We start from the raw sequence: 55133 nt of genomic DNA, 5'->3' as shown, positions 1-55133 counted from the left end.
GCGACGCCATCGTCAATACCGGCTCGGTTACCGGGCTGCGCGGCAGCAAGAAGCTGCTGGACTACTCGGCCACCAAGGGAGCCATTCACGCTTTCACCAAGGCCCTGGCGCAGAACGTGGTGGACAGGGGCATCCGGGTGAACGCCGTGGCGCCCGGCCCCGTGTGGACTCCGCTGAACCCCGCCGACCAGCCGCCGGAAGACATCGTGGAATTCGGCGCCAGCACGCAGATGGGCCGGCCCGCCCAGCCGGAAGAGATCGCCCCGGCCTACGTCTTCCTGGCGGCACCCAGCTGCTCCAGCTACATCACCGGCATCGTCCTGCCCATCACGGGCAACGCGGGCGACGGCGCCTGACGCAATCGCTGAACGCATGAAAAAGCCGAAGGTCCCTGAGGGACCTTCGGCTGCTTTACAAGCATGATCGCTTAGCGGTCGTTCTTGTGGCTCTGTGCACCGGCGCGTGCGTGCTGCTCGATGGAGCCGCCGCGGGTGTTGCCGGAGTTGGAGTTGGAGTTGTTGGATTGGTTGCTGTTGGACGAGCCGCGGCTGTTGTCCGAGCCCTGCGAAGAGGAGCCCTGGCCACCGTGGCTCTTGGCACCTGCCTCACGTGCTTCCTGCGAGTTGAACTCGTGGGCATTGCCCGAAGCGTGCGCGGCACGGCCACCCTCGGCAGCGATCTCACGCTGGCGATCACGGTCCATCGAAGCAAAGCCCCGGTTGCTGTTGGACTGGTTGCTGTTGTTGGACTGGTTGTGGCCGCCTTGGTTACCACCCTGGTTGCTTTGGTTGCTCTGGCCGCTGTTGCTGTTCGAGTACTGGTTGTGGCCTTGGGGATTGTTGTTGGGCATTGCGATCTCCTATGGATTTCCAAACAAAGAAGCATGCTGGCGAATTCCAACGTGCGGCCTTGAATTTGCGCCGCAGCCCCAGGCCATCCGGTAATCCCCGTCCGACACGACGGTAGGCGCCCCACGCTAGCGGGTAACAAGATGCCGCCTCGTATTGCCAGACCCATCGCAGGCGTGCGCATCTGGGGTGGACTGTCACAGGATTTAAATGAAATATGCCTGCAGCGCTTTACCAACAAGCGCTAAAAGCTATCAATTCAGGAGCAAAATCCCAACCGATGCAGTGGCTTGCCCAGGCCGCGCATCCAGAAAAAACGCCCGGTAGCTTGCGGGCTACCGGGCGTCGTTCGTGGCGGAGAGGGTGGGATTCGAACCCACGGTACGCTTGCACGTACGCCTGATTTCGAGTCAGGTACATTCGACCACTCTGCCACCTCTCCTGTGTGTCGAAGCCGGCGATTGTAGCAGCAGTTTCTGGCCTGCCAGAGCGGGCGGGCCGGGCGCCGCCCGGTCGATCTAGCGCCCGCGGACGTACTGGTCGCGAGCCTTGACGGCCAGGTCTGCGTAGTTGGAAAACATGCCGTCCATGCCCAGGTCCAGATAGCGGCGGTACTGCGCGGCAGCCGCGTCGGCTTCGGCCTGCGCAAAGGTCCAGCCGTGCACCTTCAGTCCGGCAGCGCGGGCCTGGTCGATGTAGGGCTTGGTGACCGGATAGGCGCGGTAGTGGATGGAGACTCCCACGCCCTGGGCGAAGCTGGCCACGTCCTGGAAGGTCAGTAGTCGCGGCTCGGGCCCCCGGGTGCCTATTCCCAGGCGCGCCACGCCATCGTCGCCCATGACGGCGGCCCCCAGCAGGAAGTGCGGCAGGGGTTTGCCCCGGGCCTGCTCCTTGGCATGCATGCTGCGCAGTGTCTCGTCGCTGAAGGACTGGATGAACACCTTGCTGTGGGCGTCATAGCCGCTTTGCGCCAGCGATTGCAGGATGGCGTCTTCCATCGCCGGATCTGCCTGCTTGGCTTCCGGGTAGATGCCCACCTCGCGGCCGACCAGCGATGGCGAGGACTGCACCAGGCGGATCACCTCGTCGAAGGTGGGAATGCTCCAGGGGTTGGCCGCGCTGGGCGTGAAGCCGGGGTAGCTGGTCTTGCCCGTGCCCGTGGGCTTCACCGTCAGCGTCTTGATCTCCGCCAGCGTGAAATCGGCCACCTTGTAGCCCCCGTTGCGCGGGGCGAACAGCGTTGCCGCATCGGTGGTGCGCCCCAGCGTCTCGTCGTGCATGGCCACCAGCACTCCGTCGCGGGTCAGCTGCAGGTCGGGCTCGATGTAGTCCGCGCCCATGCGCATGGCCAGCTCATAGCCGCCCAGGGTGTGCTCGGGCAGATAGCCGCTGGCGCCCCGATGGGCGATGACGATGGGGCGGGAATCACCCCGCCCACGGCCCCCACTAACGCACGCGGAGAGGCCAGTGACAGCCAGCAGCGAGAAAACGGCCCGTCGCTTCATACGAATCTCTCCGGTTTTCGGTACAGAAAACCATTGTGGACAGCCAGGCGGTCTGTGTGGAGCTGCCCACCTGGCTGCGCGCCGCTCAGGGCGTCAGCACCGCCAGCCCACCCAGGTAGGGCCGCAGCACCTCGGGAACGGTGACGCTGCCGTCTTCGTTCTGGTAGTTCTCCAGCACCGCCACCAGCGTGCGGCCCACAGCCAGGCCCGAGCCGTTCAGTGTGTGTACCAGCTCGTTCTTGCCCTGGGCATTCTTGAAGCGCGCCTGCATGCGGCGGGCCTGAAAGGCCTCGCAGTTGCTGACCGAACTGATCTCGCGGTAGGTGCCCTGGGCGGGCAGCCACACCTCCAGGTCGTAGGTCTTGGCGGCGCCAAAGCCCATGTCGCCGGTGGACAGGCTCATCACCCGGTAGGGCAGGCCCAGCCTTTGCAGCACCGCCTCGGCGTGGCCGACCATCTCCTCCAACGCCTGGTAGCTCTGCTGCGGATGCACGATCTGCACCATCTCCACCTTGTCGAACTGGTGCTGGCGGATCATGCCGCGCGTGTCGCGGCCGTAGCTGCCGGCCTCGGAGCGAAAGCACGGCGTGTGCGCCGTCAGCCGCAGCGGCAGCTCGGCTTCGGTCAGCACCTGGCCGCGCACCATGTTGGTCAGCGGCACCTCGCTGGTGGGGATCAGGTACAGGGCCGCGTCGTCCGGCACAGGCTCGCCCTCCTGCCCGCCCTTCTTGGCGGCGAACAGGTCGCCCTCGAACTTGGGCAGCTGGCCCGTGCCCTTGAGCGACTCGGCATTGACGATGTAGGGCACGTAGCACTCGGTGTAGCCGTGTTCCAGCGTCTGCACATCCAGCATGAACTGCGCCAGGGCGCGGTGCAGACGGGCGATATGCCCCTTCATGACGGTGAAGCGCGAGCCCGACAGCTTCACGCCCATATCGAAGTCCAGGCCCAGCGGCTCGCCCAGGTCCACATGGTCGCGCACGGGAAAGCCGTACTCGCGCGGCTGGCCCCAGCGGCGCACCTCGACGTTGGCCGATTCGTCCGCACCCACGGGCACGCTCTCGTGCGGCAGATTGGGCACGGCAGTCAGCATGGCCTGCAGCTCGACTTGGATCTGCTCCAGCCGTGCGGCCGATCCGTCCAGCTCGTCCTTCAAGGCCGCCACCTGGGCCTTGGCGGCCTCGGCCGCGTCCTTCTCGCCCTTGCCCATCAGCGCGCCGATCTGCTTGGACAGCTGGTTGCGCTGGGCCTGCAGCTCCTCGGTGCGGGTCTGGATGGACTTGCGCTCACCCTCCAGGCTCTGGAAGGCCTCCACGTTCAGGAAGGGCTGGGGGCTCTTGCGGGTTTCCAGCCGGGCCACGGCTGCGGGCAGGTCTTTGCGAAGGAGGAGGATATCGAGCATAGCCCGCGATTTTAGGATGCCGCCCGCACCCTTCAGCCGTGCCCGCCGCTGCCGATACCATCGGTGGATCCAAGCAGGCGAAGGAGTCAGGCGATGTTTTTCGTGTTCGGCCCTTCGGGGCAGATGTACCGCGGCGGGCCGGAGCAGCTGTCGCAGGTCGCGCCCGTGCGGCGGGTGCAGCGCCCGCAGGCCCTGCGCACCCGTCCGGCGGACGTGCAGGCTCAAGAAAAGCCCCCCGCGCCCGCGCCGGCCCCGGCGCAGCCCTCCATGCCGCTGCGGGTGCTGGACGCCGTATCGGCCTACGTGCAGACCGTGCAAGGCCCCACCGAGCCGCGCCAGCCGCTGACGCGCGTGCGCGACGTGATGACCGAGGGCTCGCTGAGCGTGGCGCCGGACGTGCGCGTCAACGATGCCTGGCTGACCCTGGCGCAGCACCGCATCGCCCAGGCGCCAGTGGTCAACGCCCACGGTGCCGTGGTGGGCCTGCTGCTGCGCGCCGACATGGCGCCGCTGGACCTGCTGCCCGAGCCGGGCGCCATCAAGGACGCCATTGCCCTGGCGCGCCGCCCGGTGAGCGAGGTGATGGTCAGCCCCGTGCCCACCGTGACGGGCGACACCGAGCTGCGCCGCGTGGCCGGCGTGCTGCTGGACACCGGCCTGCCCGGCCTGCCGGTGACGGACGAGGGCGGGCGGCTGGCCGGCTTCATCTCGCGCACCGACATCCTGCGCGCCGTGGCGGCCGATCCGCCGCTGGACCTGTGGAGCTAGGTTGCTATTGATTCAATAGCTGTCAGCGCTTGCGCCATAAGCGCTGGAGGCCGATTTGGCTTAGAACGTGTTCACGCTCTCGGCGCGGAGGGGTGCGGGATGCGAATCGGGATGGACTGCGAGGCGCAAACCGCAGCGATAGCGCGTGCTATCGCGAGGATTTGCTTTCGCTGCAGGGCGCCCGAGGTCGCGACCGCACACCCGCGCGGAGAGCGTGAGCACGTTCTTAGATCTCCGCAGCAGGATCGGCGCTCACCTGCACGGCCGGCAGGCGGGTGGCCAGCACCTTGTCGATGGTCTTGCCGTCCATGTCCACCACCTCGAACTGCCAGTCCTCCCACTGCACCGTGTCGGTCACATTGGGCAGCTTGCCGGTCAGCAGCATGACCATGCCGCTGAGCGTGTGGTAGCGACCCCGTTCCTCGTCGGGCACGGAGTCGAGCTGCAGGCGGTCCTTCAGCTCGGGCACGGGGATGTGGCCGTCCAGCAGCCAGCTGCCGTCCTCGCGCAGCACGGCCCAGGCGTCCTCCGGGTCCACCGAGCTGAATTCGCCGGTAATGGCCTCCACCAGGTCCTGCAGCGTGACGATGCCCTGCACCTCACCGTACTCGTCGATGACGAAGGCCATCTGCACATCCGACAGGCGGAAGTTGTCCAGCAGCTCCATGCCGTTGATGGTCTCGGGCACGTACAGCGCCGTCTGCAGCGGCACATTCGCCAGGTCGCGCGCGGCCGGCTCGCGCAGCGTGCGCGACAGCCACTGGCGGGCGTTGAGCACGCCCAGGATGTTCTCCATGCCGCCGCGCACCACGGGGAAGCGGGCGTGGTCGGATGCCTCGATGCGCGCCAGGTTGTCCTCGAACGGCGCGGCCACGTCCAGGAACACCACGTCGGCACGCGGCACCATCAGCGAGCCGATCTGGCGCTCGTCCAGGCGGAACACGTTGCGCACCATCATGTGCTCGTGCGTCTCGATCACGCCGGCGCTCGTGCCCTCGGCCAGCACGGCGTGGATCTCGGCCTCCGTCACGGTGCTGGCGCTTTCCTTCACGCCCAGCAGGCTCAGCAGGCCCTGGGTGGAGGCCGACAGCAGCCGTACGAAGGGCTTGGTGGCGATGGCCAGCCAGTTGATGGGCCGCGCCACCAGGCGCGCCAGGGTCTCGGGATAGCTCTGTCCCAGGCGCTTGGGCACCAGTTCGCCCACGACGATGGAGAAGTAGGTGATCAGAACCACCACCAGGCCGGTGGCGGTGTAGCCGGCGGTGGTGGCGTCCACCCCCAGGCCGATCAGCCAGTCGCCCAGCGGCTTGGCCAGCGCGGCCTCCCCGACGATGCCGTTGAGCACGCCGATGGAGGTGATGCCGATCTGGATGGTGGACAGGAAGCGTGTCGGGTCCTCGCCCAGCTTGGCTGCGGCAATGGCGCCGCTGTCGCCCTCGTCGATCAGCTTTTGCAGCCGGGCGCGGCGCGCGGAGACCAGCGCCAGCTCGGACATGGCAAACAAGCCGTTGAGCACGATGAGGGCGAAAAGTATGGCGATTTCCATAGTCGGGGAGCCCGTCGTGCTCCCATGGTGTGGCGGGGCGCAGATTGTATGAAGTCCTGCATTGTGCAAGGACTTGTCGCCCGGTCCCTGCGCCCACGCCGTGCGCCGCTGTCGGTTTACATGCCGAATGGGCAGTAAACCCGCGCCGATCAAGCGCGGGCAGCTATCAAAGGTGCAGTGATGCCACTGGCTGTCAGTCCTGGGCCACGGGCGGCGTGTCCAGCTTCAGGCCCTTGGGCAGCGGAAACTTCACCGTCTCCTCGATGCCATCCATCTTGCGCACCGCCACGGCACCCAGCTCCTTGATGCGGGCAATCACCGCCTGCACCAGCACCTCGGGCGCCGAGGCGCCAGCCGTCAGGCCCACGCGCGCCGCGCCGTCGAACCACTCATGGCGCAGCTCCTGCTCGCTGTCCACCATGTAGGCTGGCCGGCCCAGGCGCGCGGCCAGCTCGCGCAGGCGGTTGCTGTTGGAGCTGGTGGGGCTGCCAACCACGATGACCACATCCACCTGCGGGCTCAGCAGCTTGACCGCATCCTGACGGTTTTGCGTGGCGTAGCAGATGTCCTGCTGCTTGGGCTCGCGGATGCTGGGAAAGCGCGCCCGCACGGCGGCGGTGATCTCGGCCGCGTCGTCCACGCTCAAGGTGGTCTGCGTCACCACGGCCAGCTTGTCGGTCTGCGAAGGCTGTACGAGCGCCACGTCGGCCACGTCCTCCACCAGGTGGATGCCGCTGTCCAGCTGCCCCATGGTGCCCTCGACCTCGGGGTGGCCCTTGTGGCCGATCATGATGAACTCGTAGCCCTCCCGGGCCAGCTTGGCCACCTCGACGTGCACCTTGGTCACCAGCGGGCAGGTGGCGTCGAAGATGGAAAAGCCGCGGGCACGCGCCTCGTCCTGCACGGCGCGGCTGACGCCGTGGGCCGAGAACACCAGCGTGGCGCCGGGCGGCACCTCGGCCAGGTCCTCGATGAAGATCGCGCCCTTGGCCTTCAGGTCGTTCACCACGTAGGTGTTGTGCACGATCTCGTGGCGCACGTAGATGGGCGCGCCGAACTTGGCCAGCGCGCGCTCGACGATCTCGATGGCACGGTCCACGCCGGCGCAAAAGCCGCGCGGCTCGGCCAGCAGGATTTCACGCGGGTCCTGCATGGCTCACAAGACTCCGATGATCTGGACTTCAAAAGTGACGGGCACGCCCGCCAGCGGGTGGCTGAAGTCAAAGCGCACGGCGCCGTCGCCGCGCACCTCCAGCACCACGCCGGCGTACTGGCCCTGGCCGTCGGGCGTGGGGAACTGCACCACGTCGCCCAGGGTGTACTCCTCGTGCGGGTCGCCCAGCTCGTCCAGCAGCTTCTTGGCCACCCATTGCTGCATGTCGGGGTTGCGCTCGCCGAAGGCCTCGCCGGAGGCCAGCTCGAAGGTGGTGCGCGCACCCTCGGGCAGGCCGATCAGGCGCTGCTCCAGCGCGGGCGACAGCTCGCCCGTGCCCACGGACAGCGTGGCCGGCTTGTCCTCGAAGGTGTTGATCACGTCGCCCGCGGGGCCGGCCAGGCGGTAGTGCAGCGTGAGGAAGGAGCCGGGCTGCACGACGGGCGTGCTCTCAAGGGATGCAGTCATGGAAAAAATGCGCCGAAGAGCGCTGGATAAACTGCCCGCCATTGTAGGAACCCACCCACAACCCCATGCCGCTCAAGGACCTTCCGCCTGACGCCCAGCCGCGCGAGAAACTGCTCGCGCGCGGCCCCGCCGCCCTGTCGGACGCCGAACTGCTGGCCATCGTGCTGCGCACCGGCCTCGCCGGCAAGGGCGTGCTGCAGCTGGCGCAGGAGCTGCTGTCGCCGCCCGCGCAGGGCGGCTTTGGCGGCATCGCCGGCCTGCTGCACGCCGACGCCGCGCAGCTGTCACGCATCAAGGGCCTGGGCCCGGCCAAACGGGCCGAGCTGATGGCGGTGCTGGAGCTGGCGCGCCGCGCCCTGGCCGAGCAGCTGGCCGAGCGCGCCGTGTTCGACTCGCCCCAGGCCGTGCGCGACTACCTGCAGTTGCACCTGGCCGCGCGCAGCCACGAGGTGTTCGCCGTGCTGCTGCTGGACAGCCAGCACCGGCTGATCGCCATGGAGGAGCTCTTCAGGGGCACGCTCACGCAGACCAGCGTGTACCCGCGCGAGGTGGTGCTGCGCGCCCTGCACCACCAGGCCTCGGCCGTCATCCTGGCGCACAACCACCCCAGCGGCAGCGTGCGGCCCAGCCGCGCCGACGAGGCGCTGACGCAGACCCTCAAGAGCGCGCTGGCGCTGGTGGACGTGCGCGTGCTGGACCACGTCATCGTTGCGCCCGGGGCCTCGCTGTCCATGGCCGAGCAGGGCCTGATGTGACGCCGCCGCGCCTGGCGTTGGCGGCGGCAGCGGCGCTGCTGCTGGTCGCGTGCTCGCCGCTGCCGCCCCAGCCTGCTGCAGCGCCCGGTGCGCCCTCGCTGCGCATCCTGGGCACGGCCGCCATCGCGCCCGGCTCCGAATGGGGCGGCAGCCTGTTTGGCGGAATTTCCGGCATCGATAGCGACCCGGCGTCGGGCGAGTTCCTGCTCATCAGCGACGACCGTTCCGCCCATGCCCCGGCCCGCGTCTACACCGCGCGGCTGGCCCTGGGCCCGGCCGGTCTGGCGCCGCCGCGCATCACCGGCGTGCGCCTGCTGCGCCACGCCAGCGGCCAGCCCTTCGCCGGCGCCCGCGCCCCGCAGCCCGGCATGGACGTGCCCGATGGCGAAGCCGTGCGCTGGCTGCCCGGCGGCGCGCAGTTCCTCTGGACCAGCGAAGGCGACTTCGCCCGCGGCTTCGGCCCGCAGCTGCGCGCCGCCCATGCCGACGGCACGCACGCGCGCACCTGGGCCCTGCCCGCGTCCTTCCAGCCCGCGCCACACGGCAGCGGCCCGCGCCGCAACGGCACGCTGGAAGGCCTGGCGCTGTCGCCCGGCGGCGCCACCGCCTGGCTGGCCATGGAGCTGCCCTGGCGCCAGGACGGCCCCGCCGCCCGGCACGCCAGCGCCGGCGCGCCGGTGCGCATCACCGCCATCGAGCTGGAAAGCGGCCGGCCGCTGCGCCAGATCGCCTACCAGCCGGACGCCGCCCCACGCCCGCGCCGCCTGCCCTTCGGGCCGGAGCTGAACGGCGTGAGCGAGATCCTGTCCGAGGACGCGCACCACCTGCTGGTGCTCGAGCGCGCCTACGCCGCCGGCAGCGGCTTTGCTGCGCGGCTGTACCGCATCGACACACGCCGCGGCAGCGACACCCTGGTCCTGCCCGGCCTGCGCCCGGGCAACCACACGCCCACGCCCAAGACGCTGGTGGCCGACTTCGCCGCCTTGGGCCTGGCGGTGGACAACCTGGAAGGCATGACGTGGGGCGCGCCGCTGGCCGGCGGCGCCTGCGTGCTGGTGTTGGTGAGCGATGACAACTTCAACCCGGCGCAGGCGACCCAGTTCATCGCCGCCGAGTACCGCCCGCCAGGCGGCGGGAATGCCCCCTGCGGTACAACCGAAGCCAGCCCATGAACGCCGCCGCCCGCCTCACTGTCCACAGCCTGGCCGACCTCCAGCCGCTGCGCCGCGCCCTGGCCGAGGCCGCCGCGCAGCAGGCCGCGCGCGAGCGGGAGCGGCGCGAGCACGAGCGCCGCCTGCAGGCCGAGCGCAACCTGTTCGCCGCCAGCGTGGGCGCGGTGCGCCCGCTCAAGGGCCAGGACGCGCGCCTGTGGCACGTGCCCGAGCCACCCGAACCCCTGCCCGTACAGCGCCAGCTGGACGAGGAGCGCGTGCTGCGCGAGTCGCTCAGCGACGAGTTCGACGTGACCACGCTGCTGGACGTGGACGACCAGCTGAGCTTTCGCCGTCCCGGCGTGGGGCTGGACGTGACGCGCAAGCTGCGCTCGGGTGCCTGGAGCATCCAGCGCCAGCTCGACCTGCACGGCCTGCGCACCGACGAGGCGCGCGAGGCGCTGGGCGAGTTCATCCGGCTGGCGCACCGCACGGGCCTGCGCTGCGTGCGCGTGGTGCATGGCAAGGGGTTGGGGTCGCCGGGCCGCACACCGGTGCTCAAGGGCCGGGTGCAACGCTGGCTGGTGCAAAAGAAAGAGGTGCTGGCCTTCGTGCAGGCGCGGCCGCTGGACGGCGGCGCGGGCGCACTGGTGGTGCTGCTGCAGCCCGGGCGGCGCAGGCCGGGCGGCTGACGACCAGCACTTCAAGCCAAAACAGCCTTCAGCGCTTACCCATCAAGCGCCAGCAGCTATTGTTTTAGAAGCAAAAGACCCACGGGGCGTGCACCACCGTGGGCCAGCCCCCATGCGGGGGGACGCCGCGCTTACTTGGACAGGTCGATCTTGTACTTGGCCATGCCCTTGCCCGAGCCGTCATCGGCCGCGAGCAGCGACACGCCGGCCAGCCCCGCGGCCTGGGCCACGGGCAGCGCGTCCGCGCCGGAGCTGAACACCACGTCGCCCGCGGTCGTCACCTGGGTGAAGCGCCAGCTCTTGGCCGCTCCGTTGGCCACGCGCGTGACCTGCGGGTTCTTGCGGACGTACTCGATGACCACATCACGGTTGGCATCCGGCGAGGCCCAGATGGTGGCCGAACCGTCCAGCTTCGGGATGAAGCTCTTGCCGCTGGTGGCGCGGTAGTTGTTGGTGGCAATCACGAACTCCTGCGCCGGATCGATGGGCTGGCCCTTGTAGGTCAGGCCCTTGATGCGGCTGCCCACGGGCTGCGTCACGTCGATCTCGTACTGCACGTCCGCGGTGGTGAACATGTCGAAGTTGTAGCCGGGGAAGGTGCTGATGAGCGCCTGCTCGCCGGCTTTGGCGGGGTCGATCTGGTTGAAGCGCTTGGCGGCGGCCTCCAGCCAGTCCTTGATGTCGGCGCCGTTCACCTTCACCGCGTACACGGTGTTGGGGTAGAGGTACAGGTCGGCCGCGTTGTAGATGGCCAGCGGGCCGGCCGCGACGTCGGTGAAGTCCTTGCCGCCCTGGAAGCCCGACTTGAACGGCGCGCTCACCGACAGCACGGGCAGCTGCGCGTACTGCGGCAGGTTGGCCTGGATGTAGGCCGCCACGTAGGCCTGCTGCGCCTGGTTCACGATCTGGATCGCGCCGGGGTCGCCCACGTCGGCAAACAGCGTGCTCATGCGGAAGTCGGTGTTGCCGATCGGCGTCTTTACGTAGTTGATGGCGGCCTGGTGCTGGCTCTCGATCAGCGGTGCCACGGCGGGGTCGGCGGCCACGAATACGTTGGCGCCTGCGGCGTCCTTGGTCTGGATGTTGCGCAGCTCGCTCTTGCTGGCCGCCTTGTCCACGCTCCAGGCCTTGCCGTCCCACTTCAGCGCAAGCTGGATCACGCCCAACGCCTTGCCCCAGGAGCTGGCCATCACGGCAGGCACGCCATTGATGGTGCCGGCCTTGTTGTCCACGCCAGCCTGCGTGAAGGCGGGCTGGGCCGACAGGTCCGGGAACACGCTGTGCTGGTGGCCCATGACCATGGCGTCGATGCCCGGCACCTTGGACAGGTGCAGGCCCGGGTTCTCCATGGTGGGCGAGTAGCTGCTGGCGTCCAGGCCGCCGTGCAGCAGCGCGACGACCAGCTGGGCACCCTTGGCACGCAGCTCGGGCACGTACTTCTGCGCGGCCTCCACGGCGCCTTCGGTGTAGACCTTGCCCTCCAGGAAGCGCTTGTCCCAGTTCATGATGCCCGGCGTGGTGAACCCGATCACGCCGATCTTGATGGGCAGCTGGACCTCCTTGCCGTCGCTGGACTTGGCCACCAGCGTGCGCTCCAGCACCGTGTAGGGCTGCACCAGGGGCTTCTTGGTCTTGCTGCTGTACACGTTGGCCAGCACGGCGGGATAGCCGTTGCCCGCACATTTCTTGGTGGCGTCCACGCCGTCCACCTCCAGGCCGCCGCCCAGCACCTGGTTCAGGAACGGCAGGCCGTAGTTGAACTCATGGTTGCCCAGCGTGCCCGCGTCAAAGCCTAAAGCGCCCATGGCCTTGTACATGGACAGCTGCTGCGTGCAGGGGATGGGGCTGACCGTGGCTTCGTAGTCGGCCAGGGCCGTGCCCTGGATGGTGTCGCCGTTGTCCACCAGCAGGGTGTTGGCGAACTCCTTGCGCGCGGCGCGCACCAGCGTGGCCGTACGCTCGAAGCCATAGGTCTTGTCCTCAGCCAGCTTGAAGTAGTCGAAGCTGCGCACGTTGAAGTGCAGATCGGTGGTTTCCAGCACGGCCAGCGTGGCCGTGGCGGGCGTGGCGGCGGAGCTGTCGCCATCGTCGTCGTTGCCGCCGCAGGCGGCCAGCAGCGCGGCACAGGCCAGCGCGCCCAGCGCATGGCGACGGGGGAAAACAACGGCAAGGCGCGCGGCAAATGCCTGGCCGCGCAAGAAAGTGTCCTGCATGGAAGACCCTGGTGGTGGATAAAACGCCAGAGTCTGTGGGGCGGGTTTGACAGGCATGTGACGCCGCGGGTCCGCATGTCGCATCCGTCTTCACCGCGCTTGCCACAAGCGCCAATAGCTATTGAATCAATAGCTATTTCAACCGCCGCGGTTGCGCATCCAGTCGGCCGTGCCCATGAAGCTCTCGTTCAGGCGCGCGCGCAGGTCGTCGGGCACACCCACCTCGCCCATGGCCTGGTCCATGCAGGCGACCCACTGGTCCCGCTCCAGGATGCCGATGGAAAACGGCATGTGGCGCGCGCGCAAGCGCGGGTGGCCGAAGCGGCTCTGGTAATGGTCGGGCCCGCCCAGCCAGCCGCACAGGAACCAAAACAGCTTGTCGCGCGCATCGGCCAGCGTGCTGCCGTGCGCGGCGCGCAGCTCGGCGTAGCCGGGCTCCAGGTCCATCAGGTCGTAGAAGCGGTCCACCAGCGTGCGCACGGCGGTCTCGCCGCCTATCCATTCAAAGGGGGTGGTGGGTGGGGCTGCCGGGTCCGTCATGGCGGCGGATTGTAGGAAGGCCGCGTTTGCAGGGAATCGGCCCAACCCTCGTCGTCCGGCACGCCCTGGCCGGCGTACTGCTGGTTGCGCGAGTTGGAGCGCCAGACGCCGCCGGCCCAGCCCAGCTGCGGCTCGGTGCGGTACCAGTACCACTTGCCGTCGGCGTCCCGGGCCAGCCAGTCCCAGCCCTCGGGCGCCTGGGACCAGTCGGGTGTCCACGGGATGGCAGGCGATTCGGTCATGGTAAAAATATGAATGAAAAGTGGTTCAAAACCGCGCCAAACAAGCGCTGACAGCTATCAATAAGTGAGTTTCAAGAGGCCGCCTGGCGCAGCGTCTGCACCACCGGCCGGCGCAGCACCTCGCGCAGGCCCCACCAGCCCGCGGCCAGGGCCAGCAGCGCGCCGGCCAGTGCACCCGCGGCCGGCACCCACAGCGGCGCGCCCCAGGCGAAGTCGAACACGTAGCGCGCCAGCAGCCAGGCCATGGCCACGGCCACGCTGCTGGCCAGCAGGCCGGCCAGCAGGCCCACGCCGGCCAGCTCGGCGCGCTGCACCTGGCGCAGCAGCCGGCCCTGGGCGCCCAGGGCGCGCATGATGGCGAACTCGCGCGCGCGCTCCTCGCGCGTGGCGGTGACGGCGGCGAACAGCACCACCAGCCCGGCCGCCAGCGTGAAGACGAAGAGAAATTCCACCGCGCGGATGACCTGCGCCAGCACGCCCTGCACCTGCGCCAGCGTGGCGCCCATGTCCACGCTGGTGATGTTGGGGAAGTCGTGCACCAGGCTGTTGTCGAACTGCGCATCCTGCGGCGCGCGGAAGGCCGCCAGGTAGGTCAGCGGCACATCGGGCATCGCGGCCAGCGGATACATGACGAAGAAGTTGGCGCGCATGGAGCCCCAGTCCACATGGCGCAGGCTGGTGATGCGCGCCTCACTGGCCACGCCGCCGATGTCAAAGCGCAGCACGTCGCCCAGCCGCAGGCCCAGGGTCTGGGCGATGCCCTCCTCCACGCTGATGGCGCCCGCTTCGTCCGGCGTCCAGCGGCCGGCGCTGATGCGGTTGTGCGTCGGCGCCTGGGCGCTGTGCGAGAGGTTGAACTCGCGGTCCACCAGGCGGCGGGCGCGCTCATCCTGGTAATCCGCCAGGTGCACCTCGCGCCCGTTGATGGCCACCAGGCGGCCGCGGAACATGGGGTACCAGTCGTAGTCGGCCACGCCGGCGGCGGCCAGGCGGGCGCGAAAATCCTGCGCCTGCTCGGGCAGGATGTTGATGACGAAGCGGTCGGGCGCCTGCGCCGGCGTGGCGCGCTGCCAGCTGGCGATCAGGTCGGTGCGCAGCAGCACCAGCAGCACCAGGGCCAGCAGCCCCACGGCCAGGCTGCTGACCTGCACCACGGCATAGGCCGGGCGGGCGGCGATTTGGCGCGTGGCCAGCACCAGCCAGCGCGGCGCCGTGGCCTCGGGCACCAGGCGCGCCAGCAGCCGCACGGCCACCCAGGCCAGCAGCGCGAACAGCAGCACGGCGCCGGCAAAGCCGCCCAGGGCGATGGCGCCCAGTTTCACGTCGCGGGCCACGGCCAGCAGCAGCAGGCCGAAACCGGCCAGCCCCGCCGCCAGCACGGCCAGGGACGCGGGGCGCGGCCCGGCCAGGTCGCGGCGCAGCACGCGCAGCGGCGGTACCTGCGCCAGCTGCAGCAGCGGCGGCAGGCCGAAGGCCAGCATCAGCGCCAGGCCCACGCCCAGGCCCACGGCCGCCGGCCAGGCGGTGGCGGCGGGCAGGTCGGCCGCCACCAGGCCGGCCAGCAGCTGCACGAAGACGTGGTGCACGGCAAAGCCCAGGGCCACGCCCACAGTGCTGGCGGCCAGGCCCACGGCCAGGAACTCCAGCGCATAGGCCAGGGCGATGCTGCGCTGGGGCAGGCCCAGCACGCGCAACAGCGCGGCGCTGTCCAGGTGCCGGGCGGCGAAGGCGCGCGCCGCCAGCGCCACCGCCACGGCCGACAGCAGCGCCGCCAGCAGGGCCACCAGGTTGAGGAATTTCTGCGCCCGCTCCAGCGTCTGGCGCATCTCGGGCTGGCCGCTGTCGATGGACTCCACGCGCACGCCGCGCACGCCCTCCTTCGCCGCCTCCTGCGCGGCCCAGTCGGCGTAGCGCCGCGCGGCGCGCGGCTCGCCGGCCACGGCGAAGCGCCAGGTGATGCGGCTGGCCGGCTGCACCAGGCCGGTAGCCGGCAGGTCCTGCGCGTTGACCATGACGCGCGGCGCAAAGGCCATGAAGCCGGCGCCGCGGTCGGGCTCCAGCGTGATGACGCGGGCGATCGCCAGGCGCGCATCGCCCAGCAGCAGCGCGTCGCCCACCTGCAGGCCCAGGGCGGCCAGCAGCGGGCCGTCCACCCAGGCCTGGCCGGGCGCGGGAATCTCCCGGGTGGGCTGGCCGGGCGCCCCGGCGGCGGGCGCCACCTGCAACCGTCCGCGTAGCGGGTAGCCGGGCTCCACGCTTTTCAGGGCCACCAGCCGGCTGGCGCCGCCCTGAGCGTCGCTGGCGCGGGCCATGGTTGGAAAGCTCAGCGTGGTGGCACTGGCCAGGCCCAGCGCCCGGGCCTGCTCGGCGAAGGCCGGCGGCGTGGGGTTGTCGCTGGCCACGACCACGTCGCCGCCCAGCAGCTGCAGCGCGTCGCGCGCCAGGCCGCCCTGCAGCCGGTCGGCGAAGAAGCCCACGGAGGTCAACGCCGCCACGGCCAGCGTGACGGCCACCATCAGCAGGCGCAGCTCGCCCGCGCGCAGGTCGCGCCACAGCGCGCGCCAGGCCAGGGTGAGGGAGGAGGGTTTCATGGTGTTTTCGACCTCCAGCGCTTGCCAGTCAAGCGCAAGCTGCTATGAAAATAATAGTCATGCGCGGCGCTGCGCGCCGGGCCCGGGCCGCCGCGACGGGCCCCGGGGCGCTTCATACATAGCGCAGCGCCGTGGGCGGGCGGCACAGGCCCCACAGGTGCATGCCGGACTCGCGCGCCAGCTGCAGCGCCAGCGTGGTGGGCGCGGAGATGGTGGCAAAGGCCGGCACGCCCAGGCGCGCGCACTTGCGCACCAGTTCGTAGCTGGTGCGGCTGGTCATGACGACGAAGCCCGGCTCGCCCAGGCGCCCGGTCAACGCCAGGCGGCCAAACAGCTTGTCCAGCGCGTTGTGCCGGCCCACGTCTTCCAGCACCTCGGTCAGCTCGCCCTGGGGCGTGGCCCAGCCGGCGGCATGCAGCGAGCCGGCACGGGCGTTGAGCGGCTGGCGCCCGGGCAGGTCGCCGAAGGGACGCAGCACGGTCTGCGCATCCAGCGCGTCGCGCCAGGCCGGGGCGGGCACGGGCTCGGGCCGCAGGTCTAGCGCCTGCAGGCTGTCGATGCCGCAGACGCCGCAGCCGGTGCGCCCCACCAGGGCGCGGCGGCGCTCCTTCAGGCGCATGAAGTGGCGCGGCGGGATCTCGATGTGCACGGCGCGGCTTTCCTCCGGCGTGCCCTCGGCGTGCGTGTGCACCTGCACGTCGCGGCACTCGTGCGCCTGCTCCACCACGCCTTCGCTGAGCGCAAAGCCCACCGCGAACTCCGCCACGTCCAGCGGCGTGGCCATCATCACGGCGTGCGAGATGCCGTTGAAGACCAGCGCGATCGGCACCTCGGCGGCCACCTCCACCGCCTGCACGGCGGCGCCGCCGGCACGCCACTGCTGTGCCAGCAGGGGGTGCAGCGCGGCGGCGGTGGCGGCAGCGGGCGGCACGGGCGCTGCGGCAAGAAACTCGATCGCGGACATGGTCCGCACGATACCAGCCGCCGCCACCGCCCTGCGGGGCCGCCTGCGGCCGCCCCAGCGCCCCACTGGGAAATAGACCACGGCACTATGATGGTTGATGCAGGGCAAGCCCGCCGCCCCCTCGCTCCCAGGACTAAGTGCTAACCCGCACCGGCTTTGCGCCGTTAGCGGGGAAGATGGCACGACAACACGACAGATTTCCCCACGACAGGAGGTTCCATCATGGACATGAACCGCCGGCACTTCTTCCGCGTGAGCGGGGCAGGCCTGGTGGGCTCCAGCCTGGTCGCCATGGGCTTTTCGCCCGCGACCGCGCTTGCCGAGGTACGCCAGTACAAACTGGCCGCCGCCACGGTCACCCGCCAGACCTGCACTTATTGCTCCGTTGGCTGCGGCCTGCTCATGTATTCGCTGGGCGACGGCGGCAAGAACGTCAGGAGCTCGGTCATCCACGTCGAAGGCGACCCGGACCACCCGGTCAACCGCGGCACGCTGTGCCCCAAGGGCGCCGGTCTGCTGGACTTCATCAACAGCCCCAACCGGCTGCTGTACCCCGAGTACCGCGCGCCGGGCAGCAACGAGTGGAAGCGCCTGTCCTGGGACGATGCGCTGAACCGCATCGCCAAGCTGCTCAAGGACGACCGCGACGCCAACTTCCAGGCCAAGACGGATGACGGGCTGACCGTCAACCGCTGGCTGACCACCGGCATGCTGGCGGCCTCGGCCTCCAGCAACGAGGCCGGCTACATGACCTATAAGGTTGCCCGCTCCTGGGGCATCCTCGCATTCGACAACCAGGCACGTGTTTGACACGGCCCGACGGTGGCAGGTCTTGCCCCGACGTTTGGCCGTGGAGCGATGACGAACCATTGGGTCGACATCAAGAATGCGGACGTTATTTTGATCATGGGCGGCAATGCCGCCGAAGCACACCCGTGCGGTTTTAAGTGGGTCACCGAAGCCAAGGCGCACAACAAGGCGCACTTCATGGTGGTGGACCCGCGCTTCAACCGCTCGGCCTCGGTCGCCGATTTCTATGCCCCGATCCGCTCGGGCAGCGACATCGTCTTCCTGGGCGGGATCATCAATTACCTGTTGTCCAACGACAAGATCCACCACGAGTACGTGCACAACTACACGGACTTCAGCTTCATCGTGCGCGATGACTACCAGTTCGTGGACGGCATCTTCTCGGGCTACGACGAGCAAAAGCGCACCTACGACAAGAAGAGCTGGGACTACGAGCTTGGTGAGGACGGTTATGTGAAGACCGACCCCACGCTGCAGCATCCGCGCTGCGTGTACCAGCTCATGAAGAAGCACTACGAGAGCTACACGCCCGAGAAGGTGGAGAGCGTCTGCGGCACGCCCAAGGACAAGTTCCTGCACGTGTGCGAGAAGTTCGCCTCCACCGCCGTGCCGGGCCGCGCCGCGACCATCATGTACGCGCTGGGCTGGACGCAGCACTCCATCGGCTCGCAGATCCTGCGCTGCGCGGCCATGGTGCAGCTGCTGTGCGGCAACATCGGCGTGGCCGGCGGCGGCATGAACGCGCTGCGCGGGCACTCCAACATCCAGGGCCTGACCGACCTGGGGCTGCTGTCGTCCAGCATGCCGGGCTACCTCACCCTGCCCAACGAAAAAGAGCAGGACTACGCCGCCTTCATGGAGGCGCGCACGCCCAAGACGCTGCGTCCCGGCCAGATGAATTACTGGCAGAACTACTCGAAGTTCCACGTCAGCCTGATGAAGTCGCTCTTCGGCGCGGCGGCCACAGCCGAGAACAACTGGGCCTTCGACTACCTGCCCAAGCTCGACAAGCAGTACGACATGCTGCAGATCTTCCAGCTCATGAACGAGGGCAAGGTCAACGGCTACATCGCGCAGGGCTTCAACCCGATCGCGGCGCTGTCCAACAGCCACCGCGTGCGTGACGGCCTGGCCAAGCTGAAGTTCCTGGTCGTCATGGACCCGCTGGCCACCGAGACGTCCGAGTTCTGGAAGAACCACGGCGAGTTCAACGACATCGACACGGCCAGCGTGCAGACGGAGGTCTTCCGCCTGCCCACGACCTGCTTTGCCGAGGAAGAAGGCACGGTGGTTAGCTCGTCGCGCGTGCTGCAGTGGCACTGGAAGGCCGCCGAGCCGCCGGGCGAGGCGCGCACGGACGTGGCCATCATGGCCGGGCTGCACCTGCACCTGAAGGCGCTGTACCAAAAGGACGGCGGCGCCTTCCCCGACCCCATCGTCAACCTGGACTGGAAGTACGCCCAGGCCCAGCACCCGACCTCCGAGGAGATCGCCAAGGAATACAACGGCCGCGCGCTGGTGGACTTGGTGGACCCCAAGGACCCGACCAAGGTGCTGCGCGCCGCGGGCCAGCAGGTGGCCGGCTTTGCCGAGCTGCGTGACGATGGCACCACGGCCAGCGGCTGCTGGATCTATGCCGGCTGCTGGACGCAGGCAGGCAACCAGATGTCGCGCCGCGACAACTCCGACCCGACCGGCATCGGCAACACGCTGAACTGGGCCTGGGCCTGGCCTGCCAACCGCCGCGTGCTCTACAACCGCGCCTCGGCGGACGTGCAGGGCAAGCCCTTCAACCCCCGGCGCAAGCTGGTGGAATGGAACGGCAAGGCCTGGGTGGGCGCGGACGTGCCCGACACCGGCGCGGCCATCGCCCCCGAAACCGGCAATGGCCCGTTCCTGATGAACCCGGAGGGCGTGGCGCGCTTCTTTGCGCGCAAGGGCCTGGCCGAAGGGCCGTTCCCCACGCACTACGAGCCGTTCGACACGCCCATCGGCCGCAACCCGATGTACCCGGACAACCCCAAGGCCACGTCCTCGCCGGCCGCGCGGGTGTTCGACAACATCTGGGACACCTTTGGCAAGGCGCAGGACTTCCCCCACGTGGGCACGACCTACCGCCTGACCGAGCACTTCCACTACTGGACCAAGCACTCGCTGGTCAACGCCATCACCCAGCCCGAGCAGTTCGTCGAGATCGGCGAGGCGCTGGCCAAGGAGCTGGGCATCGTCGCGGGCGACCGCGTCAAGGTCAGCTCCAAGCGCGGCCACATCAAGGCAGTGGCGGTGGTGACCAAGCGCATCAAGGCCATGCAGATCGAGGGCAAGGCCGTGCACCACGTGGGCATCCCCATCCACTGGGGCTTCAAGGGTCTGACCAAGCCAGGCTACCTGGCCAACATCCTGACCCCCTTCGTGGGCGACGGCAACACCAACACGCCGGAATTCAAGACCTTCCTCGTGAAGGTCGAGAAGGCTTAAAGGAGTCACGAGATGGCACTGCAATCCCTTGACATCCAGCGCGTGTCGGCCACCACATCGCCCGCGCCGCAGGCGCGCAGCCCGCACTCGGGCGACGTGGCCAAGCTGATCGACGTTTCCAAGTGCATCGGCTGCAAGGCCTGCCAGGCGGCATGCATGGAATGGAACGACCTGCGCCAGGAGCCGGGCACCACGCACGGCACCTACGACAACCCCACGGACCTGACGCCCAATGCGTGGACGGTGATGCGCTTCACCGAATACGACAACGAGCAGACCGGCAACCTGGAGTGGCTGATCCGCAAGGACGGCTGCATGCACTGCGAGGACCCGGGCTGCCTGAAGGCCTGCCCGTCGCCCGGCGCCATCGTGCAGTACACCAACGGCATCGTGGACTTCCACGAGGAGCACTGCATCGGCTGCGGCTACTGCGTGACCGGCTGCCCGTTCAACGTGCCGCGCATCTCGCAGAAGGACAACAAGGCCTACAAGTGCACCTTGTGCTCCGACCGCGTGGCCGGGGGCCAGGAGCCGGCGTGCGTCAAGACCTGCCCCACTGGCGCCATCGTGTTCGGCACCAAGCAGGCGATGAAGGACCACGCGTCCGAACGCATCGTCGACCTGAAGGAGCGCGGCTACGCCAACGCCGGCCTGTACGACCCGGTCGGCGTGGGCGGCACGCACGTCATGTACGTGCTGCACCACGCGGACAAGCCGTCGCTGTACCAGGGCCTGCCGGACGCGCCGCGCATCAGCCCCATGGTCAGCCTCTGGAAGGGCGCCGCCAAGCCCCTGGCCATGCTGGCCCTGGGCGCGGCCGCCGTGGGCAGCCTGTTCCACTTCATCGCCAAGGGCCCCAACGAAGTCTCCAAGGACCTGGAAGACGAGATGGAGCGCCAGGACCGTGAGGCCGAAGCGGCCGCGAAGGAGAGCCAGCCATGAGACGCAACCCGCGCGACCTGCAGCGCTACACCGCCTCCGAGCGGCTGAACCACTGGATCGTGGGCATCTGCTTCATCCTGCTGGCGCTGTCCGGGCTGGCGTTTTTCCACCCGGCCTTCTACCCGCTGGTGCAGCTGTTGGGCGGCGGCCCCTGGGCGCGCATCCTGCACCCCTACATTGGGGTGGTGATGTTCCTGTTCTTCCTGGTCATGATCGTCCGCTTCGCGGCGCTCAACCTGATCGAGCGGCGCGACCTGGAGTGGCTGAAGAACGTCGGCAAGATGGTGGACGGCGACGACCACGACATGCCCGAGCAGGGCAAGTACAACGGCGGCCAGAAGCTCGTCTTCTGGGGCTTCGTGCTGTGCATGCTGCTGCTCATCGTCAGCGGTGTGGTCATGTGGCGCGCCTGGTGGACACCGCCCGTGGACATGGTGCGCCTGGCCTCGGTAGTGCATGCGGCCATCGCCGTGATCATGCTGGCCATCTTCATCCTGCACGTGTACGCGGCCATCTGGACGCGCGGCACCATCCGCGCCATGCTGTACGGCACCGTTACGCGCGCCTGGGCCAAGCAGCACCACCGCGGCTGGTACCGCAAGGTAACCGGGGATAACAGTTGACGACCACCCCCGAGGCGCCTGCGGCGCCTCCCCCTCAAGGGGGCGACGCCAGCGGCCGGGCAAAGCCCGATCCGCGGCGCCTGCTGGCTTGGGACAGCGTCCGAACAAGACGTGTCTGCTTTTAGCGAGCCCTAGCTGCTACCCTTGTCCCCGCCGCCGCCGGCCTGTGCCGACCGGCGGCGGTTTCATTTTTGGAGCTGTTTTTCCATGCAACGAATCTTGCAGCCGGGCGACATCGAAGCCCTGGACCGCACCAGCCCGCCGCGGGTGCGCCTGCCGCAGCCGGCCAGCCTGTTCGCCGAGCGCGCCGCGCGGCTGGCGCAGAAGGCCGAGGGCAACCCCATTGGCGACTACTTGCGCTTCCTGTCGCACCTGGCGCGCGCCCAGCAGCACGCCGCGGCCAGCGTGCAGACGGCCGCGCCCGATGCCGAGCTGATTGCCCGCGCGCAGGAGCACTCCATGCCGCTGCTGCCCGCCGCCAGCCACGTCGATCCGGCCTGGCACGCGGTGCTGGACCAGCTGGTGCAGGCCTGCGCCGCCGCGCCCGCCCTGCCCGAGGCCCTGGCGCCGGTGCTGGAGCGCCTGCGCACCCTGGGCCGCGAGGAGCGCGACACGCTGGCGCGGCGCGTGCTGGTCGGCCTGCTGAGCGAGGGCGAAGACCTGGCGGCCGCGCCCCTGGTCATGGCGGCGCTGCAGGTGGTCTTCGCGCACCGCGCCAGCCGCCTGCGCGAGGCCGACATCCCCTACACCGAGCCGGCCACCATCTGCCCCGTGTGCGCCACGGCGCCCGTGGCCAGCGTGCTGCGCATCGGCGGCCAGGCCAGCGGCCTGCGCTATCTGCACTGCGGCACCTGCGCCACCGAATGGCACATGGTGCGCGTCAAGTGCAGCCACTGCGAATCCACCCAGGGCATCCGCTATCAGGGTCTGGAGCAGCTGGAGCCCGGCGCGGCCCAGGCCGACCAGACCGTGCTGGCCGAAACCTGCGACGGCTGCCACACCTACCGCAAGCTGGTGAACCAGGAAAAAGACCCGCTGGCCGAGCCCCTGGCCGACGACCTGGCCACACTGATGCTGGACCTGCTGATGGGCGAGACCGACTACGCCCGCGCCAGCATGAACCCGCTGCTGCCGCTGTCGGACGCCGACCCCTCGGCCGACCCGCTGCCGTGATAGCCGCCGGCGCCACTACGCCCGCCGCGCGCCTGCCGGGCGTGGACCGCGTGCTGTCCACCCCGCTGGCGCGCAGCCTGGCGCAGGAGCACGGCGCCAGCGCCACCACCGCCGCCGTGCGCGCCGCCATCGACGCGCTGCGCCCGGCGGCCCTGGCCGGCGAACTGGCGCAGGAGGCGCTGGCGCCCGAGGCCGTGGCCGCCCAGGCCCAGGCGGCGCTGGCGCAGCGCCAGGCCTCGCGCCTGAAGGCCGTGTTCAACCTGACTGGCACGGTGCTGCACACCAACCTGGGCCGCGCCCTGCTGCCCGACACCGCCGTGCAGGCCGTCGTGCAGGCCCTGACCACCCCGGCCAACCTGGAATACGACCTGTCCACCGGCGGGCGGGGCGACCGCGACGACCTGGTGGAGGATCTGCTGCGCGAGCTGACCGGCGCCGAGGCCGCCACCATCGTCAACAACAACGCCGCGGCCGTGCTGCTGACGTTGAACGCCCTGGCCGCGCGCCGCGAGGTTGTCGTCTCGCGCGGCGAGCTGGTGGAGATCGGCGGCGCCTTCCGCATCCCGGACATCATGGCCCGCGCTGGCACCCGGCTGGTCGAGGTGGGCACCACCAACCGCACCCATCCGCGCGACTACGAAGACGCCATCGGCGCTCGCACCGCCCTCTTGATGAAGGTGCACTGCAGCAACTACGCCGTCACCGGCTTCACCAAAAGCGTGGGCGAGGCCGAGGTCGCCGCCATCGCCCACGCCCGCGGCCTGCCGCTGGCAGTCGACCTGGGCTCGGGCACGCTGGTGGACCTGGCGCAGTGGGGCCTGCCGCACGAGCCCACCGTGCGCGAAGTGGTCGCCGCGGGCGCCGACATCGTCACCTTCAGCGGCGACAAGCTGCTGGGCGGCCCGCAGGCCGGCCTGATCGTCGGGCGCCGCGACCTCATCGCCAAGATCAAGAAAAACCCGCTCAAGCGCGCCCTACGCGTGGGCAAGCTCACCCTGGCGGCGCTGGAGCCGGTGCTGCGCCTGTACCTGGCGCCCGAGCGCCTGCCCGAGCGGCTGACCACCCTGCACCTGCTCACCCGCGCCCAGGCCGACATGCAGGCCCAGGCCCAGGACCTGCTGGCGCCGCTGCAGGCCGCCGTGGGCGCCGGCTACAGCGTGCGCACCGCGCCCTGCTTCAGCCAGATCGGCAGCGGAGCCCTGCCCGAAGGCATCCTGCCCAGCTGGGCGCTGGCCGTGCAGCCCGTCAACGCCAAGCGCGGAGGCCGCCTGTTGGCGCAGCTGGAAGGCGCGCTGCGCGCCCTGCCCCGCCCCGTCATCGGCCGTATCGAGGGCGGCGCGCTGTGGCTGGATCTGCGCTGCCTGCAGGCGCACGAGACGCCCGCGTTCACCGCCCAGCTGGCCCTGCTGGCGCAGCCGCCGGGCGCGGCATGAATACGAGCCAAATCGGCCTACATCGCTTATGGCACAAGCGCTGGCAGCTATCAAAATCATAGTCTTTCCCGCCCACCATGATCATCGGCACCGCCGGCCACATCGACCACGGCAAGACCTCGCTGGTGCGCGCCCTCACCGGCGTGGAGACCACCCGCCTGCCCGAGGAGCGGCGCCGCGGCATCTCCATCGAGCTGGGCTACGCCTACCTGCAGGACGAGGACGGCGCCCCGTCGCTGGGCTTCGTCGACGTGCCCGGCCACGAGCGGCTGCTGCACACCATGCTGGCCGGCGCCACCGGCGTCGCCCACGCCCTGCTCGTCGTGGCGGCCGACGACGGCGTCATGCCGCAGACGCGCGAGCACCTGGCCGTGGTGGCCCTGCTGGGCGTCACCCAGGCGACGGTGGCCGTCACCAAGATCGACCGGCTGGAGCCCGCCGCGCGCGCCGCCCGCCTGGACGAGGTGCATCGCCAGGTACGCGCCCTGCTGGCCGGCACCGCGCTGGCCCAGGCGCCGCTGTTCGACGTCTCCGCCACTACCGGCGAGGGCGTGGAGGCGCTGCGCGCCCACCTGCAGGCCGCCGCCCGCGCGCCGCAGGGCAGCGCCGGCGCCCAGGCCCTGCGGCTGCCCATCGACCGCGCCTTCACCCTGGCCGGCGTGGGCACGGTGGTCACCGGCACCGTCGCCAGCGGCCAGGTGCGCGTGGGCGACGAGCTCAGCATCACGCCCGGGCCCGGCGGCGCGCCGCGCAGCGTACGCGTGCGCGGCATCCACGCGCACAACCAGCCCGCCGAGTCGGCCCGCGCCGGCCAGCGCTGCGCCCTGGCCCTGGCCGGCGTGGCCAAGGACGAGGTGCACCGCGGCCACTGGGCCTGCACGCCCAGCGTCGCCCTGGCCACCACCCGCATCGACGTGCAATGCCAGCTGTGGCCGCACGAGGAACACGCCCTGCGCTCGGGCACGCCCGTGCACGTGCACCTGGGCACCAGCGACGTGGTCGGCTCCATCGTGCTGCTGCAGCAGGACCAGCTGCTGCCCGGCGGTACCGCCCTGGCCCAGCTGGTGCTGCACGCCAGCGTGGCCGCCTGGCATGGCGACCGCGGCGTGCTGCGCGACGCCTCGGCCACCCGCACCCTGGCGGGCGTGCGCGTGCTCGACCCCTTCGCGCCCCAGCGCTGGCGCCGCACGCCCGAACGCCTGGCCCAGCTGGCCGCGCTGGCCCTGCCCAGGCGGGCCGAGCGCATCGCCGCGCTGCTGCAGCACGCGCCCCTGGGCCTGCCGCTGGCGGAGACCGCCCGCGCCGAAGGCCTGGCCGACGCAGCCGCCCTGCCCCTGCCGCCCGAGGCGCTGCTCATTGATGGAGGCGCCCTGGCGCTGTCGCCGGCCGCTCTGCAGGGCCTGTGCACGCTGGCGCTGGAGCGGCTGCGCGCCTTTCACACCGGCAATCCGGACGAGATCGGCCCGGACGCGCGCCGCCTGCGCCGCCTGGCCGCCCCCCGCGCGAGCGACGCGCTGTGGCATTACGTGGTGCAGCACCTCCTGGCCACCGGCGCGGTGGCGCGCACCGGCCACTGGCTGCACCTGCCCGAACATGCCGCGCGGCTGAACGCCGCCGAGCAGGCCCTGGCCGAACAGTTGCTGCCTCGGCTGCTGGACGGCGGCTTCGACCCGCCCTGGGTGCGCACCCTGGCCGCCGACCTGTCCGCGCCCGAGGCCCTGGTGCGCCAGACGCTGGCCAGCCTGGCGCGGCGCGGCCAGGCGTTCCAGGTGGTCAAGGACCTGTACTACCCGCTGCCCACCCTGGAGCGCCTGGCCGTCCTGGCGCGTGCTTGTCAGGAGGCGGACGGCGGCCTGAACGCCGCCACCTTCCGCGACGCCACCGGCCTGGGCCGCAAGCGCGCCATCCAGGTGCTGGAGTTCTTCAACCGCGTGGGCTTTACCCGCCGCGTGAAGGACGCGCACCTGCTGCGCCCGGACACGGCCCTGTTCGGCCAGCAGCAGGGGTAGGAGGCTGTACCATCCACGCCTGCGCCCGGCCTTGCGGCGCAGGCATCTTCTCCTGAGGAAGGGAAGCGTCCCTGGTGGGGCGCCCGGGCTTCAAACCCGGTGGACTGCGCCACGCGTGGTCGGAAGGTTCGACTCCTTCTCCTTTCCGCCCCCCTTTTTTTTGGCTCTGCCGGGCCGCGAACCCGCGCCACCTGAGGCGGCGGCAGCTCGTTGTCCCTACGAAGCCGCAACAGTGGCCAGGGGCCGCATGACCGCGGCGTACGGAAAGGGGCTGACCGCGCGCCCAGCCGGTCCGCCGGCGTGCAGCCGCGACGGGCTGATGCCGTAGCGCCGGCGAAACGCCCGTGAGAAATCGGAGGCGCTGCCAAAGCCGAGATCGTGCGCCAGCGTGGTCACAGTGCGGTCGTCGCCGCGCTGCAACGCCACCAGGGCATGGCGCAGGCGGCGCGCGCGCAGGTAGGCCATCACGCCCCCATAAGGCGCAAACAGCCGGTACAGCGCCGAGCGCGACACGCACAGCCGCGCGGCCAGGAAGTCGGCATCCAGCCCGTGCTGTTCCAGGTGCTGGTCGACGCAGGCTCTGGCCTTGTCCAGCAGGGCTGCCTGGCGGTGCGCTCCGCCCTCCTCGCGTCCGCAGTCGAGCGCGGCCAGCAGCAACTGCAGCGCGGCTTGCAGGGCGGCCTGCAGCTGGTGCGGAGCAAGGCTGCCGGCGCGCCCGGCCAGCGCCTGCAGGTACTCGCGCGCAAGACCCACCAGAGGCGAGTGGGCGGGCACCGTGCGGCCGTGCAGCAGCTCCGGGTCAGGCACCTGGGCCTCCACCGCACAGCGCGGCACGAACAGCGCCAGGGCGTGGTAGTCGGCCCGGCGGATGTGAAAGGGCTGGCGCATGTCCAGCGCCACCAGGCCGCCGGCCTCGGTGTGGCACTCGCGCCCGCGCAGCCGCTGGTGGCTGGCCCCGCCCTGGCACAGCACCTGGAAAGCGTAGTGCCCCAGCCCGTCGCGGGCGATGCGCGCAGCGCTGCGGTCCAGCGTGATGGCGGCGCTGCGGCAGTCGCTGAACACGATGCGCGCCTCGGCGCCGGTCGCCAGCGGCACGGCGTAGGCACTCACCGAGCCGACAAAGGCCTCGGCGCTGCCGCACGGATGGACGTCGATCAGCGCGCCCATGGCCTCGCGCCAGCCTTCGAAGCGGCGGGCGCCGCAGGTGTGCGACGTGCTGTAACGGGTGTGCAGCATCTCTGCGGCGCGGTGCGCGGGGTGGTCAGGGGGCATGGGCAGGTCTCGGGCAGACAGCAGCAGGACGTTCGGGCCGTTTGTCGCGCCAGGGCGGGCCTTGCGCCGCAATGGGACGGACGGTATGGCCGCTGGGACGCCTGCGCTAGCACCCGGGCGACGTTTTGCCTATCGTAACCAAGTGTTGTCGCGGCCGTGCCGTGCTTGCTCGTGTCCCTTCATTTGCTGTGTTTCACAACCCCTCCTGCTGCGTCATGACATCCCTCTCCCGCTTTGCACTGTATCCGCCGCCTCTCCTTGTTGCCCTGCTGCGCTGGCGCTGGCCGGCGCTGGCCTGCCTGTGCAGCCTGCTGCTGGTCGCCTGCGGCGGAGGCGGCGGTGCCGAAGAAACCCCTGCCGTCGAGCGCACCTCGCTGATCGGGCGCGTACAGACCACCGACGTGCTGGCGGGTGCCACGGTGCAGGTCGAAAGCGTCGACGCGCGCACGGGGGCCGGCCAGGCTGCCGGCGCCGGCACGGCGACCGAAACGGGCCTGTTCAGCATTCCCGCCGACCTGCCGCCTCACTCCGCCGTGCGCGTCACGGCGCAGGGGATCGACGCGCAAGGCGCCCTATGGGGGCTGCTGTCGGCGTACACGGAAGCGGCCGACCCGTCGCAAACGGTCCTGCAGGTCAACGCCGTCTCGACCCTGGTGGACCGCGTGCGCCGGCTGGCGCGCCTGCCACTGGACCAAGCCCGGGCACAGGTCGCCGCCAGCCTGGAACTGGGCGCTGAGATTTCCGACGACAGCAGCTTCGCGGACGTCACGGTGTTCGACCATGCCGCGCTGCGGCAGGCGCAGGTGGACAGCGGGCTGACCATGGACGCATACCTGGACCGCCTGGCCTCACAGATCGTGGCCGAGCCTCAGGCGCGGCACCGCTTCGTGCGCGCCATGAACGAGCCTGCCTGGGACGATCCACCGCGGCTACAGGGCCTGCCGTTCGCCGGCGACATCGCCGCGGCGGCTGCCAAGGCAGCGCTGAACAAGGCAGCCGGCAGCGATTCGGACATCGGCGCCGTGCTGGCCTCGCTGGGCTTTGGCTCCGACGCCAGGGTGCTCGCACAACTGCAGCAGATCAACCGCAAGCTCGACGCCCTGAAATCGGCCATGGACAACACCCAGCAGATGATCCGCGAAGGTCATCTGCGCCAGCGCACGCGTGATCTGGAACACTTCGCGGGAAAGATACGCACTGCCCAGAGCCTGCTGGAAGCGATAGCCGGCTACAAGAACGAGGGCAGCCGCCGGCAGGCTGCACGGGAATTCAACAACATCGTCGAGGGACTGTTGAACAACACGGGAGTCTTTTCCTCCGCGTTGCTCGGTGGTGGCTCAGACAGACCCCTGGCCGAGGACTTCATGGACCTGGTGTGGTCCGAGCCCTCGCAAAAGTTCTATTCCTGGCGTCACCAGGAGCGCATCCTGACCTTCCTGGACTACTACGACGCGCTCAACGGCGCCCTGTACCTGCTGTATGCCAACTACTACCGAGGGCTGGAGGTGGCCGACCCTGAAGCGCCGCAGGACCTCAGCGAAAACTTGGCCACCAAAGCCGAGGAGTTCGGCGAGCGCCGCAAGCAGTACCTGAAGACGTGGCCGCAGCGCCTGGACCACGAGCGCATGTTCATCGGCAAGACGCATCGCATCGTCTATTCGGGCGTGCAGGGCTATGGCCCGGCGGAAAAGCGCCTGGAACATCTGCGGCAGTTTCGCTTGGGCGGAGTCGAGTGGTTCATGCCGACGACCAAGTACTACGAACAGCAGGCCGGCATCAGCAATGCCACGGGGCAGAAAGCGACGCAGTGGCTGTACCGGGATTTCCTGGACTACGCCAAGAGCCGCAACCAGGCGATCGGCGAGGCGGTAGTCGCCGCGGGCGCCCCGGAGTACCTCAAGGGCACTGGCAAGGACGCGATTTTTTTGCTCAATGAGGATGTCCAACTGCACACGTGTCTCAGGGAGAGCTCGCGGGGCACCTGCCTGCACATGGCCTACGTGCATCAGGGCTATCGCGTCTTCGACCTGGCCAATAAATCCCAGCCCTCCTACGTGGCAAGACGGCCGTCGAAGGCCGGCAAGCCCGATTTGTCTCAGCCTGTGCCCGGCAACTACCACTACATCTACGCCCGCGAGCTGACGCAGAAGGACCAGGACCGCTGGCAGATTCCGGCGTTCTGAGTGTCCAGCAAGCGCGCGGCACACCCGGGATTCCACAGCACCGGACGCTGCGCGATTCTCAACACCGAAATCGGCCTCAGCCCTTTTCTGATAAGCGCAACCAGCTCCTATTTCAGGAGCAATCAGGCGTCGGCCGCCGCGGCTGTCCGTCCAGCCGCGCCGGCAGCCAGCCGCGCAGGCTGTTGACGAAGGCCCAGGCCTGCACCCGCGCCACGTCCTGCAGGCGCAGCACACCCTCTTCCACCCGGCCCTCGCGCAGCAGCGCGGCGCGGCCCACGCCGGGCAACAGGCCGCAGGCCAGGGGCGGGGTGATCCAGCGGCCGTCCAGCAGCGCGGCGAGGTTGCCGAAGGTGGTCTCGGTGATCTCGCCGGCCTCGTTGTAGAGCACGGTGTCGAATACGCCGCTGCCCGGCTGCGGCGCGAACGCCGCGTAGTGGGCGCGGCGCGTGGTCTTGTGGCGCACGAATTCGCCATGCGCCGCGGCAAAGGGCCGGTCGGCCAGCGCCAGCACCACGGGCCCGGCCGTGGGCGCCAGCGGAAAGGCCTCGGCCCGCGGGCGGCCCCGGGCGTCCAGCAGCATGCGCACACGCCATTGGCCGGCACTGTGCGTGCGGACGAGGTCGTCCAGGCACTCGTCCAGCGTGTGCGCATCCCAGGGGTAGCCGAAGTGCGCCGCGCCCTGCCGCAGGCGCGCCAGGTGCTCGGCGCGGTGGCGCAGGCGGCCGTCCACCAGCGCCAGGGTTTCCAGCAGGTCGAAGGGCTCGCTGGCGCGCTCCACAAAGGCGCGCTTGGCCGCCCACTCGCGCCATTCTTGAGGGGCCTGCGCCCCCCAGACGATGCCGCTGCCGATGCCGCAGCGCACCTGGTCGCCGTGCAGCTCCAGCGTGCGGATGGGCACGTTGAAGGTGGCGGCGATGGCGCCTGCGCCGCCCTCGGGATCGGGCCGCACCACGCCCAGCGCGCCGCAGTAGATGCCGCGCGGGCCGGCCTCCAGCGCGCGGATGGCGCGCATGGCCTCGACCTTGGGCGCGCCGGTGACCGAGCCGCAGGGAAACAGTGCCGCGAAGACGTGGGCCAGCCGCGTGCCGGAGCGCGTCTCGGCCCGCACGTCCGACGTCATCTGCCACACCGTCGGCAGGGCCTGGGTGTGCAGCAGGCGCGGCACCTGCACGCTGCCCGGCTGGGCGACGCGCGAGAGGTCGTTGCGCAGCAGGTCCACGATCATCACGTTCTCGGCACGCTCCTTCGGGGACGCACGCAGCTGCTGCTCGCGCGCCGCATCCTCCTCGGGCGTGGCGCCGCGCGCGGCCGTGCCCTTCATGGGCCGGGTGAGGATGGCGCCGCGGCCGTCTGCGCCGGCGCGCCAGTCGAAGAACAGCTCGGGCGAGACCGACAGCGCCTGCGCCGCGCCCATGTCCATCCAGGCCGCGTAGCCGCCCGGCTGGGCGCGCTGCAGGGCGGCGAACAGCGCCTGCGCCGCGCCTGTGAAACGACCGGTGAGCGGAGCCGTGTAGTTGACCTGGTAGTACCTGCCCTCGGCGATGCCCTGCTGGATGCGGGCCAGCGCCTCGTCGAAGGCCGGGCGCGGCAGCGGCGCTTCCCAGACGATGCGAGGAGCGTCCTGCGCGTCATCTGCTTCGTCCTGCGGCCGGGGCTGCGGGGCGGCGTGGACGGCGAACCAGGCCAGCGGCGCCGCATCGCCGGCCGGCTGCCCGTGCACGGCCAGCGCTGCGTCAAAGGCCGGCGCCGCCTCGTAGCGCAGCCCGCCCACGCACCACAGGCCGGCGCGGGCCGCCTGCTCCACGGCGTCCAGCACGGCCGGCACCTCGTCAGGCCGCAGGGCCTGCAGCACCCGCAGCGGCGCGCCGAAGGCATGGCGCAGGCGCGGGGCCGAGGCGTCCCATGGGTCGGAGAAGTCGATCAGTGCCGTGGTGGTTTTATGAGTCAAATCGGCCTCCAGCCTTTATGGATCAAGCGCTGGCAGCTATCAATATGGATGTGAATCCAGTCGTTAGACCGCCTCCATGTGCGGTGCCAATCAAGCCGGGCACCCTGCCGCAGGAGCCCTCGCCCTCCATGCACGCTTGCCTGGGCGCATGCAGAACGCGGGCGTCCGCAAGCGGTCCAAAGGGCGTCTTCATGGGGCGCGAAGCATAGCCGCATCGCGCACGCGGCCGTTGGCTGCAGCACGGCCCACGGATTCGTGGGTATTTTTTCTGCAGCCCCGCCAAGCTCAAAGCCTTGACGTGACCGATTCGGTCGCTCCGGGCACGGCCGGTGTTGGGCCCGCATGCGGCTGATCGACACCCTGGAGATTTGACCACCCGCGTCGGACAGGCCCGGCGAGCGGGTGCGCGCCGACGCCGACACGGGTAGGAGGGCGCCGACCGGCATGCACGGCACGCATTGATAGCCGGCCGGGCACGCTGCGCCGAGCATGGGGGCATCGCACTACACATGGCGCCTTCGCGCCCGCCCAGACATGTCTTCCTCCCCCGCCCTGGCAACGCCCCACGCCACCGCGCCGCGCCTGCGATGCTCCAGTGCCCCGCGCGCCCTCTACCACGCCCTGCAGCAGGGCTCGCCGGATGCGGACACCCGCACCCGCGCCGCGCACTACCTGCGCCGCAAGCTGCTCGAATCGGCCAGCCGGCCGGGTGACCTGCCCGAGACGCCGCAGGATCTGCATGCCTGGCGCGATGCCGGCGCCGCCCACGTCGCTCGCGACTACGCCGCTTACCTGGCCGAGCGACAGGACGGCGGCGCGCGGCGCTATTTCAGCAGCCGTGCGCACGCGCTGCACTTTCTGCGCGCCGTGGCCCCCACCAAGCTGGTCGACGGCTCCTGGCTGTACGGCCTGGCCGAGCACGCGGCCAATGTGCGCCTGGCCCCGCTGGTCACGACCTACCTGGAAGAGCTGGGCGACGGCGCCGCTGACAAGAACCACGTGCTGCTGTACCGCCGCCTGCTGGCGCAGCACGGCATCGCCGCCGAAGACGACGGCAGCCTGCCCGATGCGCTGTACGAGCAGGGTCTGATCCAGCTGTGCCTGGCCTGGAACGCCGCGGACTTTCTGCCCGAAGTCATTGGCTTCAACCTGGCCTACGAGCAGCTGCCGCTGCACCTGCTCATCACCAGCTACGAGCTGAACGAGCTGGGCATCGACCCCTACTACTTCACCCTGCACGTGACGGTGGACAACGGCCACAGCGGTCATGCCCGCCAGGCCTGCGACGCCGTGCTGGGCCTGCTGCCGCGCCGTGGCGACCCGGATGCCTTCTGGCAGCGCGTGCGCGCCGGCGCGCGCCTGGCCGACGCCGGCGTGGGCACCACACAGGTGATCGCGGACTTCGACATTGGCGCCGAGGTGCTGCGCATCCTGCAGGACAAGGCGCCGGCCGGGCACGGCGCGCATTCCAACTACTGCCGCGTGGCCGGGCGCAGCGTGAACGACTGGCTGGCCGATCCGCAGCAGATGCCCGCCTTCCTGCAGGCGCTGGCCGACGCCGGCTGGGTGCGCCCGGGCGCGCCGGCGCACCAGAGCCGCTTCTGGCAGCTGCTGCAGGGCGAGCACGCCGAGATGTTCGGCGTGTTCAGCCCGTATGAGCTGCAGGTTATCCATGACTGGCTGCGCGGCGAAGATGCCGCCGACGGCCAGGCCTGGGACGAGCGCGGCGCCGCCAACCAGTCGCCGCGCCGCCGGCCGAGTTTTCGTGCCCTTGCGCGGGCCGCCAAGGCGCGTGGGGCTGGCGTGACGCCGCAGGCGGACAGCGTCCGCACTCCACTGGATTCAGACGTGCCGGCCTTTGAAGAAGCGCTGCGCACCCTGCAGGGCGCCGAGCGCCGCGCCGCGCTGGTGCGGGCCATGGGCCCCGGCGAGCACTGGACGCCTGTGGGCCTGCGCGCCACGCAGCTGTTTCGGCGCGAGTGCTTCCTGTAGTTTCAAGCCCGATCGGGCTCCAGCCCTTATCAGTCAAGCGCTAGCCGCTATTCTTTGAATAGCGGCTTTGGCGTGCCTGGCTGCCGGGCACAGGCCGGGGAAAAGGCCACACGCCGCGTCAACCCAGGCCTACGCGGCGCATGAGCTTCGACGGACAGGGCTGCCACAGAGGGCTGCGTAAGGTTGGAGCCTCCTAACCACCAGCAAATCAAAGGAGTTTTCCATGCCCATCATTCTCTGGCTGCTCGGCGTCCCCCTGTCCATCGTGCTGCTGCTGATGCTGTTCGGTGTGCTGTAAGCACCTGGCCCGGAGCGCAGCGGCGCCGCCCACCGCGCTACTGCGTCTCCGGCCGGGGGTCGCGCTCCATCAGCAGCGCCACCACCTCCTCGGCCCGCAGCTGTCCCGCCAGCAGGGCCACCACACATTCGGCGATCGGCATTTCCACCCCCAGGACCCGAGCGCGTTGCACCACGGTGCGGGCGCTGTACACGCCCTCGGCCACATGGCCCAGTGAGTCGACCGCCTGCTCCAACGTTTTGCCCTCGGCCAGCAGCAGGCCGATGCGGCGGTTGCGCGACAGGTCACCAGTGGCCGTCAAAACCAGATCCCCCAGTCCCGACAGTCCCATGAACGTTTCGGCCCGTGCGCCCAGCGCCAGGCCCAGGCGGGTCATCTCCGCCAAGCCGCGCGTGACCAGCGCGGCGCGCGCGTTCAGGCCCAGGTGCAGGCCGTCGCACAGGCCGGTGGCGATGGCCAGCACGTTCTTCACGGCGCCACCTACTTCCACGCCCACGATGTCATCGCTGGCATAGACGCGCAGTGCGGGGCCATGAAAGCCGGCCACCAGCGCCTCACGCACGCGCGCATTGCGGCTGGCGGCGACCAGCGCCGTCGGCTGGGCCAGCGCCACCTCCTGCGCGAAGCTGGGACCGCTGAAGGCGCCGCTGGCCAGCTGTGGCGCCACCTGGGCGCAGACCTCGTGGGCCATCAGACCGGTACCGGCCTCGAAGCCCTTGCACAGCCAGGCCACGGGGGCGCTGCATCCATGCAGCGTCTGCAGCATGCCGCGCAGCGCGGACATGGGTGTGCCCAGGATGACCAAATCGGCTTGGCGCACCAGCGCCGACGCATCGCCCGAAGCGACATGCAGGGAAGGAGGAAAGGACAGGTCGCGCAGGTAGCGGGCATTGGCGCGTGCGGACTGCATGGCCTGGGCCTGCTGCGCATCGCGCGCCCACAGCTGCACGTCGTGGCCGCCCGGGTGCAAGGCTGCGGCGATGGCCACGGCCGTACCCCAGGCACCGGCGCCAAGCACTACGATTTTCATAGCTGCTACCGCTTATGTGGCGGGCGCTGGAGGCCAAAAAGACTATGAAACCCCAGACCCGGGCCGCGCCGCCAGGGCAGGCGGCAAGGCCGTCCCCGTCTGCTTACTGGGCCGTGTTGCCGGCGGCCTCGGCCGCGGCGGCCTGCTGCTGCTCGTACATGGCCTGGAAGTTGATTTCGGCCAGGTGCACGGGCGGGAAGCCGGCGCGGGTGATGACGTCCGCCACGTTGCCTCGCAGGTAGGGGTAGACGATCTGCGGGCAGGCCACGCCGATCACCACGCCCATCTGGTCCTCGGGCACGTTGCGGATCTCGAAGATGCCGGCCTGCTTGGCCTCGACCAGGAACACGGTCTTGTCCTTGATCTTGGTCTGCACGGTGGCGGTGACGGCGACTTCAAAGATGCCGTCCACCACGGGAGTGGCCTCGACGCCCAGCTGGATGTCCACGCTCGGCTGCTCCTGCTCCAGCAGGATGGTCGGCGAGTTGGGCTGCTCCAGCGACAGGTCCTTCAGGTACACGCGCTGGATCTGGAACACGGGGGTTTCTTCGGTGGCCATGGTCGGGGAAATGTCCGGTCAAATCAAAACAAAGCCCGCCCGGGAGGAAGCTCCCGCAGCGGGCGACAGGGCTGCCATTATGCAATGGCCGTTAGCGGCTCAGCCCTGCAGCAGGGGCGTCAGGCCGCCGCGGCCGTCGAGGGCCGCCAGGTCGTCGAAGCCACCCACGTGGTTGTCGCCGATGAAGATCTGCGGCACGGTGCGCCGGCCGGTGATGTCCATCATGTGCTGGCGCGCGCTGGGGTCGGTGTCCACGCGGATCTCCTCGATCTGCTCCACGCCCTTGGCTTTCAAAAGCTGCTTGGCGCGGATGCAATAGGGGCAGACGGCGGTGGTGTACATCTTGACGGCTTGCATGGGCGGGTCCTTGTATGAGCGTTGCACGAAAGGGCAGGTGCAGGCGGGGTCAGCCTTTTTCAACCGGCATGCCGGCTTCGCGCCAGGCGGCCAGGCCGCCGCTGAGGGGCTGGGCCCTGTCGTAGCCCAGCGACTTGGCGATGGCGGCGGCGCGCGCCGAGCGCGGACCCTTGGCGCACACCAGCACCAGCGGCACGGCCTTGTTCTTGACGACCTGCGGCAGGCGCTCCTGCAACTGGCCGAGCGGCACGTTCTTGGCGCCGCCCACGTGGCCGGCAGCGTATTCCTCGGGCTCGCAGACGTCGATCACCACCGCCTTTTCGCGGTTGATGAGCTGCACGGCCTGGGCTGCGCTCACGCCGCCGGCGGTGGCGCCGCGCAGCACGGGCACCAGCAGCAGCCCGCCCGAGGCCAGCGCGATGAAGATCAAATACCAGTTGTCGAGAACGAAATTCACGGGGTGTCCCAGGAGAGAGCAAACCCTGGATTCTAGAATGACGGGTTTTGACCCGAAGGCCCCAAGGACACCAATGCACAAGCTCGTTTTGATCCGCCATGGCGAATCCACCTGGAACCTGGAAAACCGTTTCACCGGCTGGACGGACGTGGAGCTGACGGCAACGGGCATCGAGCAGGCCAAGAACGCCGGCCGGCTGCTGAGCGCCGAGGGTTTCGAGTTCGACCAGTGCCACACCAGCGTGCTCAAGCGCGCCACCCACACGCTGTGGCACTGCCTGGACGCCATGGACCGCACCTGGCTGCCCGTGCATCACAGCTGGCGCCTGAACGAGCGCCACTACGGCGCCCTGCAGGGCCTGAACAAGGCTGAGACGGCCAAGCAGTACGGCGACGAGCAGGTGCTGGTCTGGCGCCGCAGCTACGACACGCCGCCGCCGGCGCTGGAGGCCGGCGACCCGCGCAGCGAGCGCGGCGACATCCGCTATGCCCAGCTGGCACCAGGCCAGGTGCCGCTGACCGAGTGCCTCAAAGACACGGTGGCGCGTGTGCTGCCCTACTGGGACGAGACCGTCGCCCCGGCCATCCGCGCCGGCCAGCGGGTGCTGATCGCCGCGCATGGCAACTCCATCCGCGCCTTGGTCAAGTACCTGGACGGCATCTCCGACGCCGACATCGTGGGTCTGAACATTCCCAACGGCATCCCGCTGATCTACGAACTGGACGCCGACCTGAAGCCCCTGCGCAGCTACTACCTGGGTGACGCCGAAGCCGCCGCGCGCGCCGCTGCAGCCGTGGCCTCCCAGGGCAAGGCCTGACGACACAGCGCAAACCCCTGGGAACCGGCAGCACGGGGCTTTCTCCAAGCGGTATATTGAATTGAGGCGCTCGCATCAGGCGCCAGAGGTGTGCAATGGGCCAAAAACTCAAGATCGTCGGATGGATTTCAGCCGGTGCCCTGGCCGGGGCGCTGACCACCGTCTCGCTGCAAACGGTGGCGCGCGGCGCCATGACGCCGCTGCCGCTGGAGGAAATCCAGCAGCTGTCGGCCGTGTTCGGTCTGATCAAGACCGACTACGTCGAGCCGGTCGATGACAAAAAGCTGATCACCGATGCCATCTCGGGCATGGTCTCCAGCCTGGACCCGCACTCGCAGTATTTCGACAAGAAGTCGTTCAAGGAATTCCGCGAGGGCACCACCGGCCGATTCGTCGGCGTGGGCATCGAGATCACACAGGAAGACGGGCTGATCCGCGTGGTCTCGCCCATCGAGGGTTCGCCCGCCTTCCGCGCCGGTCTCAAGACCAACGACCTGATCACGAAAATCGACGACACGGCCGTCAAGGGCCTGTCGCTGAGCGATGCCGTCAAGCGCATGCGCGGCGAGCCCAACACGCAAGTCACGCTGACCATCCTGCGCCGCGACGAAAGCCGCAGCTTCCCGGTGACCATCACGCGCGAGGAGATCAAGACCCAGTCCGTCAAGGGCAAGATCGTCGAGCCCGGCTACGCCTGGATCCGCCTGTCGCAGTTCCAGGAGCGCACGGTGGACGACTTCGTGCGCAAGGTCGAGGAGGTCTACAAGCAGGACCCCAACCTCAAGGGCCTGGTGCTGGACCTGCGCAACGATCCGGGCGGCCTGCTGGACGCGGCCGTGGCCATCTCGGCCGCCTTCCTGCCGGAGGACGTGACCGTGGTTTCCACCAACGGCCAGCTCGCCGAGAGCAAGGCGACCTTCAAGGCCTCGCCCGAGTTCTACGCCCGCCGCGGCCAGGGCGACCCGCTCAAGCGCCTGCCCGCAGCCTTGAAGAAGGTGCCGCTGGTGGTGCTGGTCAACGAAGGCTCGGCCTCCGCCAGCGAGATCGTGGCCGGCGCGCTGCAGGACCACAAGCGCGCCACCGTCATGGGCAGCCAGACCTTCGGCAAGGGCTCGGTGCAAACGGTGCGCCCGCTGGGCCCCGACACGGGCATCAAGCTGACCACGGCGCGCTACTACACGCCCAGCGGCAAATCCATCCAGGCCAAGGGCATCGTGCCCGACGTGATGCTGGACGAGACGGCCGAGGGCGACCTGTTCGCCTCGCTGCGCATGCGCGAGGCCGACCTGGAAAAGCACCTGTCCAGCGGCCAGGGCGAGGAAGCCCAGAACCCGGCGCGCGAGAAGGCCCGCGAGGAAGCCCGCAAGCGGCTGGAGGAAGAAGCCAAGAAGCCCCTGGCCGAACGCAAGCTGCCCGAGTTCGGTACGGACAAGGACTTCCAGCTGGCCCAGGCGCTGAACCAGCTCAAGGGCCGCACCGTGGTCGCCAGCAAGACGCTGACGGAGCGCAAGGAAGAGCCCAAGGAGAACTGACGCCTTCCTGCGCCCACGCGCACCACCAGGCCGGACCTGCCGCAGGCCCGGCCTTTTTTCTTTTTCCGTGTTTGCACCATGACCGACGAACAGCTTCTGCGCTACTCGCGCCACATCATGCTCGACGAGATCGGCATCGAGGGGCAGGAGCGCATCCTGGCCGCCCACGTGCTGATCGTGGGTGCGGGCGGTCTGGGCTCGCCCGCGGCGCTGTTCCTGGGCTCGGCCGGCGTGGGCACGCTGACCCTGGTGGACGACGACGTGGTGGACCTGACCAACCTGCAGCGTCAGATCGCCCACACCACGGCGCGCGTGGGCCTGCCCAAGGTGGAATCGGCCGCCCAGGCCGTGCGGGCCATCAACCCCGACGTGCGCCTGAACCTGGTGCGCGAACGGGTGGACGAGGCGGCGCTGGTGCGCCTGGCCCGGCAGGCCGACGTAGTGCTGGACTGCACCGACAACTACCGCACGCGCCAGGCTATCAACGCCGCCTGCGTGCGCGCGGGCCGACCGCTGGTGGCGGGCGCGGCCATTCGCCTGGACGGGCAGGTTTCGGTGTACGACCCGCGTGGCGAGGGCTCGCCCTGCTATGCCTGCCTGTTCTCTCCCGAGGCGCAGTTCGAGGAAGTGCAGTGCTCCACCATGGGCGTGTTCGCCCCCATGGTGGGCATCATCGGCACCATGCAGGCGGCCGAGGCTCTCAAGCTGATCGTGGGCATGGGCCAGCCCCTGACGGGACGCCTGCTGCTGCTGGACGGGCGCAGCATGGAGTGGACACAGGTTCGCGTGGCGCGCGATCCACAATGCCCCGTGTGTCACACGCACCACACTGAACCGCGGTAGCCCGTCTCCTACGAGGCCAGCAAGCCGCCACTGGCAAAATCCCCGCCAACCCGTCTCTACATTGGGACAAGGTTCGCCGCCTCGATGGCGGACCGAAAGGGAGCCCTGTGAAATTGCGTACGTACATCGTCGAAGACAACGCCACCATCCGAGAGAACCTGATCGGCGCGCTGCAAGAGCTGGCGCAAATCGAACCCGTCGGCATTGCCGAAACTGAAGACGATGGCAAGGCCTGGCTCGCCGCGCATGCTTCGCAGTGGGATCTGGCCATCGTTGATCTCTTTCTGCGCCAGGGCAGCGGCCTGGGTGTGCTGGCAGCCTGCCGCAACCGTCTGTCCAGCCAGAAAATGGTGGTGCTCAGCAACTACGCCACGCCGGACGTGCGCATGCGATGCGCCCAGTTGGGCGTGGACGCGGTCTTCGATAAATCCAATGAGATCGAAGCTCTGGTGGACTACTGCATCGCCCACGGCGCGTCTCAGACGTCTCAGCAGCCCCCTCAGCAAGCCCCTTCCAGAAGCATGGCTGGCTAGAACGTCTGCATTCAAGCAAAAGGGCCAGCGCATGCTGGCCCTTTTGCTTGAGGGGCCTGCGGCCCCCTTCAGTGATCAATCAATCAGCTTGTTCTTCAGGGCGTAGTAGGTCAGGTCGCTATTGGAAGACAAGCCCATCTTCTCCATCAACCGCGTGCGGTAGGTGCTCACGGTCTTGACGCTCAGCGACAGTGCCTTGGCGATCTCACCCGCGGTCTCGCCCTTGGCCAGCTTGAGGAACACCTGGAATTCGCGCTCGGAGAGCTGCTCGTGCGGCGGCGCATCGTCCTTGCGGTTGAGCTGCTGGGCCAGCAGATCGGCCACGGCGGGCGTCAGATAGCGCCGGCCCAACGAGATGGTGCGGATGGCTTCCACTATCTCCTTGGGCTCGCACTCCTTGTTCAGGTAGCCGCTGGCACCCTGGCGAATCAGGCTGATGGCGTAGTGCTCCTCAGGGTAGCCGCTCAGGATGAGGATGCCCATGTCCGGCGCCTTGGCGCGCAGCATGGCCAGCGCGTCCAGTCCACTCTGCCCCGGCATGGACAGGTCCATCACCAGCACGTCGATCTCGTGGGCACGCACCAGGTCGATGGCCTCCCGGCCGTTGGACGCCTCGCCCACGATACGTAGATCCACGTGCTCCGACAGGAACTGGCGCAATCCCGAACGCACGATTGCATGGTCATCCACAATGCCTATATTGATCATTGAGCCTTCTTTCTTGGGCTACCCGAAGGTTCCCGCGTGAGATATGGTTTCAGGTGCGCTTGCCGCCACGCGCTTGCAGCTAGCATGGCAGCGCAGGTCAATGATATGCACTTTCTACCCTCTGCCCCGCTGCATTCTGAAGAAGGCCCGATATGAACTGGGCTCGGCTGCGCACGATTGCCGTGAGCCTGCCGCTGGCATTGCTGGCGGTGCTGGTCCTGGTGGGTGTCAACGAGATGGGCTACAAGCGTTCTGCCGAGGCGGTAGAAGCCCTGGGGCGCTCTCATACGGCACGCGCCTCTCTGGACCAGGTGCTGCAGGGCATGCTCAACGCCGAGACGGGTCTGCGTGGTTATCTGCTGACTGGTGACAAAAGTTACTTGCGCCCTTACGAACAGGCCGTCTCCACCATCAACGCCAGCGTGCGGACTCTGCAGGGCTCCTATGTCGGCCAAAAGGACTTGGCAGAGCTGTCGCAGCTGATCGAGCGCAAGCTCTCCGAGATGGAGTTGACGCTGAAACTGCGTGACCAGGACCAGGAAGCCGAGGCGTGGCGCTTCGTCCTGTCCACCGACGCGGGGCGTGAGGACATGGACGCCATCCGCGGCGTTGCCACGCGCATGCTGGAGCGCAGCACGCAGCAGACCATGCACAGCACCGAGGAGATCCTGCACTCGCTGACGCTGTCGCGCATGGGCATCGCCACCGCGGCGGCCGTGGGACTGCTGGCGTTCTACCTGTACCTGCGCAACAGCCGCGCGCTGCGCGAGGCCGACGAGCGTGAGCAGCGGGTCCTGGCACGCGAACGCGACCGGCTGGAGCAACTGGTGCGCGAACGCACGGCCTCGCTGTCGGAGCTGGCGCACCATCTGCAGCAGGTGCGCGAAGAGGAGCGCGCCCACCTGGCGCGTGAACTGCACGACGAACTGGGCGCCCTGCTTACCGCGGCCAAGCTGGACGTGGCGCGCCTGAAGGCCCGCCTGGAGCCTCTCACGCCCGAAAGCGCCGAGCGGCTCCAGCACCTGGTCGATACGCTCAACAGCGGCATCGCGCTCAAGCGGCGCATCATCGAAGACCTGCGCCCCTCGTCGCTGTCCAACCTCGGCCTGACCGCATCGTTGGAGATCCTGGCGCGGGAGTTCTCCGAACGCAGTGGCATCCCCGTGCAAGTGCGGCTGGAGCAGGTGCAGCTGTCCGAATCGGCCCAGCTCACCGTCTACCGGCTGGTACAGGAGGCACTGACCAACATCGGCAAGTACGCAAATCCCGCCCACGTGCTGGTGTCCGTGGACAACTACGCCAACCACGTCTCGGTGCAGGTGCGCGACGACGGCGCGGGCTTCGACACCGCGGCCGTGGGCGCCGAAGCACACGGTCTGCGCGGCATGCGCCACCGTGTGGAAACCGAAGGCGGGCGCCTCACCGTCAGCTCGGCACCGGGCGAGGGCACGCTCGTCAGCGCCGTGCTGCCGCACGTCACCCCGATCCCCGCAAAGGCTTCTTGACCCTTGCAAAGGGCGTGCCGCTGCGCGGCGGCAGCGTCCTACACAGCCGCACGCCCGCCACTGGCGCCTGCGGCTTTTGACCACTCCTACAGTCCCATCACACACCCACCGCACCGGGTGTCTGGCAAAGACAAACAGGAGGTCTCATGTTGCATTACGCAGTGGTTTTTCTGGTCATCGCCCTGGTGGCCGCCCTCTTCGGCTTCGGCGGCATTGCGGCGGGCGCCGTGGGCATCGCCAAGGTGCTGTTCTTCGTCTTCGTGATCATGGCTGTGGTGACCTTCATCCTGAGCCTGATGCGCAGGGGCTGACCTCCACAGCAGCCTGTCTCCTAACCACCAACGACATAGCGAGGAACCATCCATGAACACACAGAACAACGTGGAAAACGCCACCCAGAAGGCCGCTGCAACGGCGCGCGACGCTGCCGACAGCATGACAAGCAGCGCCGAGCAGGCTGTGGAGTCCACCCGCCGCATGGCCAACGATGCGCTCGACAAGGCGGAAAGCGGCGTGCAGCGCCTGCGCGACGAGGTCAACCCGGCCATCGACGACATGGCCGCCCGCGCTCAGGAATTCGCCAGCCGCAGCATCAACTACGCCGCCGAGACCAGCGAGCGTGCGCGGCGCCAATTCAACCAGGCTGCCGAGGCCACCTGCCGCTACGTGTCGGACCAGCCCGGCCGTTCGCTGCTGATGGCCGCCGCCGCTGGTGCCGCCGTGGCTACGGCACTGATGATGACGCGCCGCAGCGACCGCTAAGGCCTCGTCTCTCATACCCCTGGCGAGGCATATACCAATGAACGAAACCCACGAAAAAACGGTCGGCGCAGACGCTGCCGCCAACGGGCAATACGTGCCCCTGAAACTGGACGAGGAAGCACTGCGCAAGGCGGCTACCGCCGATCTGGATGAAGGTCCCGTCACCCCCGGCTATGGCCCTTGGCGCGAGGACATCATCAAGCTGCTCAACAGCGCCCTGGCAACGGAGCTGGTCTGCGTGCTGCGCTACAAGCGGCACTACTTCACGGCCGAGGGTCTGGAGTCCCCCGCCATCGCAGAGGAGCTGCTGGTGCATGCCAACGAGGAAGCGGCCCATGCCGACCTGATCGCCGAACGCATCGTGCAACTGGGCGGCTCGCCCGACTTCTCGCCCAATACGCTGCTGGAACGCAGCCACGCCGACTACGACGAGTCGTCGAACCTGCGCGACATGTTGCATGCCAATCTGGTGGCCGAGCGCATTGCTGTGGAGTCATACCGTCAGATGGTGGAGCTGATCGGCGACAAGGATCCCACCACGCGGCGCATGCTGGAAGGCATCTTGGCTGACGAAGAGGAGCACGCCGACGAGATCAGGGACTGGCTGCAGCGCTGATCTTTTTATCTAGAAAACCAAGCTGTCCGGCCAGCGGAGGGTGCAACAGGCCGAGGCGGAAACCCCAAGCACCCGTGTCTTTTCAAACCGACAAGGAACCAGAACCATGAAATACGCACGTGCCATTGCCTTTGCCATGCTGGCAGGCGCCACCATCGTTTCCACCGGCTGCTCCGTGGCCCGCAACCAGCAGACCGTTGGCTCCTACGTGGACGACGCCGGCATCACCACCGCCATCAAGGCCAAGATGGCGGAGGACAAGTCTGTGTCCGCCACCTCCATCAGCGTGGAGACGCTCAACGGCACGGTGCAGCTGTCGGGTTTCGCCAAGACGCAAGCGGAAAAGGACCGCGCTGAAGCCATTGCACGCAACACCAAGCATGTCCGCGACGTGCGCAACAGCGTTGTGGTTCGCCCGTAAACGGCACACAGCTCGACTAGCAGAACGCCACCCCTTGGGGTGGCGTTTTTTTATCCGAATCGACCCTTAGGCTGCACGCAGCTTGTCGCGCAGGCGCTGCTCGACCTGGGTCGAGACAAACTTGTCCACTTCGCCGCCCAGCGAGGCGATCTCGCGCACGAAGGTGCTGCTGATGAACTGGTACTTGTCGCTGGGCGTGAGGAACACCGTCTCCACCTCGGGCATCAGGTGGCGGTTCATACCGGCCAGCTGGAACTCGTAGTCGAAGTCGGTCACCGCGCGCAGACCGCGCACCATGGCCTTGGCGCCGCGCTGCACGATGAAATCGCGCATCAACCCGGAAAAACTCTCCACCTTGACCTGCGGATAGGGCGCCACCGCTTCGCGCACCATGGCGATGCGCTCCTCCAGCGAGAACAGCGTCTTCTTGTGGTGGCCGGCTGCCACCGCCACCACGACCTCATCAAACAGCTGCACGGCGCGGCGCACGACGTCTTCATGCCCCAGGGTGATGGGGTCGAAGGTTCCGGGATAGACGGCAAGCACGTGCGCCATGGCGGTGGTTCTCCTGTTCCTATAGCTGGTGCCGGAGGATTATGCCGACCGCTCTATGCGCCGGGCCGCAGCAGGTGCGCATGCACCGCCCCGGCCTTCAGGTGGCGGTGCACCTGCAGTCCCAGCGGCGCGAGCGCCTCGTCGCTCCAGGCGGCAGGCGCCTCCAGATAGACGAAACCTTCCGGCGCGATGGCGCGGGCCGCCGCGCGCAGGGCCGGCTCGAAGAACTCCGCCTGTCCGAAGGGCGGGTCGATCAGCGCCAGGTGCAGGCTGGCCGGCGCGCAGGTTCCCAGCGCCGCCAGGCCGTCGCCGCGCTGCACGCGCACGGTGGTTGCCCCCAGGCGCTCGGCCGCACGGCGCAGCTGGGCGGCCAGGGCAGCGTCGTGCTCGACCAGCAGCACACTGGCGGCGCCGCGCGACGCCGCCTCCAGCCCCAGGGCACCGGTGCCGGCGAAGGCATCTAGGCAGTGCCAGCCGGACAGGTCCTGGCCCAGCCAGTTGAACAGCGTCTCGCGCACGCGATCGGGCGTGGGGCGCAGGCCGGGCCGGTCGGCCACGGGCAGGCGGCTGCGCTTCCACTGCCCGCCGATGATGCGGATCTCGCCCGGCACGCCGCCCGGCGCACGAGCGGGCGGGCGCGGCTTGGCCGACGGCGTGGCTTTGCGTGCGCCGCTCATGGCTTGGCCCCCGGCTGCTGCGCGCCGACGATGACCGTGACCATGCGGTCGGGCTGCAGCTTGCGCTGCATGGCGGCGCGGATGTCGGCCACGGTGATCGCCTCCACGCGGTCGGTCCAGTGCTCCAGGTAGTCCAGCGGCAGGTCGTTCCAGGCGATGTTGACCACGTTGCCCAGCAGCTTGCGGTTGCTGTCGATGCGCAACGCGAAGCCGCCCACCAGGTTGTCCTTGGCGGCGCGCAGCTCGGCCTCCGTCGGGCCTTCGGCGACGAAGCGCGCCAGCACCTCGCGCGTCAGCTGCACAGCCTGGGCGGCCTGGTCGGGCCGCGTCTGCAACCCGATGGCGAAGGCGCCGGCGTTCAACCCGGGGCTGAACTGGCTGTACACGCCGTAGGTCAGGCCGCGCTTTTCGCGCACCTCGTTCGTCAGGCGCGAGGTGAAGCCGCCGCCGCCCAGGATGTGGTTGCCCACCAGCAGCGCCAGGAAGTCCGGGTCCTTGCGCACGAAGCCGGGCTGGCCGATGAGCACGTGCGCCTGGGCCGAGGCAAACGGGATGTCCTCCTGCACGGGCTGCGTCAGGGGCTGTACCGGCGCCACCTCGGGCAGCGGCGCGCAGGCGGCGGCATTGCCGGCGGGCAGACGCGACAGCAGGGTCTGCACCAGGCCCTGCGCCTGCGCGCGGGTGACGGCGCCGACGATGGACACGCGGGCGCGGCAGGCCTGCAGGTAGCGCGACTGGAAGGCCTGCAGGTCGGCCACCTCGATGGCCGAGAGCGTCTGCGCGGTGGCGAACTGGCCGTAAGGGTGGCTGCCGAAGACGGCCTTGCCGAAGGCCTTGGCGGCCACCGTGCCGGGGCGGGTATCGGCCTCGCGGATGCTGGCCTGCCAGCGGGCGCGCTCGCGCTGCCAGACGGCGGCCGGCAGGCTGGGCTGGCCCAGCTGGCGCGCGGCCAGGCGGGCGGCGCGCTCCAGCAAGTCGGCCTCGGTCAGCGAGCGCAGCGAAAACGCCAGGCCATCACGCTCGGCGCCGGCGTCAAAACTCGCGCCCAGGTCGGCCCAGGCCTCGCCCAAGTCGTTCTCGTCCAGCGCCGGCTCGTCCGCGCCACCGGCCAGCACACCCTTGCCGCTCATCAAAGCGAAGGCACTCGCCAGGCCGGCCTGCGCCGCCGGGTCGCGGCGCGTACCGGCGTCGAAGTCCACCTGCACATCCACCATGGGAATGGCCGGGCTTTGCACCAGCCAGACACGCGCGCCGCTGGGCTCGCTCCAGTGTTCAATGGGCAGCAGCGCCCAGGCCGATTGGGTATAAAAAATGGCTCCAACGCTTACCAGACAAGTGCGAGCAGCTATTGTTTTGATAGTTTTCAGAAGAGACATGGCAGGCGCCCTTGTTCTTTCGTGTCAGTGCAAGCGGCCTTCGGGCGCGGCGGCGTCCGGAGCGGGCTTGCGGGGGCGGGCGGCCATGGGCTGGGGCACCAGGGTGGCGACGGTCAGCTGGTCGTCGCCGAAGTAGCGCGCGGCCACGGACTGCACCTCTGCGGGCGTCACGCCGCGCAGCAGCTGCAGCAGGCGTTCGTCCGCGTCCAGCGGCAGGCCCTGCACCCAGTTGTGGCCCAGGTCGCTGGCCTGGGACTGCAGCGAGTCGCGGGCATAGATGGTGCCGGCCGCCCATTGCGTGGTCACGCGCGACAGCTCGGCCGCGCCAATGCCCTCGCGCGCCACGCGCGCCACCTCGGCGCGCAGGGCAGTTTCCACGTCCTGCGCGCTTTTACCCGCGGCGGGCACGCCGCTGAGCAGGAACAGCGACGGCCCGCGCCCGACGACGGAGGCGTCACTGCCGGCGTTGTCGGCGACGCGGTCGGGCCCCTGGGTCAGCGCGCGCTGCAGCCGCGCGCCGTCATAGCCGCTGAGCACGGCCGACAGCGCCATCAGCGCCAGCGCGTCGCGGTCGGTGGCAGCCAGCTCGTTCACCCGCCGCAGGCCGGGCACGCGAAAGGCAAGTGCCACGTAGGCCTGGTCGGCCGGGGCCTTGAACTCGATGCGGCGCATGCCCTTTTGCTCAGGCTCCTCGCGCGGCTTGCGCGGCGGCACGGCGCGCGCGGGAATGGCGCCGTAGGTCTTTTGCGCCAAGGCCAGCACCTGGGCCGGCTCCACATCGCCCGCCACCACGATCACGGCGTTGGCCGGCACATACCAGCGCGCGTAGAAGGCGCGCGCGTCCTCGGGCGTCATGGAATCCAGATCGCTCATCCAACCCACCACGGGGCGGCGGTAGGGCGAGGCGATGAAGGTGCTGGCGTACAGCTGCTCGATGAGCGAGGCGCGCGGCTGGTCCTCGGTGCGCATGCGGCGCTCCTCCTTGACCACTTCCAGTTCGCGCTTGAACTCCTCGTCCGGCCACTGGTTGTGAGCGAAGCGGTCGGATTCGAGCCGCATCACGTCCTCCAGCCGGCTGGCAGGGATCTGCTGGTAGTAGCCCGTGTAGTCGCGGCTGGTGAAGGCGTTCTCCTGCCCCCCCAGGGCCGCCACGCGGCGCGAGAACTCGCCCGGGGGCAGCGTCTTGGTGCCCTTGAACATCATGTGCTCCAGCACGTGGGCCACGCCCGAGGTGCCGTCCACCTCGTCCATGGAGCCCACGCGCAGCCACACCATGTGCACCGCCGTGGGCGCGCGCCGGTCGGGCTGCACAATGAGCTGCATGCCGTTCTTCAAGGTGAACTGCTGCGCGCCCGTGGCCTTGGCCGATTCGGACGCCGGCGTGTGGACGGGCGCGGTGGGAGCGGGTTGCTGGGCCAGGGCATGCATGCCCGCCAGCAGGGCAAGGAGGGAAAGAGCGCGTTTCATAGAATGGCTGCGATTCTAAGAACCCGCCAATGTTCAGCTTCTTCAAGAAAAAAACACCCCCCGTCACCCCCGCCGAGGCGCCCCCGCCGCCCGCCCCGGCCGCCGCACCTGTTCCTGAAGCGGCGCCTATCGCGCCAGCAGCGCCTGCTGCGCCTGCTGAGCCTGAGAGCGGCGGCGCCATGGCTTGGCTGCGCAAGTCGTTTGGCGCCGGCGCCCCGAGCGCCCCGCCGGCCGTGGCCGAGCCCGTGGACAAGCCCTTGCCCGCAGGCACTGCGCGCCAGCACTGGGTGGAGCGCCTGAAGACCGGGTTGAAGAAGACTGGCACCAGCATCACCACCGTCTTCACCGGCACGCAGATCAACGACGCGCTGTACGAGGAGCTGGAGGAAGCCCTGCTGATGGCCGACACTGGCGTCAAGGCCACGCAGCACTTGCTGGAAGACCTCAAGCGCCGGGTGAAGGAAACCAAGACCACCGAACCCGCCGCCGTCAAGGCGCTGCTGGCCGACGCCCTGGCCGACCTGCTGCGCCCGCTGGAAAAGCCCCTGATCATCGGCGAGCACACGCCCACCGTGGTCATGGTTGCCGGCGTGAACGGCGCGGGCAAGACCACCTCCATCGGCAAGCTGACCAAGCACTTGGCCGACCACGGCCAGAGCGTGCTGCTGGCCGCGGCCGACACCTTCCGCGCCGCGGCGCGCGAGCAGCTGGGCGTGTGGGCCACGCGCAATACGGTGGAGATCGTCAGCCAGGAAGGGGGCGATCCGGCGGCCGTCAGCTTCGACGCCGTGAGCGCCGGCCGCGCCCGCGGCAAGGACGTGGTGCTGGTGGACACCGCCGGCAGGCTACCCACGCAGCTGCACCTGATGCAGGAGCTGCAGAAGATCCGCCGCGTGATCACCAAGGCCGACGCCGGCGCGCCGCACGAGGTGCTGCTGGTCATTGACGGCAACACCGGCCAGAACGCTCTGACCCAGGTGCGCGCCTTCGACGACGCGCTGCAGCTCACGGGCCTGATCGTCACCAAGCTGGACGGCACGGCCAAGGGCGGCGTGCTGGCGGCAATTGCGCAGGAACGTCCCGTGCCCGTCTACTTCATCGGCGTGGGCGAGCGCGTGGAAGACCTGGAAACCTTCAACGCCCGCGAATTCGCGCAGGCGCTGCTGGCCTGAGGCCTGGGACGCCGCCGCCCTACCCGTCCACCTGCTGCGCCATCCACTGCGCGTAGTCGGCCTCAGCCTGCACGGTGTGCGTGAGCAGCTGCGGCACCTCATAGGGGTGCTGCGAGCGCAGCCAGGCGCGCAGCGCCGGGGCCGCCGCCGGCAGCGTCTTGCAGACCAGGCACAACTCGGCGTCCTCGCACTGGCTGCCCTGCCAGGCGTAGTGCGAGACGATCGCCTCCACCTGCACGCAGGCCGCCAGGCGCTGCTGCACGGCGGCCGCGGCCAGGCGGCGGGCGTCGGCCTGGCTGGGGACTGTGGTGGTCACGATGGCGATGGTGGCTTCGTCGCCGGCCATGGGGTTTTCCTCATCAAAATTGATAGCTGCCTGCGCTTTCCTGATAAGCGCTGGAGGCCAAAAAGAACAAGAATAAACGGGCAGGACACCGGACAGCTGTCGATGTGCACTGAGCGTTGTACTAGCCAACTAGCAAAATCAACTACCTAGATCGACTTGAGGGGCGCATCTTTGTACTGATTTTTCGCTGAGTGTTGTACTTTCCTAAGATTTTTTCACTGAGTCTTGTATTTCTCGTAGAAGATCGCCCAAACGACCTCCGACGTCACTCCACAAGATGCTGAGTCCCGCCGGTTGCCGGAAAATACCCTCATGGCGACCACGCCCGCAGGCCCCCTTTCCCCCTACATCCCGGCCTCCGCTCCTCGCAGCGCTGATGTAGTTCTGTACCTTGACCTCGATGGCGTGGTTCACCACGAGGCCGTGCTCTGGCACCCCCGCCACGGCATCTACATGAGCCCCTACAAGGCCACAGACCATGCGCTGTTCGAGTGGCTTCCTATCCTGGAAGAGGAACTAGCCCCGCACCCTTCTGTGGCTCTGGTGCTCAGCAGCACTTGGTGTATCCGCCCCGGCTATGCCAAGACGCTCCAGCGCCTGCCCGAGCAACTGCGAGCGCGATTCATCGGAGGCACGTACCACAAGCGTGTCCATGGGGCCGATCCGTGGAGCCTGGCATCGTTCCGCAGCACCCCGCGTGGCATGCAGATCCTGGCCGACGTGCAGCGCAGAAAGCCGCGCCACTGGGTCGCCCTGGACGATGACATTGAGTACTGGCCCCAGGATGCCATCGGTAACTTGGTAGCTTGCGAGGGCACCACCGGACTGTCCGACCCTGAAGTCCGGCGTGAGCTACGGTACAAGCTGCAGCAATGTGCGGCCGCATGAAAGGCTTGCCCCTCGACTCCTCACGGCGCACGCAGTTCTCTGGGGTAGCGACTCCATGCCCCCTACCGACAGGATGGCCTGCCAGCCCACGGCAGCAATCTATAGGTGGCATCCTTGCCAAAAAATAGCCAAGCCGGATCTTCAACCTGCAGTTGCTCAAAGTAGCGGAGCAAAGGCTTGCCGAGGCTACGAGTCATACGCAAGAATGGGACTTTGATGGACGCATGATGCAGGCCACATCCTCCCTAAGGGTCATCGGAATGGCCAAGCGAAACCCTTCCAATAGCCGAGCGAGCCGTTATCCGATGGCGGTGTTTGCATGGCCCACCTCGCTACGCTCATCTGGCCGCTCGCCGTCTCAGCACGAGCGCCTCTTTGTCGATGCCTATAAGACGCCGCTCTTCGATTTGGTGGAGATGGTCAAGCTGGGCATTCCTGCTGAGGTGATTGCCCAGCTGGCGGAGCACATGCGCATTCCACCAAAACGATTGACGGACACGTTGGGCCTCTCGCAGGCCAGTGTGCAACGCAAGGTTGCGCAACAGCGGTCCCTGACGACGTCCGAGTCCTCCCGAGTGCTGGGCTTGGTTCGGATGATTGGACAGGTACAGCTCATGGTCCATGAATCAGGAGAGCCTGAGCCATTCGATGCGGCTGCATGGTTGGCAGGCTGGTTGGAGCAAGTGCTGCCCGCTCTGGGTGGGCGCACACCCGCCGAATTCATGGACACGGCAGAAGGCCAGGCGATGGTCGCACAGTTGTTGGCGCAAGCACATAGTGGCGCGTATGCCTGAGAGCAAGGCAACGTATGTTGGAAACATCGCAAAGGAGCGACGGACATGCCCATCGATCGTGCCGACTACCCGCAGATACCACATGACTTTCCCATCACGCCGACGATTTCTGCGGTAGGTGGTGCGCAACCCAAGCTGAGCCTGGTGCAGGAGGATGGGAAGTTTTACGCCCCGGGAACGTCACCCTCTGAGGTACTTGCGGCTTTCGAGGTGTGCGATGACCTGGTCACACAATTGGCTCCGTACTGCCAGCGCAAACTGGCCGAATTCGGAGGCGATCAGCGCGCCACTGCGAAGGCCGTTTTTCAGGGCCTCTTGAACAAGAAATGGTGCACGGCCGAACAAAGCATATGGATCATGCTCAAAACAGCTGAGCAGCTGGGCTGGCCATTGCGTGAAGGTGATTTGCGCCGCTGAATACCTTTCAGCAGAAGGGCTGTCTTTCAGCGATCAGTCGGTTCGCGTGCTACGACGCTTACATGATCAGACGAGACAACTGCACTCAAGGAAGGATTGAGCGGGTCGGCTAAGCAGCTCTATCGGCGTTCCGCATCTTCCCCACCGTCTGGTCCAACAACACGCCAGGCGTCACGCCCAATCCTTCGGCCAATTTGAGAATCACCCACAGCGTCGGCTGATTCTCCCCGCGCTCGATTCGCCCCACATGCGCACGTTCCAGGCTGGAGCGATGGGCCAAATCCTCCTGCGATACACCCGCCACTAGACGCAGTTCTCGCACGACCTGACCGAAGGCGAGCACGGACTTGGGCTCGAAACTGCGTGAGCCGAAAGGCCTTCCTTTGCTGATCTTCGGCTCGCCCGACATAGGCTTGAGGATCAGCTGATGTATCATCAAAAGCCACGCATAATTATGCGCAATCACCTTGATAACTAGGGAGGGTCCATGTCCGTCAAGCGCTGTCTGGTCTTTGTCGTCGCAAGCCTGCTATGGGTCTGCGCCCAAGCTGGCGTCAAAGTCCTTGATGTCGAAGTGGGGGTGTCTACGGTTGAGCAGGTGCGCAAGATCGCATCTGCCGCTGGCAAGGTGCAGGATGCCGGCATCAACAGTTGGACCAAAGGGCAATCCCTGCTTGTCCAGCAAGGCAACTACGGCATCGAAGGCCTGCAGTCGGTTCAGTACATCTTCGACGCTTCAGGCAAGCTAGCCTGCGTGTTGATGACCATGGGCAAGACTCGATTCGAAGACATCTTCAATCTGCTGGCCAGCAAGTACAAGCTGGTCAAGCAAGCACGTCCTTTCGTCGGGGACCAGTACGCGCAGTTCAGCGCTCCAGATGCCATCATCGACATCAGTGCGCCTCACATGGGTTTCCAGATGGAGCTCAGCTACATGACGCCGGTTTTCGTCAAGGCGTGGCAGGACGGGGTGAAAAACCAGGATCGGCAAAAGCGTTCGGAGGAGAAGGCCAAGCTCTGATATAGCCTGTGCAGAAAGGTGCCTCAGTAATCATGCCTCGCTGGATACCGTAGCCACAGGCGCCTGATCGAAGTGCTATGGTCTGGTGAGCTCTTCAGGCCAGCGGGAATGGAAGCACGGATCTGCCAGATCCACCTTGAGTGTGTCCCATGGTGATGGGTCAGCGAATAACCGTGCCAAGGCGGGTACATGCGCGGCTAGCACCTGCAGCATCATCTTCTTCAGCTGCTCGTGCGGCTGAGACTGTTCGAACCAACTCTGCAGCCACTCTGCACAGATAAGCAAGCATTGACGTTCATCGGGGCGCCCTAAATTGGCTTTCAATGCAATCAGAATCAGGCAAAGAGCATCCAGGTCAACGACCTGCCTGAGGGTAACAACACACCTGGGCGAGCTCCAGATCGGGACATGAAACCGCAGCCTCACTGCAAGGGCTGGTTTCCGCATCGTTTTATAGATGATTTCATCACGTATGCTTCTTTGCGCCCATAGCCCGCGGGTGAACTGGATCAGTGTTTCCCTCTCTTCATTGAGCAGTAACGCGTCAAAGAATGGCGAGGCATGCCAGCGGCTAAAAATGGGATAGCGTGCGGCAGCCCAACTAACTGGGCTGCCTTCGTGCCCCACCCCCTTCGGCACCTGCCCCCCTCTCGCATAGCGTAGAAAAGCATCTGGTTTTCGAACCATCGTCAGGAAGCGTACTGGATTGGTGTCTTGGATGTAGGCGCGCTCCAGCTGCACCCAGGAGAGGCCGCTTTCCTGCTTAAGCACATTGAACGCTAGCGCTACGCGAAGCGATTCGAGCGTTGACCGCTTGGGTCGCCCCCTTGATCGGCGCTGCGAAGCTGGATCCATCGCTTGGTCATCACTGGGCGGACACGTCGAGAAATTCATAGCGACGTGATTTTCGTGCGGACTAGGCAGTGACAGAACAAAAAAGAACAATCCAGCCAATTAGCTGTACCCCCCCGCATTCATGCTTCAGGCTATGCAAGTGAACAAGCAACTAGCTGGTCAGCCGTCTTCCGTAACACCAGAAAGTGGGCTCAGGACAGAGGCGGAAGCCAAAGCTGCCTTCGTGGCGGCGGGGACCACCATCGCTGACTGGGCCCGGCAACACGGTTTCAGCAAGGAACTGACAAGAATGGTTCTGGCGGGAAAACGCAAATGTCTGCGAGGCCAGTCGCACCAGATCGCCGTTGCCCTGCGGCTCAAGCCAGGTACCAGTGATCAACAGTAGCTGTGCCCGCTTGACGAGCACATTCCAGTCACAGTCGCAGAGGAGAAAAACACCCCAAAAAAACGAAAAGCCGACCATCCCTTCGAATAGTCGGCGTCGCCGGCAGCAGCAGTAGCCACCTAAGGATTCAGGCCCCTTAGCTCAAATTTACTCCTGAGGCCGCGGCGACGTCAAGCTGCGCGCGTAACTTTTTTGTTACGCGCGTGGCCTGCCTCACCCCTACAGGAGTACCTATGTCAAGAAAGACCTCGCACGCCGCACTCAATGCAAGTGGCGTGGCCTCATCTACCCGGAAGGTCGTAACCCGATCCCCGGGGCACACAGTTCGCGCCATCCATTTGCCTCATCTGCAGCAGGCTGTCATTGAGGCAGACAGCTCGCTCGAGCGCGACTTCGTCTATGTCGCGCTCGCATTTGCCCAGCTCAAGACCATTACGCATCAGCCCTTTCAGCTGGAACTGGGAGCCGGCCGCTACACCCCTGACTTCCTTGTCCAGTTCAAGGACGGCTCAAAGGTCGTCGTAGAGGTGAAACCCATGTCCAAGTTGGATGGCTTCGCCGAGAAACTAGCACAAGCCGAGGCCAAGCTTGCCTCGCACTCAATCAAACTGATCGTCGCGCACGACAAGATGCTCCGTCGCGACAGCCGTGCACAGCGCGCACAGCAGATCCGTCGGTATGCCAAGGGTCGATACCCAGATTCAGAGCAAGAGCTTGTCCTCGGCGCGCTGCGCTGCGTTGCAGCTGGTCTGCCGATCCAAGTCATTCTTGGCCTTGGTGTTCAGAAGGCGACCCTCTTGCACATGGTCAGCCACCAGCAATTGCAGGTCTGCCCGGACTTGGACATCGGCGACGATGCGATCGTTCGCCTGCCCACCATGTACAACGAGGAGGGCTGCCATGCGATTCGCTTTGCAAACTGGCTTAACGCTTAGGCACGGCCAGCGGACCCTGGAATTGGTTCGCGAACTCGAAGGTGGTCTCTATGAATCGCCCCGGATTCCCTAGACACTTTTGAGCCGTTGGGAATGGCGTCTCTCG

The 55133-nt window shown here is 68.2% G+C and carries 54 protein-coding genes and 2 tRNA genes (1 of these 56 running past the window's edge); 30 read left to right on the top strand and 26 right to left on the bottom strand.

Annotated elements, in window-relative coordinates; all coding sequences use genetic code 11:
• Positions 1 to 356, top strand: the 3' portion of a protein-coding gene (locus RT282_RS16090) for an SDR family oxidoreductase (RefSeq protein WP_313315915.1). The gene continues 634 nt to the left of window position 1, outside the view; the window shows 356 of its 990 coding nt (coding positions 635-990); its start codon lies beyond the left edge, outside the window; its stop codon occupies positions 354 to 356.
• Positions 357 to 427: 71 nt separating this feature from the next.
• Here RT282_RS16090 and RT282_RS16085 read toward each other — a convergent pair whose 3' ends face one another.
• The 4 genes from RT282_RS16085 to serS form a co-directional block, all read right to left on the bottom strand.
• Positions 428 to 850 (bottom strand): KGG domain-containing protein, encoded by a 423-nt coding sequence (locus RT282_RS16085; protein WP_313315913.1) that lies wholly within the window; start codon positions 848 to 850, stop codon positions 428 to 430.
• A 350-nt stretch (positions 851 to 1200) separates the two neighbouring features.
• Positions 1201 to 1290, bottom strand: a tRNA-Ser gene (locus RT282_RS16080).
• A gap of 76 nt (positions 1291 to 1366) precedes the next feature.
• Positions 1367 to 2353, bottom strand: coding sequence for a glycerophosphodiester phosphodiesterase family protein (locus RT282_RS16075; protein WP_313315911.1), 987 nt, complete (start codon positions 2351 to 2353; stop codon positions 1367 to 1369).
• An 85-nt stretch (positions 2354 to 2438) separates the two neighbouring features.
• Positions 2439 to 3755, bottom strand: a complete 1317-nt coding sequence (gene serS / locus RT282_RS16070) for a serine--tRNA ligase (protein ID WP_313315909.1) — start codon at positions 3753 to 3755, stop codon at positions 2439 to 2441.
• A 93-nt stretch (positions 3756 to 3848) separates the two neighbouring features.
• Here serS and RT282_RS16065 point away from each other — a divergent pair, with 93 nt between their 5' ends.
• Positions 3849 to 4523 carry a CBS domain-containing protein gene (locus tag RT282_RS16065; RefSeq protein WP_313315907.1) on the top strand — a complete coding sequence of 225 codons (675 nt, stop codon included), beginning with the start codon at positions 3849 to 3851 and terminating at the stop codon, positions 4521 to 4523.
• A 226-nt stretch (positions 4524 to 4749) separates the two neighbouring features.
• Here RT282_RS16065 and RT282_RS16060 read toward each other — a convergent pair whose 3' ends face one another.
• From RT282_RS16060 to RT282_RS16050, 3 genes are all read right to left on the bottom strand, one after another.
• A complete protein-coding gene (locus RT282_RS16060) occupies positions 4750 to 6069 on the bottom strand; it encodes a hemolysin family protein (protein WP_312304688.1) in 1320 nt (439 codons plus the stop codon).
• A gap of 193 nt (positions 6070 to 6262) precedes the next feature.
• Complete coding sequence (gene ispH / locus RT282_RS16055) at positions 6263 to 7222, bottom strand: 4-hydroxy-3-methylbut-2-enyl diphosphate reductase (RefSeq protein WP_313315904.1); 960 nt, start codon at positions 7220 to 7222, stop codon at positions 6263 to 6265.
• 3 nt (positions 7223 to 7225) lie between these two features.
• Entirely contained in the window at positions 7226 to 7690 is a 465-nt protein-coding gene (locus RT282_RS16050; protein WP_312304691.1) for an FKBP-type peptidyl-prolyl cis-trans isomerase, read from the bottom strand.
• A gap of 65 nt (positions 7691 to 7755) precedes the next feature.
• Between RT282_RS16050 and radC the strand changes: the two genes are divergently transcribed.
• From radC to RT282_RS16035, 3 genes are read left to right on the top strand one after another with little or no spacing between them, the layout of a single operon-like run.
• Positions 7756 to 8445, top strand: a complete 690-nt coding sequence (gene radC / locus RT282_RS16045; RefSeq protein ID WP_313080689.1) for a RadC family protein — start codon at positions 7756 to 7758, stop codon at positions 8443 to 8445.
• Positions 8442 to 9617 carry an esterase-like activity of phytase family protein gene (locus tag RT282_RS16040; RefSeq protein ID WP_313315901.1) on the top strand — a complete coding sequence of 392 codons (1176 nt, stop codon included), beginning with the start codon at positions 8442 to 8444 and terminating at the stop codon, positions 9615 to 9617. The genes radC and RT282_RS16040 overlap by 4 nt, the downstream gene beginning before the upstream one ends.
• Positions 9614 to 10288 carry a Smr/MutS family protein gene (locus RT282_RS16035; RefSeq protein WP_313080695.1) on the top strand — a complete coding sequence of 225 codons (675 nt, stop codon included), beginning with the start codon at positions 9614 to 9616 and terminating at the stop codon, positions 10286 to 10288. The genes RT282_RS16040 and RT282_RS16035 overlap by 4 nt, the downstream gene beginning before the upstream one ends.
• Positions 10289 to 10419: 131 nt before the next feature.
• On the opposite strand, the gene RT282_RS16030 is transcribed toward RT282_RS16035, so the two are convergent.
• The 5 genes from RT282_RS16030 to fdhD all read right to left on the bottom strand — a co-directional run bounded on the left by RT282_RS16030 (position 10420) and on the right by fdhD (position 16838).
• On the bottom strand, positions 10420 to 12501 hold the full coding sequence (locus tag RT282_RS16030; RefSeq protein WP_313315899.1) for a bifunctional 2',3'-cyclic-nucleotide 2'-phosphodiesterase/3'-nucleotidase: 2082 nt from the start codon (positions 12499 to 12501) through the stop codon (positions 10420 to 10422).
• Positions 12502 to 12639: 138 nt separating this feature from the next.
• On the bottom strand, positions 12640 to 13041 hold the full coding sequence (locus RT282_RS16025; protein WP_312304705.1) for a group II truncated hemoglobin: 402 nt from the start codon (positions 13039 to 13041) through the stop codon (positions 12640 to 12642).
• Entirely contained in the window at positions 13038 to 13283 is a 246-nt protein-coding gene (locus RT282_RS16020; RefSeq protein ID WP_312304707.1) for a hypothetical protein, read from the bottom strand. The genes RT282_RS16025 and RT282_RS16020 overlap by 4 nt, the downstream gene beginning before the upstream one ends.
• 71 nt (positions 13284 to 13354) lie before the next feature.
• Entirely contained in the window at positions 13355 to 15874 is a 2520-nt protein-coding gene (locus RT282_RS16015; protein WP_313315896.1) for an ABC transporter permease, read from the bottom strand.
• A 112-nt stretch (positions 15875 to 15986) separates the two neighbouring features.
• Positions 15987 to 16838, bottom strand: coding sequence for a formate dehydrogenase accessory sulfurtransferase FdhD (gene fdhD / locus RT282_RS16010; protein ID WP_313315894.1), 852 nt, complete (start codon positions 16836 to 16838; stop codon positions 15987 to 15989).
• Positions 16839 to 17060: 222 nt separating this feature from the next.
• Between fdhD and fdnG the strand changes: the two genes are divergently transcribed.
• The 7 genes from fdnG (at position 17061) to RT282_RS15975 (ending at position 26454) form a co-directional block, all read left to right on the top strand.
• A complete protein-coding gene (gene fdnG, locus RT282_RS16005) occupies positions 17061 to 20126 on the top strand; it encodes a formate dehydrogenase-N subunit alpha (protein ID WP_313315892.1) in 3066 nt (1021 codons plus the stop codon).
• A gap of 12 nt (positions 20127 to 20138) precedes the next feature.
• Entirely contained in the window at positions 20139 to 21068 is a 930-nt protein-coding gene (fdxH, locus tag RT282_RS16000; protein WP_313315890.1) for a formate dehydrogenase subunit beta, read from the top strand.
• Positions 21065 to 21691, top strand: coding sequence for a formate dehydrogenase subunit gamma (locus tag RT282_RS15995; RefSeq protein ID WP_312304714.1), 627 nt, complete (start codon positions 21065 to 21067; stop codon positions 21689 to 21691). Before fdxH ends, RT282_RS15995 begins: the two co-directional genes overlap by 4 nt.
• 207 nt (positions 21692 to 21898) lie before the next feature.
• Positions 21899 to 22864, top strand: coding sequence for a formate dehydrogenase accessory protein FdhE (gene fdhE, locus RT282_RS15990; protein WP_312304716.1), 966 nt, complete (start codon positions 21899 to 21901; stop codon positions 22862 to 22864).
• Complete coding sequence (selA, locus tag RT282_RS15985) at positions 22861 to 24297, top strand: L-seryl-tRNA(Sec) selenium transferase (RefSeq protein ID WP_313315885.1); 1437 nt, start codon at positions 22861 to 22863, stop codon at positions 24295 to 24297. The genes fdhE and selA overlap by 4 nt, the downstream gene beginning before the upstream one ends.
• Positions 24298 to 24374: 77 nt before the next feature.
• Entirely contained in the window at positions 24375 to 26306 is a 1932-nt protein-coding gene (gene selB / locus RT282_RS15980; protein ID WP_313315884.1) for a selenocysteine-specific translation elongation factor, read from the top strand.
• Positions 26307 to 26362: 56 nt separating this feature from the next.
• Positions 26363 to 26454: transfer RNA gene (locus RT282_RS15975), tRNA-Sec, on the top strand.
• 68 nt (positions 26455 to 26522) lie between these two features.
• Here RT282_RS15975 and RT282_RS15970 read toward each other — a convergent pair.
• Positions 26523 to 27578 carry an AraC family transcriptional regulator gene (locus RT282_RS15970; RefSeq protein ID WP_313315883.1) on the bottom strand — a complete coding sequence of 352 codons (1056 nt, stop codon included), beginning with the start codon at positions 27576 to 27578 and terminating at the stop codon, positions 26523 to 26525.
• Between the two features lie 215 nt (positions 27579 to 27793).
• On the opposite strand from RT282_RS15970, the gene RT282_RS15965 reads away from it, so the two are divergent.
• Positions 27794 to 29761: a hypothetical protein gene (locus RT282_RS15965; protein WP_313315881.1), complete on the top strand. Its 1968-nt coding sequence runs from the start codon at positions 27794 to 27796 to the stop codon at positions 29759 to 29761.
• Between the two features lie 112 nt (positions 29762 to 29873).
• Here the strand turns inward: RT282_RS15965 and RT282_RS15960 are convergent, their stop codons facing one another.
• Complete coding sequence (locus tag RT282_RS15960; protein WP_313315879.1) at positions 29874 to 31709, bottom strand: chorismate-binding protein; 1836 nt, start codon at positions 31707 to 31709, stop codon at positions 29874 to 29876.
• Positions 31710 to 32243: 534 nt separating this feature from the next.
• On the opposite strand from RT282_RS15960, the gene RT282_RS15955 reads away from it, so the two are divergent.
• Positions 32244 to 33701, top strand: a complete 1458-nt coding sequence (locus tag RT282_RS15955; RefSeq protein ID WP_313315878.1) for an iron-containing redox enzyme family protein — start codon at positions 32244 to 32246, stop codon at positions 33699 to 33701.
• Positions 33702 to 34036: 335 nt separating this feature from the next.
• Here the strand turns inward: RT282_RS15955 and RT282_RS15950 are convergent, their stop codons facing one another.
• The 4 genes from RT282_RS15950 to RT282_RS15935 form a co-directional block, all read right to left on the bottom strand.
• Positions 34037 to 35029: an NAD(P)H-dependent glycerol-3-phosphate dehydrogenase gene (locus RT282_RS15950; RefSeq protein ID WP_313315876.1), complete on the bottom strand. Its 993-nt coding sequence runs from the start codon at positions 35027 to 35029 to the stop codon at positions 34037 to 34039.
• Between the two features lie 103 nt (positions 35030 to 35132).
• The gene (secB, locus tag RT282_RS15945) at positions 35133 to 35588 is read right to left on the bottom strand and encodes a protein-export chaperone SecB (protein WP_312306442.1); all 456 of its coding nucleotides are present in this window, start codon (positions 35586 to 35588) and stop codon (positions 35133 to 35135) included.
• A 99-nt stretch (positions 35589 to 35687) separates the two neighbouring features.
• Entirely contained in the window at positions 35688 to 35945 is a 258-nt protein-coding gene (gene grxC / locus RT282_RS15940; protein ID WP_312306444.1) for a glutaredoxin 3, read from the bottom strand.
• A 49-nt stretch (positions 35946 to 35994) separates the two neighbouring features.
• Positions 35995 to 36402: a rhodanese-like domain-containing protein gene (locus RT282_RS15935; RefSeq protein ID WP_313315873.1), complete on the bottom strand. Its 408-nt coding sequence runs from the start codon at positions 36400 to 36402 to the stop codon at positions 35995 to 35997.
• A gap of 73 nt (positions 36403 to 36475) precedes the next feature.
• Between RT282_RS15935 and gpmA the strand changes: the two genes are divergently transcribed.
• The 4 genes from gpmA to RT282_RS15915 all read left to right on the top strand — a co-directional run bounded on the left by gpmA (position 36476) and on the right by RT282_RS15915 (position 40127).
• Entirely contained in the window at positions 36476 to 37219 is a 744-nt protein-coding gene (gpmA, locus tag RT282_RS15930) for a 2,3-diphosphoglycerate-dependent phosphoglycerate mutase (RefSeq protein WP_312759123.1), read from the top strand.
• A 95-nt stretch (positions 37220 to 37314) separates the two neighbouring features.
• Positions 37315 to 38751, top strand: a complete 1437-nt coding sequence (locus RT282_RS15925; RefSeq protein ID WP_312759121.1) for a S41 family peptidase — start codon at positions 37315 to 37317, stop codon at positions 38749 to 38751.
• A 78-nt stretch (positions 38752 to 38829) separates the two neighbouring features.
• Complete coding sequence (locus tag RT282_RS15920) at positions 38830 to 39594, top strand: molybdopterin-synthase adenylyltransferase MoeB (RefSeq protein WP_313315871.1); 765 nt, start codon at positions 38830 to 38832, stop codon at positions 39592 to 39594.
• A 107-nt stretch (positions 39595 to 39701) separates the two neighbouring features.
• Positions 39702 to 40127, top strand: coding sequence for a response regulator (locus tag RT282_RS15915; RefSeq protein ID WP_313315869.1), 426 nt, complete (start codon positions 39702 to 39704; stop codon positions 40125 to 40127).
• Between the two features lie 75 nt (positions 40128 to 40202).
• On the opposite strand, the gene RT282_RS15910 is transcribed toward RT282_RS15915, so the two are convergent.
• Complete coding sequence (locus tag RT282_RS15910; protein WP_312306456.1) at positions 40203 to 40835, bottom strand: response regulator transcription factor; 633 nt, start codon at positions 40833 to 40835, stop codon at positions 40203 to 40205.
• Positions 40836 to 40987: 152 nt separating this feature from the next.
• On the opposite strand from RT282_RS15910, the gene RT282_RS15905 reads away from it, so the two are divergent.
• The 5 genes from RT282_RS15905 to RT282_RS15885 all read left to right on the top strand — a co-directional run bounded on the left by RT282_RS15905 (position 40988) and on the right by RT282_RS15885 (position 44139).
• On the top strand, positions 40988 to 42340 hold the full coding sequence (locus RT282_RS15905) for a CHASE3 domain-containing protein (protein ID WP_313315867.1): 1353 nt from the start codon (positions 40988 to 40990) through the stop codon (positions 42338 to 42340).
• 146 nt (positions 42341 to 42486) lie between these two features.
• A complete protein-coding gene (locus RT282_RS15900) occupies positions 42487 to 42651 on the top strand; it encodes a DUF1328 domain-containing protein (protein WP_106845612.1) in 165 nt (54 codons plus the stop codon).
• 52 nt (positions 42652 to 42703) lie between these two features.
• Positions 42704 to 43102: a hypothetical protein gene (locus tag RT282_RS15895; protein ID WP_312306464.1), complete on the top strand. Its 399-nt coding sequence runs from the start codon at positions 42704 to 42706 to the stop codon at positions 43100 to 43102.
• Positions 43103 to 43139: 37 nt separating this feature from the next.
• On the top strand, positions 43140 to 43718 hold the full coding sequence (locus RT282_RS15890; RefSeq protein WP_312306466.1) for a bacterioferritin: 579 nt from the start codon (positions 43140 to 43142) through the stop codon (positions 43716 to 43718).
• A 106-nt stretch (positions 43719 to 43824) separates the two neighbouring features.
• Positions 43825 to 44139, top strand: a complete 315-nt coding sequence (locus RT282_RS15885) for a BON domain-containing protein (protein ID WP_312306468.1) — start codon at positions 43825 to 43827, stop codon at positions 44137 to 44139.
• A 66-nt stretch (positions 44140 to 44205) separates the two neighbouring features.
• On the opposite strand, the gene coaD is transcribed toward RT282_RS15885, so the two are convergent.
• Genes coaD through RT282_RS15865 form a run of 4 tightly spaced genes read right to left on the bottom strand, consistent with a single transcriptional unit; the run spans position 44206 to position 48214 of the window.
• On the bottom strand, positions 44206 to 44694 hold the full coding sequence (gene coaD / locus RT282_RS15880; protein ID WP_312306470.1) for a pantetheine-phosphate adenylyltransferase: 489 nt from the start codon (positions 44692 to 44694) through the stop codon (positions 44206 to 44208).
• A gap of 53 nt (positions 44695 to 44747) precedes the next feature.
• Positions 44748 to 45371 carry a 16S rRNA (guanine(966)-N(2))-methyltransferase RsmD gene (gene rsmD / locus RT282_RS15875; RefSeq protein ID WP_313315863.1) on the bottom strand — a complete coding sequence of 208 codons (624 nt, stop codon included), beginning with the start codon at positions 45369 to 45371 and terminating at the stop codon, positions 44748 to 44750.
• Positions 45368 to 46747: a M16 family metallopeptidase gene (locus tag RT282_RS15870; RefSeq protein WP_409519500.1), complete on the bottom strand. Its 1380-nt coding sequence runs from the start codon at positions 46745 to 46747 to the stop codon at positions 45368 to 45370. The genes rsmD and RT282_RS15870 overlap by 4 nt, the downstream gene beginning before the upstream one ends.
• A 24-nt stretch (positions 46748 to 46771) precedes the next feature.
• Positions 46772 to 48214: a pitrilysin family protein gene (locus RT282_RS15865; protein WP_313315861.1), complete on the bottom strand. Its 1443-nt coding sequence runs from the start codon at positions 48212 to 48214 to the stop codon at positions 46772 to 46774.
• Positions 48215 to 48243: 29 nt separating this feature from the next.
• On the opposite strand from RT282_RS15865, the gene ftsY reads away from it, so the two are divergent.
• Complete coding sequence (ftsY, locus tag RT282_RS15860) at positions 48244 to 49386, top strand: signal recognition particle-docking protein FtsY (protein WP_313315859.1); 1143 nt, start codon at positions 48244 to 48246, stop codon at positions 49384 to 49386.
• A 19-nt stretch (positions 49387 to 49405) separates the two neighbouring features.
• Here the strand turns inward: ftsY and cutA are convergent, their stop codons facing one another.
• Positions 49406 to 49732 carry a divalent cation tolerance protein CutA gene (gene cutA / locus RT282_RS15855; RefSeq protein ID WP_313315857.1) on the bottom strand — a complete coding sequence of 109 codons (327 nt, stop codon included), beginning with the start codon at positions 49730 to 49732 and terminating at the stop codon, positions 49406 to 49408.
• A gap of 312 nt (positions 49733 to 50044) precedes the next feature.
• Here cutA and RT282_RS15850 point away from each other — a divergent pair, with 312 nt between their 5' ends.
• The 3 genes from RT282_RS15850 (at position 50045) to RT282_RS15840 (ending at position 51831) form a co-directional block, all read left to right on the top strand.
• On the top strand, positions 50045 to 50620 hold the full coding sequence (locus RT282_RS15850) for an HAD domain-containing protein (protein ID WP_313315855.1): 576 nt from the start codon (positions 50045 to 50047) through the stop codon (positions 50618 to 50620).
• Between the two features lie 260 nt (positions 50621 to 50880).
• On the top strand, positions 50881 to 51414 hold the full coding sequence (locus tag RT282_RS15845; RefSeq protein ID WP_313315853.1) for an antitoxin Xre/MbcA/ParS toxin-binding domain-containing protein: 534 nt from the start codon (positions 50881 to 50883) through the stop codon (positions 51412 to 51414).
• Positions 51415 to 51459: 45 nt separating this feature from the next.
• Complete coding sequence (locus tag RT282_RS15840; RefSeq protein ID WP_313315851.1) at positions 51460 to 51831, top strand: hypothetical protein; 372 nt, start codon at positions 51460 to 51462, stop codon at positions 51829 to 51831.
• Between the two features lie 109 nt (positions 51832 to 51940).
• On the opposite strand, the gene RT282_RS15835 is transcribed toward RT282_RS15840, so the two are convergent.
• Positions 51941 to 52267 (bottom strand): helix-turn-helix transcriptional regulator, encoded by a 327-nt coding sequence (locus RT282_RS15835; protein ID WP_313315849.1) that lies wholly within the window; start codon positions 52265 to 52267, stop codon positions 51941 to 51943.
• A gap of 51 nt (positions 52268 to 52318) precedes the next feature.
• On the opposite strand from RT282_RS15835, the gene RT282_RS15830 reads away from it, so the two are divergent.
• Positions 52319 to 52852: a hypothetical protein gene (locus tag RT282_RS15830; RefSeq protein WP_313315847.1), complete on the top strand. Its 534-nt coding sequence runs from the start codon at positions 52319 to 52321 to the stop codon at positions 52850 to 52852.
• A 75-nt stretch (positions 52853 to 52927) separates the two neighbouring features.
• Here RT282_RS15830 and RT282_RS15825 read toward each other — a convergent pair whose 3' ends face one another.
• A complete protein-coding gene (locus tag RT282_RS15825) occupies positions 52928 to 53746 on the bottom strand; it encodes a hypothetical protein (RefSeq protein WP_313315845.1) in 819 nt (272 codons plus the stop codon).
• A 94-nt stretch (positions 53747 to 53840) separates the two neighbouring features.
• Between RT282_RS15825 and RT282_RS15820 the strand changes: the two genes are divergently transcribed.
• Both RT282_RS15820 and RT282_RS15815 read left to right on the top strand, forming a co-directional pair.
• Positions 53841 to 54092, top strand: a complete 252-nt coding sequence (locus RT282_RS15820; RefSeq protein WP_313315843.1) for a DNA-binding protein — start codon at positions 53841 to 53843, stop codon at positions 54090 to 54092.
• A gap of 233 nt (positions 54093 to 54325) precedes the next feature.
• A complete protein-coding gene (locus RT282_RS15815) occupies positions 54326 to 55027 on the top strand; it encodes a TnsA endonuclease N-terminal domain-containing protein (protein ID WP_313315841.1) in 702 nt (233 codons plus the stop codon).
• The last annotated feature ends 106 nt before the right edge of the window (positions 55028 to 55133 follow it).

Source organism: Pulveribacter sp., assembly GCF_032079985.1.
Classification (GTDB): Bacteria; Pseudomonadota; Gammaproteobacteria; order Burkholderiales; family Burkholderiaceae_C; genus Melaminivora.
This window is presented reverse-complemented; position numbering and strand designations above follow the sequence as displayed.

Coding starts and splice junctions, on each gene's coding strand:
- RT282_RS16085 (WP_313315913.1), bottom strand. CDS start 850: ATGCCCAACAACAATCCCCAAGGCCACAACCAGTACTCGAACAGCAAC.
- secB (WP_312306442.1), bottom strand. CDS start 35,588: ATGGCCACCGAAGAAACCCCCGTGTTCCAGATCCAGCGCGTGTACCTG.
- RT282_RS15950 (WP_313315876.1), bottom strand. CDS start 35,029: ATGAAAATCGTAGTGCTTGGCGCCGGTGCCTGGGGTACGGCCGTGGCC.
- RT282_RS15830 (WP_313315847.1), top strand. CDS start 52,319: ATGTCCGTCAAGCGCTGTCTGGTCTTTGTCGTCGCAAGCCTGCTATGG.
- RT282_RS15900 (WP_106845612.1), top strand. CDS start 42,487: ATGTTGCATTACGCAGTGGTTTTTCTGGTCATCGCCCTGGTGGCCGCC.
- RT282_RS15925 (WP_312759121.1), top strand. CDS start 37,315: ATGGGCCAAAAACTCAAGATCGTCGGATGGATTTCAGCCGGTGCCCTG.
- RT282_RS15850 (WP_313315855.1), top strand. CDS start 50,045: ATGGCGACCACGCCCGCAGGCCCCCTTTCCCCCTACATCCCGGCCTCC.
- serS (WP_313315909.1), bottom strand. CDS start 3,755: ATGCTCGATATCCTCCTCCTTCGCAAAGACCTGCCCGCAGCCGTGGCC.
- selB (WP_313315884.1), top strand. CDS start 24,375: ATGATCATCGGCACCGCCGGCCACATCGACCACGGCAAGACCTCGCTG.
- RT282_RS15890 (WP_312306466.1), top strand. CDS start 43,140: ATGAACGAAACCCACGAAAAAACGGTCGGCGCAGACGCTGCCGCCAAC.
- RT282_RS15820 (WP_313315843.1), top strand. CDS start 53,841: ATGCAAGTGAACAAGCAACTAGCTGGTCAGCCGTCTTCCGTAACACCA.
- fdhE (WP_312304716.1), top strand. CDS start 21,899: ATGCAACGAATCTTGCAGCCGGGCGACATCGAAGCCCTGGACCGCACC.
- RT282_RS16075 (WP_313315911.1), bottom strand. CDS start 2,353: ATGAAGCGACGGGCCGTTTTCTCGCTGCTGGCTGTCACTGGCCTCTCC.
- rsmD (WP_313315863.1), bottom strand. CDS start 45,371: ATGAGCGGCGCACGCAAAGCCACGCCGTCGGCCAAGCCGCGCCCGCCC.
- RT282_RS16035 (WP_313080695.1), top strand. CDS start 9,614: ATGAACGCCGCCGCCCGCCTCACTGTCCACAGCCTGGCCGACCTCCAG.
- radC (WP_313080689.1), top strand. CDS start 7,756: ATGCCGCTCAAGGACCTTCCGCCTGACGCCCAGCCGCGCGAGAAACTG.
- grxC (WP_312306444.1), bottom strand. CDS start 35,945: ATGCAAGCCGTCAAGATGTACACCACCGCCGTCTGCCCCTATTGCATC.
- RT282_RS15870 (WP_409519500.1), bottom strand. CDS start 46,747: ATGTCTCTTCTGAAAACTATCAAAACAATAGCTGCTCGCACTTGTCTG.
- RT282_RS15995 (WP_312304714.1), top strand. CDS start 21,065: ATGAGACGCAACCCGCGCGACCTGCAGCGCTACACCGCCTCCGAGCGG.
- RT282_RS15840 (WP_313315851.1), top strand. CDS start 51,460: ATGCCCATCGATCGTGCCGACTACCCGCAGATACCACATGACTTTCCC.
- RT282_RS15845 (WP_313315853.1), top strand. CDS start 50,881: ATGGCCAAGCGAAACCCTTCCAATAGCCGAGCGAGCCGTTATCCGATG.
- gpmA (WP_312759123.1), top strand. CDS start 36,476: ATGCACAAGCTCGTTTTGATCCGCCATGGCGAATCCACCTGGAACCTG.
- coaD (WP_312306470.1), bottom strand. CDS start 44,694: ATGGCGCACGTGCTTGCCGTCTATCCCGGAACCTTCGACCCCATCACC.
- RT282_RS15865 (WP_313315861.1), bottom strand. CDS start 48,214: ATGAAACGCGCTCTTTCCCTCCTTGCCCTGCTGGCGGGCATGCATGCC.
- RT282_RS15815 (WP_313315841.1), top strand. CDS start 54,326: ATGTCAAGAAAGACCTCGCACGCCGCACTCAATGCAAGTGGCGTGGCC.
- RT282_RS15955 (WP_313315878.1), top strand. CDS start 32,244: ATGTCTTCCTCCCCCGCCCTGGCAACGCCCCACGCCACCGCGCCGCGC.
- RT282_RS15895 (WP_312306464.1), top strand. CDS start 42,704: ATGAACACACAGAACAACGTGGAAAACGCCACCCAGAAGGCCGCTGCA.
- RT282_RS16025 (WP_312304705.1), bottom strand. CDS start 13,041: ATGACGGACCCGGCAGCCCCACCCACCACCCCCTTTGAATGGATAGGC.
- RT282_RS15835 (WP_313315849.1), bottom strand. CDS start 52,267: ATGATACATCAGCTGATCCTCAAGCCTATGTCGGGCGAGCCGAAGATC.
- RT282_RS15905 (WP_313315867.1), top strand. CDS start 40,988: ATGAACTGGGCTCGGCTGCGCACGATTGCCGTGAGCCTGCCGCTGGCA.
- RT282_RS16060 (WP_312304688.1), bottom strand. CDS start 6,069: ATGGAAATCGCCATACTTTTCGCCCTCATCGTGCTCAACGGCTTGTTT.
- RT282_RS15910 (WP_312306456.1), bottom strand. CDS start 40,835: ATGATCAATATAGGCATTGTGGATGACCATGCAATCGTGCGTTCGGGA.
- RT282_RS16020 (WP_312304707.1), bottom strand. CDS start 13,283: ATGACCGAATCGCCTGCCATCCCGTGGACACCCGACTGGTCCCAGGCG.
- fdxH (WP_313315890.1), top strand. CDS start 20,139: ATGGCACTGCAATCCCTTGACATCCAGCGCGTGTCGGCCACCACATCG.
- RT282_RS15920 (WP_313315871.1), top strand. CDS start 38,830: ATGACCGACGAACAGCTTCTGCGCTACTCGCGCCACATCATGCTCGAC.
- RT282_RS15970 (WP_313315883.1), bottom strand. CDS start 27,578: ATGCCCCCTGACCACCCCGCGCACCGCGCCGCAGAGATGCTGCACACC.
- RT282_RS16015 (WP_313315896.1), bottom strand. CDS start 15,874: ATGAAACCCTCCTCCCTCACCCTGGCCTGGCGCGCGCTGTGGCGCGAC.
- ispH (WP_313315904.1), bottom strand. CDS start 7,222: ATGCAGGACCCGCGTGAAATCCTGCTGGCCGAGCCGCGCGGCTTTTGC.
- RT282_RS15825 (WP_313315845.1), bottom strand. CDS start 53,746: ATGAATTTCTCGACGTGTCCGCCCAGTGATGACCAAGCGATGGATCCA.
- cutA (WP_313315857.1), bottom strand. CDS start 49,732: ATGGCCGGCGACGAAGCCACCATCGCCATCGTGACCACCACAGTCCCC.
- RT282_RS15885 (WP_312306468.1), top strand. CDS start 43,825: ATGAAATACGCACGTGCCATTGCCTTTGCCATGCTGGCAGGCGCCACC.
- RT282_RS15965 (WP_313315881.1), top strand. CDS start 27,794: ATGACATCCCTCTCCCGCTTTGCACTGTATCCGCCGCCTCTCCTTGTT.
- RT282_RS16065 (WP_313315907.1), top strand. CDS start 3,849: ATGTTTTTCGTGTTCGGCCCTTCGGGGCAGATGTACCGCGGCGGGCCG.
- ftsY (WP_313315859.1), top strand. CDS start 48,244: ATGTTCAGCTTCTTCAAGAAAAAAACACCCCCCGTCACCCCCGCCGAG.
- RT282_RS16030 (WP_313315899.1), bottom strand. CDS start 12,501: ATGCAGGACACTTTCTTGCGCGGCCAGGCATTTGCCGCGCGCCTTGCC.
- fdhD (WP_313315894.1), bottom strand. CDS start 16,838: ATGTCCGCGATCGAGTTTCTTGCCGCAGCGCCCGTGCCGCCCGCTGCC.
- RT282_RS16050 (WP_312304691.1), bottom strand. CDS start 7,690: ATGACTGCATCCCTTGAGAGCACGCCCGTCGTGCAGCCCGGCTCCTTC.